Annotated in this window: 60 protein-coding genes, 2 pseudogenes and 2 other annotated features; of the genes and pseudogenes, 9 read left to right on the forward strand and 53 right to left on the reverse strand. The window is 30.1% G+C overall.

Translation table 11 applies throughout. From position 1 onward, the window contains the following. Positions 1-3 precede the first annotated feature (3 nt). From CLOBL_RS05970 to CLOBL_RS05990, 5 genes are all read right to left on the reverse strand, one after another. Positions 4-771 carry a class I SAM-dependent methyltransferase gene (locus CLOBL_RS05970; RefSeq protein ID WP_242953788.1) on the reverse strand — a complete coding sequence of 256 codons (768 nt, stop codon included), beginning with the start codon at positions 769-771 and terminating at the stop codon, positions 4-6. A 609-nt stretch (positions 772-1,380) separates the two neighbouring features. Next, positions 1,381-2,226, reverse strand: a complete 846-nt coding sequence (locus CLOBL_RS05975; protein WP_077858179.1) for a MurR/RpiR family transcriptional regulator — start codon at positions 2,224-2,226, stop codon at positions 1,381-1,383. Between the two features lie 314 nt (positions 2,227-2,540). After that, positions 2,541-3,701 carry a class I SAM-dependent RNA methyltransferase gene (locus CLOBL_RS05980; RefSeq protein WP_077858180.1) on the reverse strand — a complete coding sequence of 387 codons (1,161 nt, stop codon included), beginning with the start codon at positions 3,699-3,701 and terminating at the stop codon, positions 2,541-2,543. A gap of 16 nt (positions 3,702-3,717) precedes the next feature. Further along, positions 3,718-4,266, reverse strand: coding sequence for a bifunctional pyr operon transcriptional regulator/uracil phosphoribosyltransferase PyrR (gene pyrR / locus CLOBL_RS05985; RefSeq protein WP_077858181.1), 549 nt, complete (start codon positions 4,264-4,266; stop codon positions 3,718-3,720). Positions 4,267-4,313: 47 nt separating this feature from the next. Then, on the reverse strand, positions 4,314-5,231 hold the full coding sequence (locus CLOBL_RS05990; RefSeq protein WP_077858236.1) for an RluA family pseudouridine synthase: 918 nt from the start codon (positions 5,229-5,231) through the stop codon (positions 4,314-4,316). Between the two features lie 286 nt (positions 5,232-5,517). Here CLOBL_RS05990 and CLOBL_RS05995 point away from each other — a divergent pair, with 286 nt between their 5' ends. Then, on the forward strand, positions 5,518-6,291 hold the full coding sequence (locus CLOBL_RS05995; protein ID WP_077858182.1) for a motility protein A: 774 nt from the start codon (positions 5,518-5,520) through the stop codon (positions 6,289-6,291). Positions 6,292-6,305: 14 nt separating this feature from the next. Beyond that, positions 6,306-7,055: an OmpA family protein gene (locus CLOBL_RS06000; RefSeq protein ID WP_077858183.1), complete on the forward strand. Its 750-nt coding sequence runs from the start codon at positions 6,306-6,308 to the stop codon at positions 7,053-7,055. A gap of 140 nt (positions 7,056-7,195) precedes the next feature. Here CLOBL_RS06000 and CLOBL_RS06005 read toward each other — a convergent pair whose 3' ends face one another. From CLOBL_RS06005 to ytxC, 28 genes are all read right to left on the reverse strand, one after another. Next, positions 7,196-7,834 (reverse strand): DivIVA domain-containing protein, encoded by a 639-nt coding sequence (locus CLOBL_RS06005; protein ID WP_077858184.1) that lies wholly within the window; start codon positions 7,832-7,834, stop codon positions 7,196-7,198. A 13-nt stretch (positions 7,835-7,847) separates the two neighbouring features. Further along, positions 7,848-8,612 (reverse strand): YlmH/Sll1252 family protein, encoded by a 765-nt coding sequence (locus CLOBL_RS06010; RefSeq protein ID WP_077858185.1) that lies wholly within the window; start codon positions 8,610-8,612, stop codon positions 7,848-7,850. Positions 8,613-8,614: 2 nt separating this feature from the next. Then, positions 8,615-8,869 (reverse strand): YggT family protein, encoded by a 255-nt coding sequence (locus CLOBL_RS06015; RefSeq protein WP_077858186.1) that lies wholly within the window; start codon positions 8,867-8,869, stop codon positions 8,615-8,617. A 12-nt stretch (positions 8,870-8,881) separates the two neighbouring features. Next, a complete protein-coding gene (sepF, locus tag CLOBL_RS06020) occupies positions 8,882-9,334 on the reverse strand; it encodes a cell division protein SepF (protein WP_009170257.1) in 453 nt (150 codons plus the stop codon). Continuing rightward, positions 9,327-10,013: a YggS family pyridoxal phosphate-dependent enzyme gene (locus CLOBL_RS06025; protein ID WP_077858187.1), complete on the reverse strand. Its 687-nt coding sequence runs from the start codon at positions 10,011-10,013 to the stop codon at positions 9,327-9,329. The genes sepF and CLOBL_RS06025 overlap by 8 nt, the downstream gene beginning before the upstream one ends. Positions 10,014-10,097: 84 nt before the next feature. Next, the gene (locus CLOBL_RS06030; protein WP_077858188.1) at positions 10,098-10,832 is read right to left on the reverse strand and encodes a DUF881 domain-containing protein; all 735 of its coding nucleotides are present in this window, start codon (positions 10,830-10,832) and stop codon (positions 10,098-10,100) included. A 12-nt stretch (positions 10,833-10,844) separates the two neighbouring features. Next, positions 10,845-11,237, reverse strand: a complete 393-nt coding sequence (locus CLOBL_RS06035; RefSeq protein ID WP_009170254.1) for a small basic family protein — start codon at positions 11,235-11,237, stop codon at positions 10,845-10,847. A gap of 12 nt (positions 11,238-11,249) precedes the next feature. After that, positions 11,250-11,978, reverse strand: a complete 729-nt coding sequence (locus CLOBL_RS06040) for a DUF881 domain-containing protein (protein WP_077858189.1) — start codon at positions 11,976-11,978, stop codon at positions 11,250-11,252. A gap of 7 nt (positions 11,979-11,985) precedes the next feature. Further along, entirely contained in the window at positions 11,986-12,783 is a 798-nt protein-coding gene (locus CLOBL_RS06045; protein WP_077858190.1) for an FtsQ-type POTRA domain-containing protein, read from the reverse strand. A gap of 242 nt (positions 12,784-13,025) precedes the next feature. Further along, positions 13,026-14,150, reverse strand: coding sequence for a stage V sporulation protein E (spoVE, locus tag CLOBL_RS06050; RefSeq protein WP_077858191.1), 1,125 nt, complete (start codon positions 14,148-14,150; stop codon positions 13,026-13,028). 25 nt (positions 14,151-14,175) lie between these two features. Further along, positions 14,176-15,159 (reverse strand): phospho-N-acetylmuramoyl-pentapeptide-transferase, encoded by a 984-nt coding sequence (mraY, locus tag CLOBL_RS06055; RefSeq protein WP_077858192.1) that lies wholly within the window; start codon positions 15,157-15,159, stop codon positions 14,176-14,178. A 200-nt stretch (positions 15,160-15,359) separates the two neighbouring features. Further along, positions 15,360-16,724 carry a UDP-N-acetylmuramoyl-tripeptide--D-alanyl-D-alanine ligase gene (gene murF, locus CLOBL_RS06060; RefSeq protein ID WP_077858193.1) on the reverse strand — a complete coding sequence of 455 codons (1,365 nt, stop codon included), beginning with the start codon at positions 16,722-16,724 and terminating at the stop codon, positions 15,360-15,362. 56 nt (positions 16,725-16,780) lie between these two features. Then, positions 16,781-18,241 (reverse strand): UDP-N-acetylmuramoyl-L-alanyl-D-glutamate--2,6-diaminopimelate ligase, encoded by a 1,461-nt coding sequence (locus CLOBL_RS06065; RefSeq protein WP_077858194.1) that lies wholly within the window; start codon positions 18,239-18,241, stop codon positions 16,781-16,783. A gap of 203 nt (positions 18,242-18,444) precedes the next feature. Continuing rightward, complete coding sequence (locus CLOBL_RS06070) at positions 18,445-20,700, reverse strand: stage V sporulation protein D (protein ID WP_077858195.1); 2,256 nt, start codon at positions 20,698-20,700, stop codon at positions 18,445-18,447. 369 nt (positions 20,701-21,069) lie between these two features. Further along, positions 21,070-23,328: a stage V sporulation protein D gene (locus CLOBL_RS06075; RefSeq protein ID WP_077858196.1), complete on the reverse strand. Its 2,259-nt coding sequence runs from the start codon at positions 23,326-23,328 to the stop codon at positions 21,070-21,072. A gap of 136 nt (positions 23,329-23,464) precedes the next feature. Next, a complete protein-coding gene (locus CLOBL_RS06080; protein ID WP_242953789.1) occupies positions 23,465-23,986 on the reverse strand; it encodes a cell division protein FtsL in 522 nt (173 codons plus the stop codon). 29 nt (positions 23,987-24,015) lie between these two features. Next, the gene (gene rsmH / locus CLOBL_RS06085) at positions 24,016-24,948 is read right to left on the reverse strand and encodes a 16S rRNA (cytosine(1402)-N(4))-methyltransferase RsmH (RefSeq protein ID WP_077858198.1); all 933 of its coding nucleotides are present in this window, start codon (positions 24,946-24,948) and stop codon (positions 24,016-24,018) included. A gap of 12 nt (positions 24,949-24,960) precedes the next feature. Beyond that, the gene (gene mraZ, locus CLOBL_RS06090; RefSeq protein WP_035301804.1) at positions 24,961-25,389 is read right to left on the reverse strand and encodes a division/cell wall cluster transcriptional repressor MraZ; all 429 of its coding nucleotides are present in this window, start codon (positions 25,387-25,389) and stop codon (positions 24,961-24,963) included. 1,062 nt (positions 25,390-26,451) lie between these two features. Continuing rightward, positions 26,452-28,830, reverse strand: a complete 2,379-nt coding sequence (gene pheT, locus CLOBL_RS06095; RefSeq protein ID WP_077858199.1) for a phenylalanine--tRNA ligase subunit beta — start codon at positions 28,828-28,830, stop codon at positions 26,452-26,454. Positions 28,831-29,052: 222 nt separating this feature from the next. After that, positions 29,053-30,072 carry a phenylalanine--tRNA ligase subunit alpha gene (pheS, locus tag CLOBL_RS06100; protein WP_077858200.1) on the reverse strand — a complete coding sequence of 340 codons (1,020 nt, stop codon included), beginning with the start codon at positions 30,070-30,072 and terminating at the stop codon, positions 29,053-29,055. Between the two features lie 169 nt (positions 30,073-30,241). Then, positions 30,242-30,466, reverse strand: a binding site (T-box leader). Between the two features lie 201 nt (positions 30,467-30,667). After that, positions 30,668-31,180, reverse strand: coding sequence for a class I SAM-dependent methyltransferase (locus tag CLOBL_RS06105; protein ID WP_242953790.1), 513 nt, complete (start codon positions 31,178-31,180; stop codon positions 30,668-30,670). Continuing rightward, on the reverse strand, positions 31,155-31,331 hold the full coding sequence (locus tag CLOBL_RS28475; RefSeq protein ID WP_242953791.1) for a hypothetical protein: 177 nt from the start codon (positions 31,329-31,331) through the stop codon (positions 31,155-31,157). The genes CLOBL_RS06105 and CLOBL_RS28475 overlap by 26 nt, the downstream gene beginning before the upstream one ends. A gap of 48 nt (positions 31,332-31,379) precedes the next feature. After that, positions 31,380-31,901, reverse strand: coding sequence for a GNAT family N-acetyltransferase (locus CLOBL_RS06110; protein WP_242953792.1), 522 nt, complete (start codon positions 31,899-31,901; stop codon positions 31,380-31,382). A gap of 420 nt (positions 31,902-32,321) precedes the next feature. Further along, complete coding sequence (locus CLOBL_RS06115; RefSeq protein WP_077858201.1) at positions 32,322-33,104, reverse strand: RNA methyltransferase; 783 nt, start codon at positions 33,102-33,104, stop codon at positions 32,322-32,324. Between the two features lie 129 nt (positions 33,105-33,233). Next, entirely contained in the window at positions 33,234-33,593 is a 360-nt protein-coding gene (gene rplT, locus CLOBL_RS06120) for a 50S ribosomal protein L20 (protein WP_009170234.1), read from the reverse strand. A 28-nt stretch (positions 33,594-33,621) separates the two neighbouring features. Continuing rightward, positions 33,622-33,819, reverse strand: a complete 198-nt coding sequence (rpmI, locus tag CLOBL_RS06125) for a 50S ribosomal protein L35 (RefSeq protein ID WP_009170233.1) — start codon at positions 33,817-33,819, stop codon at positions 33,622-33,624. Between the two features lie 21 nt (positions 33,820-33,840). After that, entirely contained in the window at positions 33,841-34,362 is a 522-nt protein-coding gene (infC, locus tag CLOBL_RS06130; protein WP_077858202.1) for a translation initiation factor IF-3, read from the reverse strand. 16 nt (positions 34,363-34,378) lie between these two features. Next, positions 34,379-34,504, reverse strand: a sequence feature (ribosomal protein L20 leader region). Positions 34,505-34,533: 29 nt separating this feature from the next. Next, a complete protein-coding gene (gene ytxC, locus CLOBL_RS06135) occupies positions 34,534-35,433 on the reverse strand; it encodes a putative sporulation protein YtxC (protein WP_077858203.1) in 900 nt (299 codons plus the stop codon). Positions 35,434-35,657: 224 nt separating this feature from the next. Here ytxC and CLOBL_RS06140 point away from each other — a divergent pair, with 224 nt between their 5' ends. After that, positions 35,658-36,362: a DUF6873 family GME fold protein gene (locus tag CLOBL_RS06140; protein WP_077858204.1), complete on the forward strand. Its 705-nt coding sequence runs from the start codon at positions 35,658-35,660 to the stop codon at positions 36,360-36,362. A gap of 298 nt (positions 36,363-36,660) precedes the next feature. Here CLOBL_RS06140 and CLOBL_RS27910 read toward each other — a convergent pair whose 3' ends face one another. Continuing rightward, positions 36,661-36,825, reverse strand: coding sequence for a hypothetical protein (locus tag CLOBL_RS27910; RefSeq protein ID WP_179117690.1), 165 nt, complete (start codon positions 36,823-36,825; stop codon positions 36,661-36,663). A gap of 346 nt (positions 36,826-37,171) precedes the next feature. Between CLOBL_RS27910 and CLOBL_RS06145 the strand changes: the two genes are divergently transcribed. Next, positions 37,172-38,728 (forward strand): ABC-F family ATP-binding cassette domain-containing protein, encoded by a 1,557-nt coding sequence (locus CLOBL_RS06145; protein ID WP_077858205.1) that lies wholly within the window; start codon positions 37,172-37,174, stop codon positions 38,726-38,728. Positions 38,729-38,930: 202 nt separating this feature from the next. Here CLOBL_RS06145 and CLOBL_RS06155 read toward each other — a convergent pair whose 3' ends face one another. The 3 genes from CLOBL_RS06155 to CLOBL_RS06165 all read right to left on the reverse strand — a co-directional run bounded on the left by CLOBL_RS06155 (position 38,931) and on the right by CLOBL_RS06165 (position 40,834). Beyond that, positions 38,931-39,476, reverse strand: coding sequence for a hypothetical protein (locus CLOBL_RS06155; protein ID WP_077858206.1), 546 nt, complete (start codon positions 39,474-39,476; stop codon positions 38,931-38,933). A gap of 11 nt (positions 39,477-39,487) precedes the next feature. Next, positions 39,488-39,934: a DUF2975 domain-containing protein gene (locus tag CLOBL_RS06160; protein ID WP_077858207.1), complete on the reverse strand. Its 447-nt coding sequence runs from the start codon at positions 39,932-39,934 to the stop codon at positions 39,488-39,490. A 360-nt stretch (positions 39,935-40,294) separates the two neighbouring features. Further along, a complete protein-coding gene (locus tag CLOBL_RS06165) occupies positions 40,295-40,834 on the reverse strand; it encodes a DUF4865 family protein (RefSeq protein WP_077858208.1) in 540 nt (179 codons plus the stop codon). Between the two features lie 186 nt (positions 40,835-41,020). Here CLOBL_RS06165 and CLOBL_RS06170 point away from each other — a divergent pair, with 186 nt between their 5' ends. Further along, the gene (locus CLOBL_RS06170) at positions 41,021-41,878 is read left to right on the forward strand and encodes a LysR family transcriptional regulator (protein WP_077858209.1); all 858 of its coding nucleotides are present in this window, start codon (positions 41,021-41,023) and stop codon (positions 41,876-41,878) included. Positions 41,879-42,026: 148 nt separating this feature from the next. On the opposite strand, the gene CLOBL_RS06175 is transcribed toward CLOBL_RS06170, so the two are convergent. Further along, on the reverse strand, positions 42,027-42,311 hold the full coding sequence (locus CLOBL_RS06175; protein WP_077858210.1) for a YciI family protein: 285 nt from the start codon (positions 42,309-42,311) through the stop codon (positions 42,027-42,029). Between the two features lie 43 nt (positions 42,312-42,354). After that, positions 42,355-43,515, reverse strand: a complete 1,161-nt coding sequence (locus CLOBL_RS06180) for a MerR family transcriptional regulator (protein WP_077858211.1) — start codon at positions 43,513-43,515, stop codon at positions 42,355-42,357. 340 nt (positions 43,516-43,855) lie between these two features. Between CLOBL_RS06180 and CLOBL_RS06185 the strand changes: the two genes are divergently transcribed. Continuing rightward, complete coding sequence (locus CLOBL_RS06185; protein WP_077858212.1) at positions 43,856-44,185, forward strand: hypothetical protein; 330 nt, start codon at positions 43,856-43,858, stop codon at positions 44,183-44,185. A gap of 223 nt (positions 44,186-44,408) precedes the next feature. Here the strand turns inward: CLOBL_RS06185 and CLOBL_RS06190 are convergent, their stop codons facing one another. From CLOBL_RS06190 to CLOBL_RS06200, 3 genes are all read right to left on the reverse strand, one after another. Next, positions 44,409-45,056, reverse strand: a complete 648-nt coding sequence (locus tag CLOBL_RS06190) for a type II CAAX endopeptidase family protein (protein ID WP_077858213.1) — start codon at positions 45,054-45,056, stop codon at positions 44,409-44,411. Between the two features lie 147 nt (positions 45,057-45,203). Then, complete coding sequence (locus CLOBL_RS06195; protein ID WP_077858214.1) at positions 45,204-45,830, reverse strand: CatB-related O-acetyltransferase; 627 nt, start codon at positions 45,828-45,830, stop codon at positions 45,204-45,206. Between the two features lie 15 nt (positions 45,831-45,845). Beyond that, a complete protein-coding gene (locus CLOBL_RS06200) occupies positions 45,846-46,148 on the reverse strand; it encodes a hypothetical protein (protein WP_077858238.1) in 303 nt (100 codons plus the stop codon). Between the two features lie 230 nt (positions 46,149-46,378). Between CLOBL_RS06200 and CLOBL_RS06205 the strand changes: the two genes are divergently transcribed. Next, positions 46,379-46,939, forward strand: a complete 561-nt coding sequence (locus CLOBL_RS06205) for a nitroreductase (protein ID WP_077858215.1) — start codon at positions 46,379-46,381, stop codon at positions 46,937-46,939. Between the two features lie 193 nt (positions 46,940-47,132). Here CLOBL_RS06205 and CLOBL_RS06210 read toward each other — a convergent pair whose 3' ends face one another. The 9 genes and pseudogenes from CLOBL_RS06210 to CLOBL_RS27455 form a co-directional block, all read right to left on the reverse strand. Further along, the gene (locus tag CLOBL_RS06210) at positions 47,133-47,939 is read right to left on the reverse strand and encodes a nitroreductase family protein (protein WP_077858216.1); all 807 of its coding nucleotides are present in this window, start codon (positions 47,937-47,939) and stop codon (positions 47,133-47,135) included. Positions 47,940-48,307: 368 nt separating this feature from the next. Continuing rightward, on the reverse strand, positions 48,308-48,886 hold the full coding sequence (locus CLOBL_RS06215) for a TetR/AcrR family transcriptional regulator (protein ID WP_077858217.1): 579 nt from the start codon (positions 48,884-48,886) through the stop codon (positions 48,308-48,310). A gap of 956 nt (positions 48,887-49,842) precedes the next feature. Beyond that, positions 49,843-50,736 (reverse strand): AraC family transcriptional regulator, encoded by an 894-nt coding sequence (locus CLOBL_RS06220; RefSeq protein ID WP_077858218.1) that lies wholly within the window; start codon positions 50,734-50,736, stop codon positions 49,843-49,845. Between the two features lie 124 nt (positions 50,737-50,860). Beyond that, positions 50,861-51,361, reverse strand: a complete 501-nt coding sequence (locus CLOBL_RS06225) for a hypothetical protein (RefSeq protein ID WP_077858219.1) — start codon at positions 51,359-51,361, stop codon at positions 50,861-50,863. 76 nt (positions 51,362-51,437) lie between these two features. Then, the gene (locus tag CLOBL_RS06230) at positions 51,438-52,022 is read right to left on the reverse strand and encodes a sugar O-acetyltransferase (RefSeq protein WP_077858220.1); all 585 of its coding nucleotides are present in this window, start codon (positions 52,020-52,022) and stop codon (positions 51,438-51,440) included. 362 nt (positions 52,023-52,384) lie between these two features. Beyond that, positions 52,385-52,636 carry a hypothetical protein gene (locus CLOBL_RS06235; protein ID WP_009170210.1) on the reverse strand — a complete coding sequence of 84 codons (252 nt, stop codon included), beginning with the start codon at positions 52,634-52,636 and terminating at the stop codon, positions 52,385-52,387. Between the two features lie 309 nt (positions 52,637-52,945). Beyond that, the gene (locus CLOBL_RS06240) at positions 52,946-53,206 is read right to left on the reverse strand and encodes a hypothetical protein (RefSeq protein WP_077858221.1); all 261 of its coding nucleotides are present in this window, start codon (positions 53,204-53,206) and stop codon (positions 52,946-52,948) included. A gap of 267 nt (positions 53,207-53,473) precedes the next feature. Then, the gene (locus CLOBL_RS06245) at positions 53,474-54,385 is read right to left on the reverse strand and encodes a nitroreductase family protein (RefSeq protein WP_077858222.1); all 912 of its coding nucleotides are present in this window, start codon (positions 54,383-54,385) and stop codon (positions 53,474-53,476) included. A 109-nt stretch (positions 54,386-54,494) separates the two neighbouring features. Continuing rightward, positions 54,495-54,647, reverse strand: a pseudogene (locus CLOBL_RS27455) (IS1595 family transposase); the annotation flags it as partial. Between CLOBL_RS27455 and CLOBL_RS06250 the strand changes: the two are divergent. After that, positions 54,643-54,972: pseudogene (locus tag CLOBL_RS06250) on the forward strand (AraC family transcriptional regulator); the annotation flags it as partial. The pseudogenes CLOBL_RS27455 and CLOBL_RS06250 overlap by 5 nt on opposite strands. 40 nt (positions 54,973-55,012) lie before the next feature. Here the strand turns inward: CLOBL_RS06250 and CLOBL_RS06255 are convergent. Further along, positions 55,013-56,005 carry a hypothetical protein gene (locus CLOBL_RS06255; RefSeq protein WP_077858223.1) on the reverse strand — a complete coding sequence of 331 codons (993 nt, stop codon included), beginning with the start codon at positions 56,003-56,005 and terminating at the stop codon, positions 55,013-55,015. 226 nt (positions 56,006-56,231) lie between these two features. Between CLOBL_RS06255 and CLOBL_RS06260 the strand changes: the two genes are divergently transcribed. Then, the gene (locus CLOBL_RS06260) at positions 56,232-57,029 is read left to right on the forward strand and encodes an epoxyqueuosine reductase (RefSeq protein ID WP_077858224.1); all 798 of its coding nucleotides are present in this window, start codon (positions 56,232-56,234) and stop codon (positions 57,027-57,029) included. 58 nt (positions 57,030-57,087) lie between these two features. Here the strand turns inward: CLOBL_RS06260 and CLOBL_RS06265 are convergent, their stop codons facing one another. Next, entirely contained in the window at positions 57,088-57,624 is a 537-nt protein-coding gene (locus CLOBL_RS06265) for a GNAT family N-acetyltransferase (RefSeq protein WP_077858225.1), read from the reverse strand. Positions 57,625-57,671 lie beyond the last annotated feature (47 nt).

A 57,671-nucleotide genomic window follows, 5' to 3' on the forward strand; every position in this document is an offset into this window, starting at 1 on the left:
ATACTATAATTTAATTGCTTTAATAATAAACGAAGTATTAATTAATTTAGCTTTGTGCTTTGAATAGTATTTTAGTGTAAACTCATGTTCCTGAGTAAGAATATCCTCATCAGTTTCTTCAATTAACTTATCAATTTTAAATCCTGCAGATGCCAGTTCGTTAATATATGACGATAATTTCCAGTTCTTTAGTTTCATTGCTTGATTGCCCTTTGTTAAATCAATAGTCGCTTCATCCAAATACGACCTGTAAAGCGTATATTTATTGCCTTCTGCTTGCATACACTGCATCAATGGGTTGTCCCAAGAAAATATAAAGACGCCAGATTTCTTTAAGTATTTATAAACTAAATCTATGGATTGTTTTAGATCGGTAGTCCATCCAAATGCATATATGGAGTAAACAAAATCAAAGTAATTTTCTGGTATGCCTGAATTATTTTCCATAGGTGACACAAATAAATTCGCATTTATGTTATTTTTAGATAAAAGTTTTTTTGCATTCTCTATCTGTTTTGAAGATAAATCCACCCCCCATAGCTCTTTAGCACCACGTTTAGCTGTATATAGCAGAGAATGTCCACTACCGCAACCAATATCTAAAACTTTTTTATTATCTAATAAATTAAACAAATTCAAATTATCTTCTTTAGGCAAAGTCGGACCATATGTAGGTAGTGAAGTTGCCCCAAACCATTCATCGGCAATAGAATCCCACCCAATCTTATTTTGAACTAATATTTCATTTTCTTTCAAAATACCATCTCCCATTCATTATATAAATAATCTTTGGTTCACAATAATCTACTAATACGCGTTATACAATATACACATTATACCATAATTGTATTTATGACCAAATCAAATTACACAATTTCTATTATTCTCACTTTATAATTTTAAATCTTTGTAGCTATAAAAGTATTTGCCTAATCCCCTTTCAGTCATTAAATAAAAATAAAGGCACCAACTTAATTCTTAACTTTAAGTCGATACCTTCATTAATATAGAGAGAAAAACTTTATAAATTTGACTTGTATAGTTTATTTATCTAATAAGTTGAATATAGATATTGCAATTTCTATATTCAACTTATTAGATAAATATATTTACATCTTTGCTAAATTTAAAGTGGATAGCTTCACTAGAAATCATAAATATTGTTGTGCAGTCAGCCTTTGAAAATAAGCTGTTGAAGCTACTTAATGGAAGGTTGTTGCATTTACTGCTTGTCACAATGTATATTGGGAACATGCAGAAATGTGTGCAAACTTCCATTTAGTAGCTTCCAGCAAAATCTTCATAGTCTGACGAAACAACAATATTTATGATTTCGGTAATCTGCCACATAACTCAAGTTTTAAAGTTACACCTCTATGCCTAAATGAATAAGTCAAATTTTCTCCACGCTTCGTCTAATAATTCTACATTGCTATTAAAAAAGTCTTTCTTTTCTTTTTCAACACAAGCAATTAAAGCATTAATCAAACTTAGTGGTGCTGAAAAGGATTCAATAAGTGTTGAACCTTTACTTATAGCTGTTAATGTAACATCTGAGTATGGTACGAGCGGAGATAACATATTATCTGTAATTGCTATAGTAGTAGCTCCTTTTTTCTTCAAATGAGTATAGATTTCTACAGTGCTCCTAGCATACTTTTCAAAGCTAATTCCAATAACTACATCCTCATCACACGCCTCACTGATCTGCTTTGGAATTTGCTCTATGTTTTCAATTAAATAAACATTACTAAACATTAAATCAAGATAATATTTTAAAAACGTTCCGAGTACTGTGGAACTTCTTCTTGAAACTATATATATTCTCTTAGCACCTAATAATAAATCAACTGCTTTTTTTAATTCATATAAGTTAAGTTCCTCCATGGTCAATTTAATATTATTTAAATCTTCTTCAAAAATATTATAAATTTCTTTTTCTTCATCACTGTTTTTTTCAAAATCAACTTTTATACGTTCAGTCTTAGACACCTGCTCCTGCATAGATTCCTGTGTATCTTTTAGAAACTCTGGATACCCTCTGTATCCCAAAAAGATTACGAATCTAGTGACAGTCGCAATACTGACTCCAGATAATTTAGCCAATTTTTCAACAGTTAAAAAAGGCGTACTGTTTGGATGTGATAATATATACTTTGCTATCTTTTCTTGCGATTTACTCATATTGGGTATCTTTTCTGCCATTTTTTGGTACACTTCTCCCATCATATGAACCCCTTTCTTCTAAATTATTTTTAATAAATACTATTTTACTTTTTAATCATTAATTTATGAAATTCAATATTAAATCAGATTTATATTCAAATTTAAATTCAAATAATATTTTTTAATAAAACAAAAAAAAGCACTAACAATATTATTTAATTGTTAGCGCCTTTGCTACCATATTTAGCTTTATCTCATTTTATCATGAGCAAAATATTTTGTAAATATATTTACAGGCTATATTTGTTAATCTTTCATTTATTAACTATATAATTAATTTTGCTTAACTTTATTAACTTTTACTACCGTTATTTTTAATATATTAACTGATTGATTAAAATATCTCCATGGTTTTTAATCTTTTCATTGTCAAAATATTGATAATAATAACATTTAATCTTACCATTATATAACTTTCTATTTTTAGTAGATTTTACTCCAAATACCTTTTCAAAAGGTTCGAAGGAAGTTAATATATTAAAATCCCAGCTTTCTAATTTTTTCTTTGTGTTACCCATATGTTTATAAAGGGTATTTAGTATTTCTTTCTCTCCTATTCTTTCTCCATATGGTGGATTAGATATAACGAATCCATATTTTCTAGAAGTAGAAAACTCCATAAAATCTCTCTTTTGAAATTCTATATATTTGTCCACTCCAGCTTTTTTAGCATTTTCCATTGCAACTTTAAGCACTCTGTAATCTATATCATATCCTATTAATTTAATATCCTTATTTTTTTCAGACTTTTTAGCACCCTCTCTTACTGTATTAAAAGTGTTCCCACTCATTAATGGCCATGTTTCGCATACAAAACTTCGATTCACTCCAGGTGCTATGTTCTGAGCTATCATAGCTGCTTCAATTAATACAGTTCCAGAACCGCAAAAAGGATCTATAAGCTCAAAATTATCATTCCATCTAGATGTTAAAATCAATGTGGCAGCTAGTGTTTCCTTTAAAGGAGCAATACCTGCAAGCTCTCTATAACCCCTTTTATGTAATCCTGGACCTGTTGTATCTATTGTAAGTGTAACTATATCTTTTAATATTGACACTTCTATTTTATATACAGGACCACTTTCACTAAAGGTTTCTATTCCATAACTTTCACTCATGCTCTTAACAATAGCCTTTTTAACTATTGACTGACAGTCTGGAACACTATGAAGAGTTGATTTAATACTTTTTCCAACAACATGCATTACTCCATCTATTGGAATAATACTGCTCCAATCGACCTTTTTCGTTCCTTGAAATAACTCTTCAAAAGATTTTGCTTCAAATTCAGCCATTTTTATTAAAACTCTATCTGCAGTTCTTAAATGAATGTTGCAAATTGCTATATCCATTTCATCGCCTTCAAAAGTCACTTTCCCATTTTCTATCTTTAAATCCTCATATCCAAGTCCCTTTAACTCTTTTGCTGTTATACTTTCTATCCCAAAAGTACTTGTTGCAATTAGATTATACATATTTTAGTCTCCTTATTTATTCATTTGAATTTGAATCGTATATTTTAACTGAATCTTCTTCATCAATTTCTTTTAATGACACTGAAATAATTTCATCCTTTGAAGTTGGAATATTTTTTCCTACATAATCCGCCCTTATTGGTAATTCTTTATGTCCCCTGTCAATGAGAACAGCCAGTTGAATACCTGTAGGTCTATTTACATCTATAATAGCATCAATTGCTGCTCTGGCAGTTCTACATGTATATAAAACATCATCAACTATTACTATCTTCTTATCCTTTATTTCAGGCCCTAAATGCAGGTTTTTTGCCTCAGCATCCTCATGTAGTACTGTCAAATCATCTCTATATAATGTTATATCTACAGAGCCAACTGGAACGTCTTTGCCTTCAATACTTTTAATATAGTTTGCAATTCTCTTTGCAAGTGGATAACCTCGAGTTTTAATTCCAAGTAAAACTAAGTCTTCAACTCCCTTATTTCTTTCAATTATTTCATGAGAAATTCTAATTAATGTTCTATTTATAGCTTTTTCATCTAATAGGATTGCTTTTAATTTCATGATACCCCTCCACTATTATTTTAAATAATTTATTAAGTTATCTAATATTACTTTAATTCATTTCTTAATTTATCTAATATTATTTGAAAGTATTCTGGAAGTTCTGTAGTAAATTCTGTATATTCATTTTTACTCGGATGTATAAAACCTAAGGTTTTAGCATGAAGCATTTGACCTTTTAATTTAAATTTCTGTTTCTTAAAACCATATAAAGGATCTCCAACTAGAGGAAACCCAATTGATGCCATATGTACTCTTATTTGATGAGTCCTTCCAGTCTCGAGCACACACTTTATTAAGGTATAACCATTATACCTTTCAATAACCTCGTAATGAGTTACTGCCCTTTTCCCACCTTCAACTATTCCTATCTTTAACCTATCCTTTTTACTTCTAGCTAAAGGCTTATCAATAGTCCCTTTATCATTTTTTATTCTGCCTTCAACTAACGCATAATATTCCCTTTTCATAGAATGATCCTTCAATTGCTCTGAAAGCTTATTATGAGATTCATCATTTTTAGCAACTACCAAAACGCCTGAAGTGTCTTTATCTATTCTATGAACTATTCCTGGTCTTACTACTCCATTAATACTTGATAAATCCGTACAATGAAATAGTAAAGCGTTTACTAATGTTCCATTATAATTACCTGGTGCAGGATGAACTACCATTCCTTGTTCTTTATTTACAACTATAATGTCTTTATCTTCATATAATATCTCTATTGGTATATCCTCTGGATCTACATTTAATATCTCTGGTTCATCAATTATTACCTCAATTTCATCAGAAGATTTTACCTTATAATTGCTCTTAGGAATTTTATTATTAACCTTAATATTTTCTTTTTCTATAAGCCCTTGAATAAAAGATCTTGATTTATCATAAAAAACTTCCGATAAATACTTATCAATTCTTATTCCTTGATCTTTTTCATCAACAACAAATATATTTTTTTCCATATAATAATACCTTTCTATCATGCAGATTCTTTCAACATTATAATATATTAAATAATACTTTACAAATAATATTATAGGAAATAATTTGTAAAATTTCACATTATATTAGTCTAATTTTGATAATTTTAAGAGTTTTACATTTATTTTATAATATGTTATCATTATTTAGTATTAGTATATACTTATGCATTGTGTATTAATATTCTTATTGTTCCTATTTTAGGTCATAATATGAATAATTAATCATAAAATTCAAATTTCACGTATAAATAAGGGGGAAAAATTTATGGACATTATGACAATTCTGGGTGTGATATTTGCGTTTGGCTGTATAATATTAGGGTATGTATTATCACACGGGTCAATACTCGCACTGCTTAGGGGAGCTTCTGCATTAATTGTAATAGGGGGTACATTAGGAGCTACTACTGTTTCTTTTCCAGCAAAAACCGTAAAAAAACTGCCTAAAGTGATAGCTTTAGCTTTTAAGCAGAGAAATATTGACTTACAGCAACACATAGCATATTTCAAGGAAGTTTCAATTAAGACAAGAAAAGACGGTCTTTTAAGTTTGGAATCTGAATTGACAAGTGATTTGGATCCATTTATTAAAAAAGGTCTTCAAATGGTAGTAGATGGTATTGATCCAGCTTCTGTTAAAAGCATTTTAAATACCAAGCTAGAAAACCTTTCCTCAAGACACGAAGATTGCATTGAGATGTTAACTGCAGCTGGTGGATATGCTCCTACTATGGGTATCGTAGGAACAGTAACAAGTTTGGTTATAGTACTTGCTAATCTTAGTGATGCTGCTAAAATGGGTGGAGAAATTGCTTCAGCATTCGTTGCAACATTATATGGTCTTGGTACTGCTAATTTATTTTGGCTGCCTCTTGCTAGTAAGCTAAGAGAAATGAATAAAGAAGAAATCATAGAAAAAGAAATGATTATCGAGGCGGTTCTTCTTGTACAAGAAGGTGTTAACCCTAATACTTTAGTAAGTAAACTTTGTAGTTATTTAACTGAAGAACAAGCTAAGTCATTTGATAATCAAATATAGAAGGGGTATTAGCTATGAGGAAAAGTTCAAAAAAAGAAAAAGATGATACTGAGAGATGGATGCTTTCTTATTTAGACTTTATAACCTTACTCATGATTTTCTTTTTAATGATGTATGCTATTTCTAATGTTGATAGCAAAAAATCTCAGGAACTTGCAAGATCGCTAAAGATTGCTTTTAATCAAGGCAGCGGGCAAAATGTCATTGCTATATCTGATAGTACTAATTCACCTCCTGATGTAGTCGATGATACAGATAATCCTGATGATTCATCTGCTGAAACAGAAAAACTTTCTGATATAAAAGCAAAAGTTGATGCGCTTGTTAATAACTCCGAATTAAAAGGAAGTGTCTCTACTTCAATTCAAGAAAGAGGTCTGATAATAAGTTTTAACGATAATGTATTTTTTAATAGTGGTGAAGCAGAAATAAAGCCAGATTGGCAAAGTAAGTTAATATCTATATCAAAAGTGTTAAACGGAATTGATAATTACATACATGTTGAGGGGCATACTGATAATGTAGCCATCAACACAAACTACTTTCATTCAAACTGGCAGCTTTCAGCCGTCAGAGCAGCAAACGTGGTTGAATTTCTAATTACAAAAGGAAATGTTAAACCTGAGAGATTATCTTCTTTAGGATATGGTGAATACAGACCTGTTCAAAGCAACGATACCGAAGAAGGAAGAGCTGCCAATAGAAGAGTTGATATAGTAATTTTAAATAGTAAATTTAATGATTCAGAGACTAAAGAAAATTAATATCTATACTAATTAGAAATTTTAATTAAGAATTATATACATAAAAAAATCACATTTCATATGTGATTTTTTTATTATCAAAATACAAAATCAACATAAAATATTCTTATGCTGATTTTAATTTCCTATATCTATTGCTCTTATTCACTTTGAACAAAAAAACTCTTTATTTCATTTAATTCATCATTTAATGAAGTATTTTTTTGGTTCGAAATAGCCTTTTCTTCAGGTTTACTTAATTCCTCATCAAAAATTATTTCTTTTTCTTTTAATTCTTCATGTACTACTTCATTATCATCCACCGGATCAGATATATTATAATTTTTAACAAATTCTTTTTCTAAATCATCAAATGTTTCCAGCTGTGTATTCATGAAGTTCCTATATTTTGCTCTAAATTTAATAAATTCCTGCTTAACTTTTTCGTATTCATCATTGATTTGTATAACATCATTATGGGCTTTATCCATAATTTTTTGTGCTGCTTCATTTGCATTTTTAAGTAGTAGCTCAGCCTCTTTTTGTGCAGAATTTTTAGCTTGCTCTGCTGCATTTTGGGCTAATAGCAATGTATTTTGAATAGTAGTTTCAATCTTAGAATAATGTTCTAACTTTTCATTTTGATTTGTGAGTTTTTCTTTTAATGTAGCATTTTCTTTATAAAGTTCTTCATAATTTTCAACTACTTCATCTAAAAACTCATCAACTTCATCAGGATTGTATCCTCTTAACCCCTTTTTAAATTCTTTATTGTTTATATCCATTGGTGTTAACTTCATACTTTCACCTCAATTATGTATATTTTTTTATAATAATCTTAATTCTTCCACTCTTACTGTTTCCAATAGAATTACCTAATATAAATTTACCAAAACCTCTAATTGTAATTCTTTCTTCACCTTTTAGTTCATAACTTTTATCTTTTATCTTAATGTAATCTATAAGCACCTGACCTTGTTCAATCATTGCTTGCGCTTTAGCTCTGGATAACCTTGTAATTTTAGAAACCACACCATCAATTCTCAAAGAAGAAACCAAAATGATCTCTTCTTCAAATGAATGCTTTGGAATTGGTCCTAAACTATCAATTACTTCTGCTTTACAAACGACTTTAGAAATTCTATTTATATTATATAAAACGAACTCTTCTATATCCTCATGCATTGGAATATAACAAGCATCTTTATCTACCAATAAATCGCCGATCTTGCTTCTTTCTATCCCAAGAGATAAAATTCCACCCAAAAAATCCCTATGGGTAAGATTTGTAAACTTTGATGTATTCTGAATTTTAATCAGTTTCATAGGGAAAGGACTTTCGTAAGTATTGTTAAATGAAACCATTCTTCTTTCAGCATCTTCAAAAAGTCCATTACTTTCAACTTTAAAATCTCTGGTACTCAAATTGTTTTCAAACCATTTCCATACATTTGGGGTATAAAAGCTTCTTCCAAATACAGTAATATTCTTATTTTGGGATAATAGATATCTTTCATATAAATTTAATGCTTCATCTCTTTCATCATCTGTAAAATATTTAATTATTCTTTCCTTCATAGCTAACGTATAAGACCTCTAAGTAAATTCAAAACTAAAAATGCAAATATAGGTGAAAAATCAACCGGAAGTCCTGGAATAAATCTATCTTGTAGTCTTCTAAAAGGATCCAAAATAGGATATATAAAATTATGTATTAAATTTACAAACCTATTTCCTTGAATTTGCGGAATCCATGAAGCTATACATTCTATGAATATAGCAAGTTCCAATAAGTTAAATAACAAATTAAGAACCATATAAACACTATATATCATATTTTATTCCTCCTACTTAGACCAATTAAATATTGCTTTTGAACTAAGTTCATTCTTTAATTCGTTTGTCACCTCAACGTTTGAAGGTGAAAGAATATATACACCCTTTTCAATCTGTTGCAGTTCTCCTCCTAAAGCATAGCAAGAGCCACTAATAAAGTCTAATAATCTTTGTGCTATTTTTAATTCTAACATTGTTGTGTTTACTAAAACTATTCTTCTGTTTTTAAGTGCTTCGCAAATCTCTGTTGCTTCTTCATAATCAACTGGTTTAGTTATTGTTACCTTTGTAGTTGAAGATGTATGAATATTTACAACCTTGCTATTTTTCTTATTTGTAATAACAGGCTCCATTTCTTCTTCATCTTTCATCTCATTTTCATATTCTTCATCTTCGTAATCATCATAATCCTCATAATCCTCAAATCCTAATAAAGATTTAACCTTTGACAAAACGTTACTCATTTTTTCCGCCTCCTAAATTATAATTTCTTTCTCCAAATATTCCTGTTCCTATTCTAACTAGATTAGAACCTTCTTCTATAGCTGTCATAAAATCATGAGTCATTCCCATGGATAATATGCTCATCCTGATATTTTTATATTCTCCTTCTTTTTCCTTAAGCTCATCAAATATTTTTTTTGTTCTCTTAAAATATTTTCTGTTGCTTTCCTCATCTCCTACTGGAATAATGACCATTAAACCTTTTACAGATACATATTTGCACTGTTCAATTGCTCTTATAAATTCATATAAGTCCTCTTCTAATATTCCGCTTTTACTATCTTCCCTTCCAATGTTAATCTGAATGAGAGTATTTACAGATTTATTTGCTTTTCCAAAAACTTTTTCTATTTCGTTAAGCAGAGCAATGCTATCTAAAGAATGTATTAAATAAACCTTATCTACTAAATACTTAACCTTATTACTTTGAAGATGACCTATCATATGCCATCTCACATCCTCATGAAAGCTTTCTGCTTTTTTTATAATTTCTTGGACCTTATTTTCTCCAAAATCCCTCATTCCAGCCATATATGCTTCTTCTAAATCTTCTAACGGCTTTGTTTTAGAAACAGCTAAAAGCTTCACCTCTCTTGGAATCCTAGATTGTAATTCTTCTATATTTTGTTTAATTCCCATAATCAACACCTAAAAAACTATTCCTTTCCTCATAAGTTATATTCTATACAAAATTAAAATTTCCTTCAAAAATATTAATTTATTTTATTTCTTTTCATCATCTCTAGCCATATACTTAACATTTGAATTTGCTGTTGTTGGCGGCATTATTATTTTATCAGATTCCTCAATATTAACATAAAGCTTTCTAAATATAAGCTGCTTTACATGACTTCCATCTTCTAAAAGTGCTGCCTTTAGCTTTTCCGGATCTCCTATGGCATAAATATTAAATGGAGCATATTCCATACTTCCATCCTCGAAGCCTATGAAGGCCCAATTACATATTACTCCAGACCACGGCACAATTCTATGATTATTAACGCTAATAGCCTCTGCCCCGGCAGCGCGTAATTCATTTAAAACCAATGCCATATCATAATCATGGAGGAGTTTGTCATGAATTTCATCTGAATTATCTTCAAGTACATTTGTAGTTCCATCATTTATAGTTAATATAATTCCAGAACCTTCTGCTTTAGTTAATCCAATAAGTGTTTCATAATCACTTATCTGAGCCTTCATGTCTTCTAAAATTTTATCATTTTTAGTATCATTTTCTTCATAATTCCTTATTTTATTCATCTTTTCACTATTATCTTCTCTAAGGTCTCCTACCTCTCTATATAAAGCAGCTCTTTCCTCTACAGCATTTAGATATTCTGTTGAATTTAACTGATTATATGTTTGGCCCCTTTGAAAATTAAAGTTCATCGATATTAATGCCCCTAATATTATGGTTGCAATGAAAACAAAGAAAAACCCCTTATTATTTTTCATCACATCACCTCTTTATTTAATATCATTTTCTTCTTTATTATCAGTAACACTTTTAGTCCTATTCTTTCTTCTATTCTTAAATTCTTCTAATAATAATCTTCTTATAATTGCGAAATTATCAAATATTCTTCCTCCAAACACAATTACTGCTGCCATATATATTGGTATTCCTAGCTTGTCGCCTAAATAAGCAAGAGCTGCTGCAAGAAGTGCATTACCAAAAAACCCCGATATAAAAATATCTGGTTGAAAATTCTTAGAAAGATTCCCCCTAATTGCTCCAAATACTGAATCCAAGCATGCAAGTATAGCTACAGACATATATGGTGATAATTTATCTGATATATTAACATCTAATACAAATCCTAATATTATTCCAATTAATAGTCCTATTACTGCAATCAAATTAATTCTCCCCTATTCTTTAACTGACTTCATAAAGTCATTTTTCAATGATTGTGTTGTCTTTCCTATAAATATGTCATCTTCTGATTTTACATCATTATTGTAATTAAGAAGAGCTAGATAATCTAAAGAACCTGGAAAAGATATTCCCACATTAAGTCTTCCTTTATCTCCAATTGCTTTGATTACAATCTTATCTCTTGGATACACTCTTCCTGTCGAACCTATTGCAATACTATTTCCTGCTGTTTTAATCCCTGTCTGAGGAGTTATCCTAATATCATTTATAGATATTGCCTCTGCACCAGAATACCAAAGTAAATTCACTATATGAACAAGTTCATCTTCACCCAAATCTCGGTTTCCATCACTAGAAGTGCCTCCAAACATTGACGTTTTAGGCGTTATGGTAAGTACTACACCTGGCCCTTTTACATCAACAACCCCTAAGTGCATTCTAGCATTATCTAGCTGGTTTTTTATATCCGAACCAACATTACCGTCTTTAGCCGCTGTTTCTTCCATATCCTTAAGTTGTTCAGATAATTTAGAATTTGTAGTCTGTAATTCTTCTTTCTCTTTCTTTAATGCTTCAATTTCTGAAATTATATCATTTTTATCATAATTATTAATATTAGATTCAATATTCTTGTTAGATAAGACTTTAAATTGATATGCTAATAAAAAACCTAAAAGTGCACAAACAATTGCTACAAATAATTGAGATCTAGATATCTTCATCCCTAACCTACCTTTCTTCCTTATAATATACAGGTGCTCCATTAAAGCCTACATCTACATATCCTTTTACAATTCCAATATTAGGATTTTCTATTATATGTAATAGCTTATTCATTTTATCAGGTATGTTTTCATCATCGCCTAGTCTACCTTCAACTTTTCCTATATATACTTTTATATTCATAAAATCACTTACATCAATGGAATCTATATTGAAATTAGTAGGATTGCTTTTTATTATTTGATAAAAAATATTCAAAAGCTGCAATGTTCGATCATCATCTGAAACTTTACTTCCTAAATCAACATTTTTTAACTCAATTCCTTTTAAATTTACTAAACTCCTATTTTCAACATTATCTGTTTTTTCTAGCAATCTCGCATCACTATCTAGTACATAATTTTGTCCATCTTGTTCAATATAAAAAGCTCCTTGTTTTTCTGTCACCTTAATATTAACTTGTTTAGGATATGCCTTACTTATTTCAACACTTTCAACATATGGATTTTTCTCTGCCTGCTCTATAATACTTTTATTGCTTATAAACAGAATATTTTGGCCTATCAAATTCTCTGTATTTTTTTTAACGTCTTCTCCACTCATTACTGGATTTCCTAAAATAGCTACTTTTTTAATTATAAAAAAATTCGATTTAACTGAAAAAATTGTTATCCCGACAGCAAAAATTATACTAATTAATATAATTTTTCTAATTAATCTTCTCTTTTTTAATTTTAAGATTAATTTATTATTATTCGTTATTCGTTTAGTATTTTTTAACTTATTATGATTTAATTTTGCCATATACATCCCTATTCTTAACATATTACATATACTGTAATATGCTTTACTATAATAATATTTTATATAAATTTCATATATAATAATAACACTTTAACAAAATATTTTCATCAAATTTTCTAATAGATTTCTATATTTTCTAAAAAAATACAAGACAAAGAATTATTTCTTAGTTCTTTGCCCTGTATAATGAATAAATATTCAATATATAAATTAAATCTATAACTTAATACTAGTATTTTTTATTATTCTCTACCTTCACGCTGCCTTGATATATTTAGAAGCACACCTATTGCCGTCATATTTATTACTAAGGATGATCCACCATAACTAATAAATGGTAGCGGAACTCCTGTAACTGGCATCGAACCTGTTACAACTGCTATGTTTATAAGCGACTGAACAGCTATAACAGATGTTATTCCTATTGCAAGAAGTGTACCATAAGTATCTTTCGCCTTCATTGCTACACTAATCCCTCTCCAAATTAATATTATAAAGAGAGCTATTATGCACAAACACCCTATAAGACCTAATTCTTCACCTATTATTGAGAATATGAAATCATTATGTGGCTCTGGCATATATAAGGTTTTTTGCCTTGATTGACCAAGACCAAGTCCCGTAATCCCTCCTGCACCTAACGCATAAAAAGATTGTATTAATTGATAACCATCTCCTGTTGGATCCTGCCAGGGATTTATGAAATTTAACATTCTTGCTCTTCTGTAATCTGATGAAAAAGTAAAGAAGAGTGCAGCAGCCACTAAGACTGGAGCCACAATTCCAAACAAATGCTTAAGCTTTCCTCCTGCCGCGAAAAGAACAATAAAAGTAACTATCATTATAACCGATGCAATACTTAAGTTTTTTTCTGCAAGTACAATTGCTGCATAAAAACCTGCAACGGCTAAGTAAGGAACTATTCCTGTCGATAAGTTTTTAACTCCTTCTCCTTTTAGCTCTAAACTCATGGCTAAAAATAATACTACAACATATTTTGCAACTTCAGATGGCTGTAAGCTTCCAAACGGTCCAAGTGGAATCCATCTTTGAGCTCCATTAACACCAGTAAAGAGAAACACAGCTAGTAGCAGAGGTATAGTCAATACCATTGCAGGTATTGTAAATCTCTTTATCTTATGATAATCAAAGCTCATTGTAAATAACATAGCGATAACACCAATTATTGCTGATATCAATTGTTTTTTCAGAAAATACATACTGTCATGAACTACAAACATCGCATAATACGAGCTCGCAGAATAAACCATAATTACCCCGATAGAAAGCAGTAAAAGGACAGAGTAAAATACCCCATAATCTATTTCACCCATTTTATTTTTTCTTTTGGACCTAATAACTTTCATACATAAATCCTCCAAATCTAATTAACTAAAGTGCCATAAAACCTATCACACATAAAATCGCTGTAATAATAGAGAATACTGTGACTATCTTTATCTCGCTCCATCCAAGCTGTTCAAAGTGATGGTGTATAGGAGACATCTTAAACACTCTTTTGCCAGTTAACTTAAATGAAGTAACTTGGATTATAACAGATAAAGTTTCAATAACATATATTCCACCTACTATAACTACAAATATCTCCATTTTTAACATTAAAGCTATTGTGCCTATAACTCCACCAAGAGCTAAAGAACCAGTATCTCCCATGAATATTTTCGCTGGGAAAGCGTTGAACCTTAAAAATCCGAGTAAAGCACCAATTAATGCTAACGAAAAAATTGCGATTTCAGTATTTTTTGTTCTAAAACCTACTATTGCAAAAAAAGTTAATACTATTATAGTAACAGAAGTTGCAAGACCATCTATTCCATCTGTTAAATTTACTGCATTTGTTACAGCTGCATAATAAAATACTATAAACGGTATATATAAAATGCCTAAATTTAAAATTCTTGCTTCTCCATTTACAAATGGTATTAAAATATCACTTCCTATTGTTATATATCCATACCATGCTAATGCTAATGAAAATACAACTAATAATATCATCTTTTGTGCTGCTCTTAATCCCAAATTATCTTTATGGATTATCTTTAATATATCATCTAAGAATCCTATAAAGCCAAATGCAAGAAATGAATATAGCATAATCATTTCCTTATTCATAAGCTTTTGTCCCAAAATTAATATTGCAGCAGCTGTTGCAATAAAGAATATAAGTCCTCCCATAGTAGGTGTTCCTGATTTCTTCTGATGGCTTTTAGGTCCTTCTTTTCTAATATTCTGCCCAAATTTTAGTTTATGCAATATCGGTATGAATATTGGCCCAAGTACTATTGCAAATAAAAATCCTATTATTAACGGTGCTAAAATTTTATAATTATTTAATATGTTTACTACTTCCCCCATCTAGTGTTGCCTAAGACATCTAAGTTAAAGTAATCGCAATAACTTTGCAATTATTCTAGTTATATTATCTGAGATATAAACTATACTCCTTATGAAGTATTCTTAACACTGCTTACTCTCCCCCATATACTTATAAATAAACAACAAACAACAATTATTTCTTTAAGATGTCAAACTTAAGGCAAGTCACCTCCTTCGTTTTATTTTACTTCTTCTATATACTTAATTATTTCTTCAAATTTCTCACTTCTAGAAGCCTTTACTAAAATAGTGCTGTCTGCTTCAATTAAATCAACTAATTTTTCCATTAGCTCTTTTTTAGTTTCAAATATCATCGTTCCTTCTTCAAAGCCCTTTTTAAAACACTCTTTAAATTTTCCTGTAGTCAATAAAATGTCTGCTTTTCCTCTTGCAAATTCTCCAACCTTTATATGTGCTTCCGTAGCATAATCTCCAAGCTCACCCATTGTTCCAAGAACCGCAATTTTTTTATTTCCTGAATAATTCTTAAGAACTTCAAGTGCTGCTTTCATAGAGTCAGGATTTGCATTATATGAATCATTTATTATTGTAAAACTATTCTTTTTTATAAATTCAAGCCTCATGGAAGTTGCATTAAAATTCTTTAGACCTTTTTCCATCTCTTCAAAGGTAAGTCCAAAATCTCTGGCTATTTGAATACCTATAAGAGCATTAAGAACATTATGCTCTCCAATCATATTTAAGGCAAATCTATGACTTTCATTATCTTTTGTTATTACATCAAAAGAAGTATCTTCTGATGTTAACTTGATGTTCTTAGCATAGACATCATAACTTTCATCATAACCTATTCTTTGGAGCTTAAACTTATCTGATTCTTTTACCGTCTTAAGCATATCATTTTCACAATTTAATATTAGAGAATTTTTACTTTCAAAAAAATCACTTATACACATCTTCTCTTTAAGTATATTTTCCCTTGTCTTCAAATATTCTATATGTGCAACTCCAATATTAGTTATTGCAGCAACATCTGGAAGTGCGACACTTGCAAGTCTGTTTATTTCACCAAAATTACTCGTCCCCATTTCAAGCACAGCAATATCTATCTCTTTTGATAATTCAAATATCATAAGAGGTAATCCTATTTCATTATTAAAATTTCCTTGAGTCTTAAATACTTTATATTTCCCGCTTAAAAATGCAGCAATCAAATCTTTTGTTGATGTCTTTCCTGTGGATCCAGTTATTCCAACAACTTTAACTCCAAGTTTTTTTCTATAAAACCTTGCTAAATCACTTAACGCTGCTTTAGTATCTTTAACTTTAATAACAGTTCCTATATTATCGCATTCTTTAAAATCAAATTTCACTTCATCGATTACTACTATTGCTGCACCTTTTTCAAACGCATGTATAGCATAATCATTTCCATTAAAATTTCCACCTTTTAATGCAACAAATAAATTATCTTTTTCTATTTTCCTTGTATCTGTAGAGATCCTGTTAAACAAACCTTCATTATTTTTAATTATAATCTCACCATCTACTGCTTTTATTATCTCTTCCAAATTTAAATCCAAGTTTAACACCCCTTATGCTCAGTTTACAGTTTACAATTTACAGTCAGCAGTTTATTTTACCTATTAACTTCATCAAGTATTTCTTTAACAACTTCTCTTTCATCAAAATGTATAGTTTCATTTTTTAAAATTTGATAAGTCTCATGACCTTTTCCTGCAATAACTATTACATCACCTGCTTCTGCAATACTTATAGCTTTTTTTATTGCTTCTTTTCTATTTTCAATTACTATATAACTATCTTTATCAAGGCCAGCTTCAATATCTTTTATAATACCCATAGGCTCTTCACTTCTAGGGTTATCTGAGGTTACTATTGAAATATCTGCAATATCAATTGATATTTTGCCCATTTGCGGCCTTTTCACCGTATCTCTGTCTCCACCACATCCAAATACAGAAATTAACTTTCCTTTAGTAAATCCTTTTGCAGTTTTTAATATGTTTTCAAGCCCATCTGGTGTATGAGCGTAATCTATAATAATTTCATAAGGTAAATTGTATTCTTTAGCTACTCTTTCACATCTGCCTAAGACAACAACATTTTCTATCCCTTTTTTTATTGCTTCTTCATTTATACCTAATTTATAACATGCTGCTATTGATCCTAATGCATTATATATGTTATATTCGCCAGGTATATTTAAGGTAAACTGTTCCTCTTTTTCGAGTTTAAGCTTAAACATAATTTCTCTGCTTCCCATAACTTCATCAAATGCTTTAAAGTCCGAATTATCTTTTACCGAGAATGAATAAATCTTATCAGCATTTAGTTTATTCAAATCTTCAATTACTCTTCCTCCGTAATTATCGTCAACATTAACAATTTTTATTCTAGCTCGTTTGAAAAGTTTAAATTTTGCATTATAATAATTTTCAAAGGTCTTATGAAAATCCAAATGATCTCTTGTTAAATTCGTAAAGATTCCTATTTCAAATTTTACTCCATAAACTCTATCTAACTCTAAAGAATGCGAAGACACCTCCATAACACAATACTCTACACCTTTATTTACCATATCAGAAAATAATTCTTGTAATTCTAAAGATTCTGGAGTTGTTCGTTCAGTATGAATCTTTTCTTTACCTATAAAATTAGCAATAGTTCCAATTAGTCCAACCTTTTTATTGGCTGCTTCTAGAATTTCTTTTATCATAAAGGCTGTAGTAGTTTTTCCATTAGTACCTGTAATACCAATTATCTTCATTTTATCACTAGGATTATCATAATAGTTTGCACCCATAAGCGCCAAAGCTTTTCTAGTGTCAGTGCATTTAATAATAATAATATCCTTATCCTTTATTTCTATACTATCTTGTATTACTACTACCTTTGCTCCATTTTCAATTGCTTTATCAATATATTTATGTCCATCTGTTGCATACCCTTTTATGCACACAAAAACATCCAGGCTCTTAACTTTTCTACTATCATAATTAATTTTATTGATTTCTACATCAATGTTCCCCTGGACTACTTCATAGTCTATTTCCTTTAAAACATTTTTCAAATTCATATTGAATCTCTCCTAACTAATTTGCCTTATGTCTACACTGAAATTTATATTTTATAACAATGCAGAATTTTCCTAAGAAACTAATATGCTAAAAAAATATAGCATGCGAGCATTCCCACATGCTAGTATTTTATCATTTGTCTAATCAACTTTAAATTCTCTCTATATAAAGCTGTTGTAGTTTAAAATTCATAACCACTTTTTTAATCCTTATAATCTGAGCTTAAGGTTAATTTAACAGTTGTTCCTTTAGTAATAACTTCGCCTACTGAAATATCTTGTGATGAAACAGCCCCACTTCCTTTAAAAGAAGCTGTTATTCCAAGATTTTTCAATAAAGTTGTAGCATCGTCTTTTGTATATCCCCTAACATCTGGCATCGCAACATTATTATTATATGTCGCATCACCACTTGTGTAAAGAGTTATTTTTGAGCCTTCCTTAACTGAAGATCCAGGATATGGAGTCATATTTACTACGGTTTCTCCAGCACCATCAATATCGCAATCTAGGCCTACATTTTCCAATGCTTTCTTTGCATCTTGAATTTTCATATTCCTAACTTCTGGAATAATAACATCTTTACTAATTTTCTCCTCATCAGTAGAAGCTTTACTGTTTAGATAGTTAAAAATATCTGTGAATAATGGTTTTGCATATGGTACAGCTACCTGCGCAGCATAATATTTATCGCTGCTAGGTTCATCAACTGTTATCATAATAGTAACCTTAGGATCGCTAGCTGGAGCCATTCCAACAAACGAAGATATATATTTACCTTCCCCATACTTACCATTGACAACTTTTTGAGCAGTACCAGTTTTACCGCCAATATGATATCCATCAATAAACGTCCCTGCTGCTGATCCTCCTGTTACAACTCCTTCAAGATAAGTTCTTAGTTCTGCTGTCTTTTCTTTACTTGCAACTGTAGAAGTTTTAGGCTTAAAAGTTTCATCTATAATATTAACATTATTATCATCGTTATGAGTTACTTCTTTCATTACATGTGGCTGAATAAGTGTTCCTCCATTTGCTATAGCATTGAATGCGGCCATATATTGAACCGAGTTTATGGTGTTAGTTTGTCCAAATGATATCGTTGCAAGGTCTGCTTCTGAAACCTTATCGATTGGCTTAACAATACCAGGTGCCTCACCCGGCAGATCAATTCCACTTTGCTTTCCAAATCCAAATTTATTAATTGTATCATATAACTTTTCTTTACCCAGCATTTGTCCTAATTTTACATATCCAACATTTGATGAATTTTGAAATATTTGAAGCAAATTCTGAGTTCCAAGTCCTTCTTCTGCATCCTTTACAGTAATACCTCCAACTGATATCGAACCATTATCTGTAAATTGTGTATCTCTGTTAACCACATTATTTTCCAGACCAGATATAGTAGTGAATACTTTAAATATAGATCCTGGTTCAAAGGTATCACTCACCAGCCTGTTCCTCCACATCTGCTGCACCTTATCGCTAGTATTTGAGCCCTCAAATTTGTCTGAACCACTATATGGATTATTGGGATCAAAATCTGGCTTATTAACCATAGCTAGAACTTCCCCACTTTTAGGGTCCATAACCAATATTGAAACTGCTTTAGCTTTATTCTCTTCATACGCCTGCTGCGCTATCTTTTCAGCAAAACTTTGAATAGTTTCATCAATAGTTAAGGTCACATCTTTACCATTTATAGGAGCTGTATACTCGGGAGTTGTATAAGGTAAATCTCCATTATTTTTATCAAATTCTGCTATCTTCATTCCAGGAATTCCTGTTAAATAAGAGTTATATTGAAGCTCTACTCCATTTAACCCTTTTCCATCAGGATCAGTAGTTCCTAAAACATGTGATAAAAAGTTATTATTAGGGTAATATCTCTCCGCATCCGCTGAAACTACAATCCCATTTATATTAAGTTCTTTAACTTTGTCTGCCATATCTTTTTCTATTTTACGCACTACTGTAACGGAACTTGCATTAGCACCACTTGGGAGTTTCTTTTCTAAATCAGCTTTTATTTCAGATGCATCCATATTCAAGGTCTTTGCTATTACTGGCGCTATATCATCAGTAGTTAATCCATTACTGCCTGAAGGAATTGGTATCCCTACACTTTTCATATGATCAAGTTCTTTACTCGGAATAGATTTCAATGGCCTTTCTAAATATGCCCGCAAGGAATTTAAGTCAAAATCTACTCTATAAACATTAGCAGATACAGCAAGTTCATTTCCATTTCTATCTAATATCCTTCCTCTTGGAGCAGCTATCTTTACTTCACTCGTCCATTGTTCTTCTGCCATCTTAGAGTAATCCGCACCTTTAACTCCCATAATATACGAAAGTCTAATTATTAATATTGCAAAAACTATTGTTAGTACAAAAGCAATACTCCTCGTTCTCTGACATGTTTTTACTTTATTACCGTACTTTTTCTTCTTCAATTCCGTTCCTCCATTTATCTTCTTTAGAATTAAAATCAATTAAACCTATAAAAATCATTCTCACTTTTAAAATTATTGAAAGTTTTATAGAAACATTTAAACCTGCAAAGAAATTACTGCTAAAAAATATTAGTATGCAAGCATTCTCACATACTATAGATATTAATTTTATAAACTAAATTTATGGCTTGCAGCCTATGTTTTTTGATAAATTAAAGCGATAACAAAATATAGTTACAAGTGACAAATGGCAAGTAATAAGTTTTGGAGATTCATCCTTAGCTTGTCACTTATCTTTTGTCACTTATAACCTTTATAGCATAAGCTAAAAATTACAAGTAATAAATCAAGTTTTTGATTAGATATTTATTAATCTTTATAGTCTGAACTCAAGGTCAATTTAACAGTTGTTCCTTTAGTTATTACTTCTCCCGATGAAATATCTTGAGCTGAAACAGCTCCATTTCCTTCAAAAGTAGCTGTTATTCCAAGATTATTTAGCAAGGACGTAGCATCTTCTTTTGAATATCCTCTAACATCCGGCATTACAACATTATTATCTGCACCGTCACTGTTTGTATGGAGATTTACTTTCGAGCCTTCTTTTACTGAATAACCCGGATATGGAGTAATGCTCATTACTGATTCCCCATCACCATCAATATTAAAATCTAATTTTGCATCTTTTAATACTTTTTCAGCATCTGCTTTCTTCATATTTCTAACTTCTGGAATAACCACATCTCTAGTAATTTGTCCTTCATTTTCATCTGCAAATTTACTATTTAAGTAGCTAAAAATATCTGTAAATAATGGCTTAGCACATGGAACTGCTACTTGAGCTGCATAATATTGTCCATTACTAGGTTCATCAATAGTTATCATAACAGTAACCTTAGGATCATTATAGGGCGCCATTCCAACAAAAGAAGAAATATACTTGCCTTCCTGATATCTTCCATTAATAACCTTTTGGGCAGTACCTGTCTTACCTGCAATATGATAACCCTCAATAAAAGTGCCAGCGCCTGATCCACCCGTAACAACTCCTTCAAGATAAGACCTAAGCTCTGCTGTCTTTTCAGGGCTTGCAACTGTAGTAGTTTTAGGTTTAAAAGTTTCATCTACAATATTTACATTATTTTCATCATTGTGGCTTACCTCTTTCATTACATGTGGTTGAATTAAGGTTCCGCCATTTGCAATGGCATTAAATCCAGCCATATATTGAACTGAATTAACAGTGTTAGTTTGTCCAAATGCAATTGTTGCAAGGTCAGCATCTGAAATCTTATTAAGTGGCTTAACTATACCTTGTGCTTCACCTGGCAAATCAACTCCGCTTACTTTTCCAAAACCAAATTTACTTATAGATGCACTGAGTTTTTCTTTCCCAATCATCTGTCCTAATTCTACAAATCCTACATTACATGAGTTTTTTATAATCTCCGGAAAATTTTGAACTCCATGTCCTCCTGCCTTCCAGCATTTAGGATTAATTCCTCCAACAGATATTGAGCCATTATCTACAAATTGTGTATCTTTATTAACAACATTTTCTTCCAATCCAGTTATTGCTGTAAACACCTTGAATATTGATCCAGGTTCAAAGGTGTCATTTACCAGCCTATTTCTCCACATTTTTTGTAATTTATCACTATCATTGGCTCCTTCAAATTTATCCGCGCCTTCATATGGATTATTCGGATTGAAATCAGGTTTATTAACCATAGCTAATATTTCTCCTGTCTTAGGATCCATAACCAATATTGAAACCGCCTTAGCCTTATTATCTTCATACGCCTGCTCGGCAATTTTCTCAGCAAAGCTTTGAATATTTTCATCTATTGTAAGCTCAACATCTTTACCATTTATAGGTGATGTAAACTGGGATATGGTGTAAGGTAAATCTCTGTTATTTTTATCAAGCTCGGCAATTTTCATTCCGGGAATTCCTGATAAATATGAGTCATATTCAAGTTCAACTCCTGTTAAGCCCTTACCATCAGAATTTGTACTTCCAAGTACATGCGATAAGAAATTATTATTAGGATAATATCTTTTTGTATCCGGAGACACTAACACTCCATTTATATTGAGTGCTTTAACTTTATCAGCTAGATCTTTTTCTATTCTTCTTACAACCTTAGCAGATCCCGCTGCTGCTCCACTTGGAAGTCTTGTTTCTAGATCCTTTTTTATTTCTGTTACATCCATATTTAATGCATTTGCAATTACAGGTGCAATATCATCGGTTGTTAATCCATCATCACCTGATGGGGTTGGGATTCCCACACTTTTCATATGTTCTAGTTCTGTACTCGGAATAGATTTTAATGGCCTCTTTAAATAAGCTCTTATAGAGTTTAAGTCAAAATCTACTCTATAAACATTAGCAGATACAGCAAGTTCTTTTCCATTTCTGTCTAAAATTCTTCCTCTTATAGCATCTATTTTTACTTCACTTGTCCATTGTTCTTCAGCTCTTGCAGAATAATCCGCCCTCTTAACAATCATTATGTAAGAAAGCCTAATAATTAATATTGTAAAAACCAAGGTTAATGTAAAAGCTGTAATACTCATCCTCTGACGCATTTTTGCTCTATCTTTATAATTTTTCTTTTTCAATACCTGTTTCCTCCATGTACTTTCTTTTAGTTAAAAGCTTTCAAAGTTCTTATGACCTTTTCACCTTTGTTCTTTTCTAGTACATAGAATACTATTTCTATCTTATGTTTCAGTTTTTTAGAGAAAATTAATTGAATTATTTAATAAAACTAATTATTTTAGAAAATAAGCCTTCCCCTTTTGTATTGCTTTCAGAACTTTTAGTTTTTATATCCTTAAAATAATCTTGTGAAAAGTCAATTTTCACTGTGTCATTTTTACTTGGAACAAACATAGACAGCTTGCTTTCTGCATTTGTCTCCACATTATTTAAGGAAGAATACTTTAGTATTTTTACTTTTAGTGCTTCATTTTCCTCTTCAGTTTGACTGATTTGAGAATTTACAGTATTCAAACTTTTTTCAATATCATAAACTTTGTTATCTCCAGAAATAGTTATAAAGCCTAATGTAACAATTATTCCTGCTATAGTAAGTAAATACTTTCTATCATTTGCTCTCTGCTTTTTTTCTAATAGAAGTTTACTATCAATTTTTCTCTTTCTTTGTATCTGCTTATATTTCTTATCTGGTTTACTTACAACTTTACGTTTTCTTTCTGGGGCTAATACCGTATTTCCTCTTATATAATCATATTCTCTTCTCGCCAATTTATTCACATCCCAACTCATTTATAACATAATAATAATTATACCTTCTCAATTACCCTAAGCTTAGCGCTCCTACTCCTTGGATTTTCTTCAATCTCTTTATCAGTTGGAGCTATTCCTTTTTTTGATATACTCTTAACTAATGGTTTTTTCCCACAAATACAAATCGGAAATTCTTTAGGACATGTACATGGATTTTCCAATTCTCTAAATTTAAGTTTGACTATTCTATCTTCTAATGAATGGAAGGTTATAATTGCCATTCTTCCACCCTTGCTTAACCTGTTCACACCATCTTCTATTGTTTTATTTAATATCTTTAGTTCTGAATTTACTTCTATTCTTATAGCCTGGAAAGTCCTCTTAGCCGGATGAGGTCCTTCTCTTCTCATTTTAGCTGGAATTGCTGCTTTAATGAGATCCACTAATTCAAAAGTTGTCTCTATAGGCTTTTCCGTTCTTCTAGTAACTATAAAATTTGCAATTCTTTTAGCAAACCTTTCTTCACCATAGTTTTTTATTATTTTATATAAATCCTCTTCGCTATAATCATTTACAATGTCATAAGCTGAGAAATCATTATCTCTGTTCATTCTCATATCTAATGGTGCATCCTGCATGTAACTAAAGCCTCTTGATGCTTCATCAAGCTGATACGATGAAACTCCAAGATCCATTAAAATTCCATCTACCTTGTCAATATCTAGTTCATTTAAAACACTATCTATATTGTAAAAATTGCTATGAACATATCTTACGTTTCCAAATTCTTTGAGTTTTTCTTTAGCTGCAGCAAGCGCATCTTTGTCTTGGTCTATACCAATCAGCATTCCATCCTGCGATATATGTTTTAATATATGCGATGAATGCCCTGCACCTCCTAATGTACAATCAACATAAATACCATTTTCCTTTATGTCTAAAGCTTCTATACATTCATTTAATAATACTGAAACATGTTTAAATTCCATTTTTTAATCTCCTTATATTCCTAAATCATTCATTTTTTCTGCTATTGAATCAAAATCTATACTTGATTCATTGTATTCATTCCACTTTTCTCTGCTCCATATTTCTACTCTAGATAATACTCCAATACTTACTATGTCCTTTTCTATACCTGCATATTCCTTTAAATTTTGTGGAATTAATCCTCTTCCTTGTTTGTCTAATTCAATTTCACAAGCTCCAGAAAAAAAGAACCGTACAAAAGCTCTCGCATCTTTGTTAGTTAAAGGCAAAGTTTTTAATTTATTCTCCAATATTTCCCATTCTTCAAGTGGGTATGCATAGAGGCACCCATCAAGACCCTTGGTAATAACAAACTTATTACCTAGTCCATCTCTAAGTTTAGCCGGAACAATTATTCTATTTTTAGGATCTAGGGCATGTTGATATTCCCCTATAAACATCATTCTCAGCTCCTACTTTAAAAATTGCATCTTCACTCCACTTTTAAGCCACTTCACTCCACTTTTAACCACTTTCTTAATATTATTCTATATAAACGCGTTATTTCCTTCTAAAAAATAAAATTTTTTTTAATGCATATACGCAAAATAATTAAAAACTTTCATATTAAGGTTAAATTTCATCGTTTTCCAACATAGCTCCAAGTATATAATTATGTTATAAAAAGCAAAAAATGCTTCAAAAACATACTTTTTATGTTTTTGAAGCAACCTTTTCATATAAATTGTTCTATTATTAAGCTAATATAATTTATCTCCTAATTCCTGCTGAGTCATGCCTTTTTCTTTTCTAAGATCACAAACAAAATCACCGAATTTCTCTTTATCCATACAACGTTCCTCCATATTCAGCATACTTTAAATATATTGCATATCATATGTAAAAGCAATCTACTAATAGTAGATACTGATAACATTTTAGTTTTTACAATAGAAGACGAGCCTAAAATTAGAATGCTCGAGTATTATGGTAAAACAATTAATGCTGCCAAAACACATACTGGCGCAATAAGATATTCTATTTAAAATAATTTAGTAAAACAAGAGAAAGGATCACAAATTTATTATTACCTTCATCAAGATAATCAGTTTATTACAACGTTGCTTTCTTATCGAAATTAAATAATTAATTTTTTGAAAGATACGATTCTACATCTTAGTTAAATCTATAAATTATTTCTCTACAGATAAGCAAATTCTTCACTTAATTTATAATATAGATGTGTCTATTATGTATTTGCTTAATTTTATGTGTATGCCTTAACCAGAAATAACATACATTTTTTATGGAACAGGCATTTGAAATTGAGCTGTTCTAAGTTTCTTAATGGGAGCTTGTTCCATTTATTGCTTGTCCTAAAAATGTTTTAGGAGCATGCAGAAATGGATGCATGCTCCCATTTAGAAACTTACAGCGAAAATTTCATAAGTCCTGTGGAATAAAAATGTATGTTATTTCGGTAAGTTATCACATAATTCTAAATCCAAAGCTGGATATCTATATTAGTCTCTTAATGTAGCTCCAAGCTTATATTCTAGAGATTTTAAGATCTTCTCATGAACTTTATTAACGTCTTTATCTGTTAATGTTTTATTTTCATCCCTATACCAGATTGCATAAGCAATACTCTTTTTGCCTTCTGGAATTTGTTTTCCTTTATATATATCAAATAATTCTACTTTTTCAACCAGGTTTCCACCAGCTCTTTTAATTGTTTCATCAATTTCTTGAACCAATAAATTATCATCAACAAGAAGTGCAATATCTCTTGTTACTGCTGGGAATTTAGGTAATGCTTTATATTTCTTATCCATATCTGAACTTTCATATAAAACATCTAAATCTAATTCAGCTGCAAAGCATGGTACTTCAATGCCATAGTTTTCTGAAACATCTAAATGAACTTCTCCAAGTGTTCCAGCATTATTTCTACCTATTATAAGCTTAGCTGTTTTTCCTGGATGGTAGCTTACATTTTCGCTTTCTCTTTCAAATTTAGGATTTTTTATTCCAAGACCTTCTATTATATTTTCAACCACGCCTTTAAGGTCTAAATAATCACAATCTCCATACATACCTATAGTTAAAACATTCTTTTCTGTTGGAAGCGTTGTATCATCTTCATTTGGAATATAAACTTTACCCATTTCAAACAATCTAACATATGAATTATTTCTAGAGTAATTTCTTCCAAGAGACTCCATTATTGAAGGAAGAGTTGATGTTCTCATTACGCTGTAATCTTCACCTAATGGGTTCTTTATCTTAACTACTTTTCTAAGTTCACTGTCTTCTGGTAAATTAATTTTATCAAATACCTTTGGTGATACGAAAGAGTAACTTATAGATTGATTTAATCCACTTCCTGTAGCAAGTAATACCACTCTGTTGTCTAATAAACCTTTTCTATATCTAGGTTCTCTTTCTGTAGAAACCTTAAAGATTGTTGTAGGGATCTTTTCATAGCCGTAAATTCTTGCAACTTCTTCAGCTATATCTTCTCTAATTGCGATATCAACTCTGAAAGTTGAAGCCGTTACAGCTAGCATATCTCCATTTATTTCTGTAAACAAATCAACACTATCTAAACATCTCTTCATTTCTTCTTTTGAAAGATCTGTTCCAAGGAATTTGTTAATCCAGTTTGAATCTACAATTACAGTTGATACTTCTTTTTTGTTGTTATAAACATCTATAGTACCTTCCATAACTTCTCCTGCATTTAATTCACATACAAGGCTACATGCTCTGTTTAATGCAAGTTCTGCTAAATTAGGATCTATATCTTTTTCAAATCTTCCAGAAGCTTCTGTTCTTAAATTTAATTTCTTTGAGTTTACTCTTATATTAGTACCATCAAAGTTTGCACATTCAAAAATAACTTCTGTAGTATCTTCTTTTATTTCTGAATTTAATCCACCCATTATTCCTGCAAGACCAATTGTCTTATTTCCGTCTTTAATACAAAGAGTTGAATTATCTAATTCTCTTTCCACTTCATCCAATGTAGTGAACTTTTCTTTATCCTCTGCTCTTTCAACCACTATTTTATTAGTAGTAATTTCTCTCTTATCAAAAGCATGCATTGGTTCACCAATTTCAAGCATAACAAAGTTTGTTATATCAACTATATTGTTAATAGGTCTAACGCCTGCTTCAAGAAGTCTTTCCTGCATCCAGCCTGGCGATGGCTGAACTTTAACATTTTTAATTCCTCTAGCCATGTATCTATTGCAAAGATCATCTTTTACTTCAACAGTTAATTCTTCATTTATATTCTTATTAGCTTTTGCTTCATATTTGAAACTTGGCATCTTATAAGTTGTTCTAAGAGCTGCTGCTGTTTCTCTAGCCATACCGACCATACTTAAGCAGTCTGGTCTGTTTGAAGTTATTTCAAAATCTAAAATAGCTTTATTTAAGCCTAAGATTTCTTTAATATCAGCTCCAAGTTTAGTATCACCAGGTAAAATCATTAATCCATGAACTGGCTCATCTCCAGCTGTACCTAATTCTTCTTCTGAACAGAACATACCATTAGATACTACCCCTCTAAGCTTACCTTTTTTAATTTTTGTTCCATCAGCCAAAGTAGAACCATGAAGTGCAACTGGTACAACATCTTGTTCCTTCATATTAGTTGCTGCTGTAACTATTTGTATTTCTTCACTTCCTATATTAACTTGACATATGCTTAATTTATCTGCATCAGGATGCTTTTCAATCTTTGTAATTTTTCCTGTAACTACATTTTCAATTACATCCCCTTGAATAATAAGTTCCTCTAATTGTGAACCTGTCAAAGTTAACTTATCTCCTAATTCTTTAGGGCTTACATTTATATCAACATAATCTTTAAGCCAATTATATGGTACTTTCATTTTGTTTCCTCCTTTTGATCATAAGGCATTTTTTTACCTTCCAGTGTCACACATTAATGTGTTTGAAGAGCTTCATTTTATGCTCCTTTTAAGATTTTCATTCTAAAAATATACCTTTTTATATTCTTAAGAATGCTTATGGTTATATTCGTAAATTGTTCTATTTTAAACTATTTAAATTGTTGTCTTTTTATATTCTTAAATTTATAAATTCTTAAGTTTCTAGAATTGATTTAAGAATCTCATATCACTTTCATATAGTAATCTTATATCGTCTATACCGTACTTTAACATTACCATTCTATCAACACCAAAACCAAAAGCAAATCCGCTATAGACTTCTGGATCAAGACCACAATTTCTAAGAACATTTGGATGAACCATTCCACATCCTAAAAGTTCTATCCAGCCGCTGCCCTTACATACTCTGCAGCCTTTACCACCACATACAAAGCAAGTTGCATCCATTTCTGCTGATGGTTCTGTAAATGGGAAATGATGTGGTCTGAACTTAGTTTGGACTTTATCGCCAAACATCTTCTTAGCAAACAATTCTAAAGTACCTTTTAAATCAGCAAAAGTAACTCCTTTATCAATAACTAAACCTTCCATTTGATAAAATATAGGTGAATGAGTAGCATCCACTGAATCTGATCTATATACCTTACCAGGTGATATCATTTTTATTGGTGGCTTTTGATTCTCCATAGTTCTAACTTGAACTGGTGATGTTTGAGTTCTAAGAACTATATTATCATTAATATATAAAGTATCCTGTTCACTTCTTGCAGGATGGTTTTTAGGAATGTTTAAAGCTTCAAAATTATAATGATCTAATTCAACTTCTGGTCCTTCTTCAATTGTGAAGCCCATTGAAATAAATATTTCTTCCATACTTTGAAGAGTTAGATCTAAAGGATGTCTCTTTCCTATAACTTTCTTTCTTCCTGGAAGTGATATATCTATAGTTTCACCAGCAAGCTTTTCTGCCTTTTCTTTTCCTTTAATAGCTTTTAAAGCTCCTTCTAATTTTTCTTCAACAACGGCTTTGGCTTCATTAACAAGCTTTCCTACTATTGGTCTTTCCTCTGGAGATAACCCTCCCATACCTCTTAATATTGTAGTAAGTTCTCCTTTTTTACCTAAGAACTTTACTCTTATTTCTTCTAATTCGCTGCTAGTTTTAACAGCTTCAATTTTGTTTAATGCAAGTTCTTGTAATTCTTTAAGTTTTTCTTTCATGTTCTTTCTCCTTCCAAAAATTCAATTTCTAATTTGCAATTTGCTGCGGGTAATTTTAAAAGACTCTCAGGATTTTATGCATATAATATTTTTCAGCTTTTAATTTACTGCCACCTGCCAATTAAGCAATTGAATAGATTTTTTTGCATAAAAAAACGCCCCCCTCATAAAAAGGGACGAAATATCCGCGTTACCACCCTAATTGGAATCTTAAATAAAGATACCCAACTTAATTTAATTAACGACTTTCTTTGCCGCTAGCTACTACTATTAATTTCACAGCTAGAACTCCTGAGCGAACTTCGATATTATACTATTTAAGAAGGCTTGCAGTCTATGACCTTCTCTCCCTTAAAACTTTTCTAATATCTACTTTCTCATTCACAGTTTTTATATATATGGTTAATACAACTTATTATACAAATAAATTCTAAAAATATCAATACCTTTTCTAAGTTTATGCGCAACTTACCGAAATAAGTAATATGTTGTGTTTCGGTTTCTATTTGTTTCATCAATTTTTTCCTTCCTAAAACAATCTATTTATAAAAGTAGATACTTATTTACTTGTATCATGATTCAGTTATTTATAACACTATTTCTTTCTTAGGAATAAATTAAAATGTTTAGAATAGTAATCTGAATTTTCCACATTATATTCTGTCTGTTCTAAGGTCGGAATAACAAACTCAAATTCTGAAAAATATGTTTTTATATCTTCTATATCAACATAAAAATGCGGTACATTTTTTTCTGGTTCATCCTCATCTCTCAAAATAGTATTACTATCAATACGCTTGTACTGTTCAGCTCTTTGATATGAATATGTGTTTTTTGAAATCAAAGTAATAAATACTTCTCCATTTCTTTTTAGTACCCGCCTAATTTCTTCAAGAGATTTAATAAATCCTTGAATATCAGTGTGATAAATGACATTGTAAGCTATCAAACAATCAAAGGTTTCATCTTCAAATGGTCGATTAAGCATATCACATACTTCTGTTTTTATAGATAGCTGTTCTCTTTCCGCCCAATTATTTAAGTTATTTACAGCATATTCAGATAAATCTACAGCTTTCACTTCATATCCATTTTGTGCAAATAACACCGAACGTCTTCCTATATCCACACCCTAAATCAAGTAACTTTTTAAATCCTTTTGCTTTCCACATTTCAACTAAATAAAAAGACTCTATGCAAGGTTTTAACCAGTAGTCGCTTTCATTTTCACTCCAATCCCAAACTTTCGATTTAATCATAAATTCTCTCCAAAAACTTTTTTTAGATTTAATTGAAACAACTTATATTTACAAAACTTTCATCATTAAATAATCCGAACTATAAGATCCATCTTTAAATTTGAAAGCATTCTCCCTCGTTCCATAGGTTTTAAATCCAAATTTTTCATAAAGTTTTATGGCCTTCTGATTCCGAGTTACCACTTCTAACTCAATCTGTTCATAACCAGCTCTATTGGCACAATCTAAAATTTCTCTTATCAAAGCATTTCCTATCCCAAGATTCCACGCATCTTGTATAATTGCTATTCCAAAAGTTGCTCTATGTAATACTCTAATCTTATCTCCAATGGGACTTATACTTGCACTCCCAACAAGTCTATCATCAATAAAAGCTGAAATCATAACATTATTATTACTCTTATTAAGTTCTTTAATAAATTGTTCTTCCTCATCCAAAGTTATAGATACTTCTTCTGGATATCTTGTCAAAAAGTCTGTTTCTGATGCTATTTGTTTTAAATACTCAATCAATTTTTCAGCATCCTCCATGACAGGACTCCTTAAAACACATTCCTTTCCATCATTCAACTTTATCCTCTTACTTTCAAAAATCACATATAACACACCCATTCATTTCAACTTCATTTTAAAAATAGTTATTAAATCTTCATTTACTTTTGCAGAATAATTATACCATATTTTTCAAACTTTTACTACAGTTTGGATACTCACAGAATCAGTTAATACATTTACAAAACACTGCACCAATATCTACGCCAGAAATCAAATACATTTGTGTGTAGCAGGCATTTGAAAATTTCGATAATAAAAGCACTTAATAGGAACTTGTTCAACTTTTGCTTGTCCAGCCGAATGACTGGAGCAGGCTAAAGTTGATGCAAGCTCCCATTTAGTGCTTTCAGCGAAATTTTCATAGTCCTGCGTAACACAAATGTATTTGATTTCGGTTGATTGTGGTTAAGTCCGGTTTGCGCGTTGTAACAATTATTACAACTCATTTTGTCTCACTTTTTCATACATAATAACAGATGCAGCTATTGCTACATTTAAGGATTCAGCTTGACCTGGCATAGGTATCTTTACTTTTGTGTCTGCCATGCTTAATACTTCCTCACTTACTCCATTACCTTCGTTTCCAACAGTTAAAAGCACTTTGCCTTTTAAATCTACATCAAAAAAGTTTTTATCTGCATCTAAAGAAGTAGCAACTAAATTAAAGCCTTTACTTTTTAGTTCTTTTACTAACGAAAAATCCTCATCATCATATTGAATAGGAATATAAAATATAGAACCCATTGTAGATCTTATGGTCTTTTCATTATATATGTCTACAGTGCCTTTAGTTAATACGATTCCACTCACCCCTGCTGCATGAGCTGTCCTTATTATAGTCCCTAGATTACCTGGATCTTGAAGTTTATCACAAAGCAGATAGAAATCCCCTTCTGATCTAAGCTCCATTGTATTCATATTTATGACTGCCAGTATTCCTTGAGGGTTTTCTGTAGAAATAAGTTCTTTAAATAAATTATTACTTATTTTAAAAATTTTCATTTCATCATTTATATATTCGCCTAAAAATTCACCAACCTTATCCTCTGCATCTTCAGCTACAATTAAATAATCTATATCAACTTTTGCTTTGAATGCTTCTTGAACCAGTCTAAATCCTTCAATTATATACTTATTAGTTTTAACTCTGTTCTTTCTCTCTTTAAGTTTTTTTGTATTCTTAAATAGATTGTTTTCTTTACTCTCAATAAATATCAAAGCTCTACACCTCAAAATCACATACATAGTCTAGTAAACAAGCCATAGATATTATACTCCATCATTTTCTAGAGTATGTAATATATTTGTATATAAAAATAAAATGCGACTTAAGCCGCATTTTATGTATTAAGCATTTAATTGTTTTTTAGCTACTTCTACTAATTCAGCAAATGCTTTAGGATCGTTGATAGCTATTTCAGATAACATTTTTCTGTTTATGTCTATTCCAGCTAACTTGATTCCATTCATGAATTTAGAATATGATAAATCATTCATTCTTGTAGCAGCGTTGATTCTTGCGATCCATACGCTTCTATAATCTCTCTTTTTATTCTTTCTTCCAACATAAGCATTTCTTAATGCTCTTATAACTGATTCATTAGCAGTTTTAAATAACTTGCTTTTTCCGCCATAATATCCTTTTGCAAGTTTTAAAACTTTTTTATGATTTTTACGAGAATTCTTCGCTCTCTTTACTCTTGCCATTACTTAAACCTCCTGCACTACCTCTATATTATAGGTATGGTAATAATTTCTTCATTACTTTTACTTGTGTTTCTGAAACATATCCAGCTTTTCTAAGATTTCTCTTAGTTTTTGAACTCTTCTTTGTTAAGATATGGCTCTTAAAAGCTTTAGCTCTCTTAAGTTTACCTGTACCTGTCTTTTTAAATCTTTTTGCTGCTCCTCTATGAGTCTTCATTTTTGGCATGATTAAAATCCTCCTCTCAAGTTATGCCTTTTTAGGCCCTAAAACCATTGTCATGCTTCTGCCTTCCCTTTTAGGTCTTTTTTCTATTAGGCAGACATCTTCTAATTTAGCTGCAAAGTTATCAAGAATCTTTTGTCCTATATGGCCAAGTTCCATTTCTCTACCTCTAAATCTAACAGTGATTTTAACTTTATCTCCATCTAATAGGAACTTTCTAGCATTTTTTGCTTTTATGTCAATATCATGTTCCTCAATCGTTAGACTTACTCTTATTTCTTTAATACTTATAACTTTTTGTTTTTTCTTAGCATCTTTTTCTTTTTTTGATTGCTCATATATAAACTTACCAAAGTCCATAATCTTGCAAACCGGTGGTTTTGCACTAGGAGAAATCATAACTAAGTCAAGTTCTTTTTCTTCAGCAAGTCTCTTTGCTTCAATTGATGAGATAACACCTAGCTGTTCCCCATCACTTCCAATTACTCTAAGTTCTTTTTCTCTAATTTGTTCATTTATAGGAAAATCTTTATTAATATTTTTCACCTCCGAAAAATTACATGCATAATAAAAAAGACGGCCTTAAGCCGTCTCACATTATCAATACTCATTGCATAGATATCCATGTAAACCCGCACTAGTAGACTTAACACTGTAGGGTGAGAAACGGCTGTTTCTTCTTAACGAATATGAGTATAACATCATTACTAATACATGTCAATATTTTTTTGCTATTATTTTTTCAACTTTATATTCATCATTTATGTCACAGAAAGTAACTCTATTTTCAAATACATTTTCTATTGTATCTAAAAACTCTTTATTGGTACAGTTCTCTTTTCCATAAATTTTTATATTCTTAGGCGCATTAGTTATAAGACCACTTATTAAAACATCCTCTATATTAAGATCTAATTTACCTTGCTCCGTTGCAATTTCATTAAAAAAATCATAATATAAATCCTTACCAGCTTTATCTTTTACCTGATAATTATTGTTATTCTCTATTATTATATTTATTTCTTCTATTTTACATTCTTGTAATTCCACAAAATACTTTAAGAGCTTGATAAATTCTTTATACTCCTTTTCTACCATATACCTTTCTACTACCTTATCTATGACCTTTTCTATATCGTTTCTAAGCTTTCTCATCCTAAAGGTTATAAAACCATCTATATTTATCTCTTGCTTTTCACATATACACTCTCTAATTTTTTCTATCATGGAGTTTATTTTATTTAAACAATATATCGACTCCTCATTTTCTCCTATGTCTTCACATTTTAATACCTTTAATATTTCATCTTCAACTTCTAATATTTCACTTTGCTTCAAGAAAAAATAGTTGTCTGTCAGAAATTCAAGCATTTCCTTCTTTCTATAATTTTCAATAACTATTCTATATAAAATATTACTAACATATAAATTAGTAATTTCTTCTATTTTTTCATTGTAAGAATTTTCTTCGCAAATTATTTTAATTATGTGAGTTTTTCCTTCTATACTTTCAACAAATCCAATAACGATATCTTTCTTCTTCAGTAACTCTCTTAGCTCTTGTAGATCGCGGGAAATGGTTATGTCTTCGCTATAAGCTAATTTTAGAATAAGCATGGATTTCACTCCCTTCTTAATATTAGTATGTATTAAAAATTTAAGGATATGCAGAATTTAAATTTTAATTTTAATGCAACTGTGTCCAATTTTTTATATTGAAATAATTAAATTGACAGTTTTCATTTTGAAGTCCACAATATAATTTAAATTCAACATGATGCTTAAATATTAATTTTTTTAATTAATGAAATATCAATTACATATATAATAAGGAGCGCTATATGCATTGTTTTATTGATTACAGAGTTACTAAAGAAGAACTATTAAACCTTTCAAAATTAAATCTAAATCCAATATTGATTCCAAAATGTACTGATGTATATGAGGCTATAAACGGTCATCCTGATATTCAATTAAATGTCCTTAATAACAACTCAGCTAATGCTATTATTATTCAGAAAAATATTTCTGAAAATTTTAAGGAATTATTAAAATCAAATAATATAAACTACATTATTTCAAAAGAATCATTGGCCAGCAAATATCCCAGTGATATTATTTTAAATTCTTTAATCTTAGAAAACTATTTTATTCATAATTTAAAGTATAGTGATGAAAATCTTTTAAATTCGCAAGCCTCAAAGATACATATACACGTATCACAGGGATATACCAAATGTTCTATCCTTCCAGTGAGAGAAAATGCATTAATAACAAATGATAACGGACTTTATAAATCTTTAAAAAATTATGGTTTTGATATTCTTCTGCTTCCTTTTGGAGATATATTACTACCCTCATTAAACTACGGTTTTATAGGCGGGGTTGGCGGCATGATATCTGACAATCAAATGGCTTTCTTTGGTGATTTGGATAGTTACAAATGGGGAGATTCTATAAAGAGATTTCTTTCTAAATATGATGTCTCACCTATTGCACTAAGAAAAGGAAAATTAATAGATAGAGGTAGTTTATTAACCTTATAATCATGTCCACTATATAATATGATTTCTATTTTTTTATGTTACTTTTTGCAAATATAAATAATTCAGCTTTGAAACTAGGTTTATGTGGTAGCTTACCAAAATAACACACATTTTTATTTCTGGTGAGAGTATCACATAAACTCTAGCAAATATATAACTATATTTATATAGTTAGTTAAATGTGAAATTTGGGTATCCTATAGCTAAAGACAAATAATTTATAGAGAAATATTTCATACTAAAAAGATAGTAAAAATGGGAACCTCCAAATTTACTATCTTTTTTATTTCTTCATTAATTATCTCAATATTTTGTTTCTTATTTCATCGCCTAATTTTTCAGCCTTTTGCTTCACTAACTCTCCCATGCTGCGCATTTCACTTCCCATATCTTGTGCTATTTCTTTCATTTCATAGCCCATCTTCTCTGCTCTTTCTTTTATTTCTTTAGTAAAATCAACCATGTATAATTCCTCCCTTTTATAAAATGATTTTATTTATGCTATAAGTTTGCCCCAAAATAGGAATATTATTAATAAAAGTTTGATTTCTTTTAATAAATTCAAGTAATTCATTTTATCTCCATTATGTGGTCACCAACCGAAATCACATAAGAATTTAATAAAAATATATAATTATCCTAGTATGCAATTAATTTTAAAGATAATTTTTTAAAATTACTTTGACATATTATATTTATATCATTTAAACTATTATGGATATTGATAATTTATCAATGACCATTATAAATAAAGTTAGGTTAATATTTTTTATCGAATTTATATAATTATTGTAATTTAGGAGGTAACAATGAGCATACTTACAGTTAAAAATATGAATCACGGTTTTGGGGATAGAGCTATCTTTGAAGATGTTTCATTTAGATTATTAAAGGGAGAACATGTTGGTCTTATTGGTGCTAATGGTGAAGGTAAATCAACATTTATGAATATAGTAACTGGAAAGCTTATGCCTGATGAGGGTAATGTAATCTGGTCAAATAATGTAAGAGTTGGTTATATGGATCAGCACGCCGCACTAACTAAAGGACAAAGTATTAGAGATGCTTTAAGAGATGCATTTAAATATCTTTTTGACTTAGAAGCAGAAATGAATTCCTTATACGAAAAAATGGGTGACTGTACTGAAGATGAATTAAATAAAATGCTTGAAAGAACAGCTACAATTCAAGATATGCTTGATCACAATGGTTTTTATGTAATTGATCCAAAGGTTGAAGAAGTTGCAAAAGGTCTTGGACTTTTAGATTTAGGCTTAGATAGAGATGTCGATGACTTGTCAGGTGGACAAAGAACTAAAATTCTTTTAGGAAAGCTGCTGCTTCAATCCCCTGATATTCTACTTTTAGATGAGCCTACTAACTATTTAGATGAAGAGCATGTAGAATGGCTTAAGAGATATCTTCAAGCTTATGAAAATGCATTTATATTAATTTCGCATGATATTCCATTTTTAAATTCAGTAGTTAATTTAATATATCATGTAGATGAAAGAAAGCTTACACGATATGTTGGAGATTATGATGAATTCCAAAGGATATATGCAATAAATAAAGAAAAATTAGAAGCTGCTTATGAAAAGCAACAAAAAGAAATTGCAAGACTTGAAGATTTCGTTGCTAGAAATAAGGCTAACGTTGCTACTGCTAACATGGCTAAATCAAGACAAAAGAAATTAGATAAAATGGACGTAATTGAACTTTCAAAGGAAAAACCAAAGCCAGAATTTGATTTCAAAACAGCTAGAGCTTCAGGCAAAGTAATCTTTGAAACTAAAGATCTAGTTATAGGCTATGACTCACCTCTTACCAAGCCACTTAACTTATATATGGAGAGAGGACAAAAAATAGCTTTAGTTGGAGCTAACGGTCTTGGTAAATCAACATTACTTAAGAGCTTACTTGGAAAAATTAAACCTTTAAGCGGAGAAGTTCATCTTGGAGATTATCAGCACATAGGTTATTTTGAACAGGAAGATAGGGGTGATAACCGCAATACCTGCATAGAAGAAGTATGGCAGGAATTCCCTGGTTACACTCAATATCAAATAAGAGCTGCTTTAGCTAAATGCGGACTTACAACAAAACAGCTTGAATCTCAAATAAGAGTTTTATCAGGAGGAGAAGCTGCAAAGGTTAGACTTTGTAAGATTTTAAACAACGAAACAAACATCTTAATCTTAGACGAACCTACTAATCACTTAGATGTTGATGCAAAGGATGAACTTAAGAGAGCTTTAAAAGAATATAAAGGAACAATTCTTTTAGTTTCTCATGAACCTGAATTTTATAGAGATATAATTACAGAAACTTGGAACTGCGAAGATTGGACAACTAAAATAATATAAAGATTATAAAAAAGAACTGCTTAGAATTCTAGCAGTTCTTTTTACAATTAAATAATCCAACAATAAAAAAAGTTGCACATACATTAATTACTGAAAAAACTATTAGTATAATATTTCGTCTTAAGTCCTTTACTGCATCTAAAAAGAAATATTTAAATTTATCAATGTTTATAGACTTGTCCCTTTTTTATACGGATGTATTTTAAAGTATAATCTTAAATATCTTCCCTTTTCGCTCCAATAACTTATTATCACTAAAAGTTGAATATTCCCCTATTTCTATTCCCAAGCGATTATACATAGAAAATACCTTTGGATGTGTTGATTTTAAATAAATTGCTTTATAATTTTTATATTTATAATATTGTATTATTTTCTTCAACCACAGTTCTCCATTTCCTCTGCCTTCTTTAGATATATGAAAATAGTTGAATATCAAAATCTCTTTATTATCTTCATCTATGTATATAGGTTCTTTAAAAAACATCTTATAATCAATTATCCCACTGCTAACAAGAGCAATGCCTAAACATTTTTCATCTTTCCTCATAATATGAAAGTCCATATTCATATTTTTATTGTTTTTAACATCTTCAATTAATTTACAACAATGATAAACTTCATTGTAATCATCCCATTCATTTTCTGCTTTGAACTGTAGATTTTGTATTATTGGACTAAGATATTCACTTTTAAATTCTTTTGAAATTCCAAAATTAATACCATTAATTTCACTAATAATCTCCATTCTCTGCACCTTTAACCCGTAATATCTTTTTCTCTTTTTAACTCAACCGCCTGCTTAAATATTTCTCCTAAAACTAAAGCTATACAGGCTATTATAATATACATAATAAAGCTTCCTTTAAGAGATCCAGATTGTGTACCAATAAACTCAAAATTGCTTTCCTTTTTCCAATTTATAACTCCATCGATTACTGCCATTAAAATCATAGAATATCCGATTCTTTTAAATCTCTTAACATTATCTAGGGAAAATGGTGTTGAATTAGTACTATATACAATCTTACGCAAATCGTAAACTATTAAGAAATATATTAAAACCAACATAAAACCAATACAAGTATTAACATTAAATCTAAAAGGTAATCCTGTTGTTATAAATCCTAATATTAATAATCCTAACATAATTGATATAATGTTTAATAACACTTTACTAAAACTAACTACTAAATGTTTTTTCATGCAAAAATCTCCTTATTAAATACAATATTACCAATATATCACTTTTATTGGAGATATTCAACATACATTTATTAGTTTTGAATACCAAAAGACCATCCAATTAGGTACACTAATATACGTTAAAACATCTATCATAAATAAAAAAAGAATGATCTACTAGGGTGTTATAGACCATTCTGAATACTGATTAATATTTATTAATATTTATTTAATTATTGGGTAAATAATATTTTAACTACTTTATATTTGTCTAGTACAAGAGATTTGTGACAATAATATGACATTTCACGTTCTCTACATACATTTATAAAATTATTCTATAAAGAATTCTTCAAGTTTATCCTTACTTCATACATAATTTTATATTGATATATGAAGTATATCATAAATTATTCCCTCTTCTGATTTTACCTTGCTTAAATCATCTATAAAGTAAAATACATTATATTTCCACTTGTCTGGATTATAAATAACCATATATTCTGTTTCTTTAATTTTAGGGATCTCTTCTTCTATTTTATCTTTTAAATTATTAAGGCTTTCTTGTGGCTGTATTTCTCTTGATATTTCAAATAAATACTTACTATCTTTAAATCTTTCTGTTGTTGTATCAATTAACGGTATTCCTACATTTACATTCTGCCATCCAAAAGAAGTTATTATGTTATCATAAAAGCCATTAAATAAGAACTTATTTAATCCATTACTATCCTTCCAAATATATAAAGGACAATAACTATTTTGTAAGCTTTTATTCTTTCCTTTTTCTGTTATTAGATATAATTTAAACTTCAAATCCTCAAATCCATCTGTTTTATATCCGTTATTTTTCACTCTATCCTTTATTATTTTCATATCATAATCCCTTGGTAGTATAATCTTATATTGCATTGCTATCATTTCCTTTAACCTCCTTTTCGCTTCTATTTTATAAGTAAAATTATTACTCAATTCATCTATTAGTTTTTACACTTACAGTTTAACTCCTCATATAAAAATTGTATAATACTTATAAATAATCTTTAATATCACTAATAGTGATAGCAAAGATAAATTAATTTTAATGAAATGAAAGGTTCCTACGCTATGGAAATTAACGATTTAAGAATATTTCAAACAGTTGCTTATGAAAAGTCTATATCAAAAGCCGCTTTAAAACTTGGTTATGCACAATCAAATATAACTATGCGGATTAAATTGCTTGAAAATAAATTGAACACTACTTTATTCGTTAGAAACAATAAGGGTACTATAATTACAGCTAACGGAGAAAAATTACTTAAATATACAGATAAAATTCTTAAATTAATCGATGAAGTTAATGATGAGTTTCTTCCTGCTAAAGTTACTTCTGCCATTAAAATAGGTGCTACTCAAACTATTTCCGCCTCAATTTTGCCAAAATTATTTTCTTTATTTTATGAGAAAAATCAAGACGTATCTTTAATACTAAAAACAGAAAAACAAAAAAACCTTCTAGATATGATTATAAAAGGTGAATTAGATGGTGCTTTTATATCTTGCGACATTGCATCTTCACAGATAAAAAAAGTTATTACTTTTAAGGAAGAACTTGCACTAGTGTCTTCCTTAAACATTGCTGATATTAATAACTTAACTACTCCAATAATAGTGGCCTCAGATGCTAATTGTCCTTATCGTAAACTGTTACAAAAATGGTTAATTTATAATAATTCTAAGCCTGCTGCTATTATTGAATTTGATTCATTAGAATCTATTATTAAAGGTATCTCTGAAGGTCTAGGAATATCACTTTTACCAAGGAGTATTTTACCTAAAAATAATAATTTTTTTGTTTATGATTTAAAAGGTGACTTTAGCGAATTAGAAGTTAAGTTTATAGTTAATAAAAATTTAAAAATAAACACTTTGCTTAAAAGCTTTATTAATATAGCCAATAACTATGTCTCCAATTTTCACTGATTAACTTTTTACTATTATTCATCCATGTCTTATCCATAATAATTTAATTCTTGTATATACATTTTATATTTATAGGATTTATTAATAGACTTCTTCTAAAAAAGAAGGAGGGCCTCCTCCTTCAATATTAATAATAGCTATTATTAAGCTAATTATCCGATAATATAAGCAAATCCCATTCATAAACCTTAACTCTAAATAGCCCTCTTTCAATTATAGGGTCTTTTTTAGCAATGTTTTTTGCCTCTTCTAAATCTTTAGCTTCAAATATAATCATGCCACCTCTAGCATTAGAAAACCCGCCTCCAACAAAATATCTTTCAGCAGCAACACCCTTTAGATACTCTACATGGTCTTGAAAATCTTTTTCTGTAGTTTCTAACTCTTCATTTTTATAATCAATTCTTACAAATAACTTATCCCCTTTTTTCATTTTCTTCTTCCTCCATTCTTTAATCTAACTATGTGTCTCATTTCTAATTATTTTCAGAATAAAATTTTAAAGCTTCTCCAATAAATTTAGCTGCACCACTTCCATACTTTTTATCAGTTACTTTTATATAAGTAGCATCTGACAAATATAGCTCTGCTGTATACCCTAAATTATTTTCTCCCGCATCCACTTTTAACGCTTCAGTATTTTTTTTAGTCTCATTTGCTATTTCATGAGCAATCTCTTGAATCTCTTTTGAATATGGATCTTTACTTAAATCAGATGTAAGATTTTCATATAATTCTTCTATTTTAGGCAGCTTAGTACCAGGACATTTTTTTAGAGCTTCTCCAATAAATTTAGATGCACCATTTCCATGTTTCTTATCAACTGCTTCCATCCATTCAGGATATACTGAATAAAGATTTGTCATATAATACCAACATGCATCTCCCATATCAGTTTTAAACGCTTCATAATCTTTTTTAACTATATTTACTATTTCCTCAGCAATTTCTTGAATCTCCTTTGAAGAAGGATCTTTACTTAAGTCGGCGGTGAGATTTTTAAATAATTCTTTTAATTTAGGATGCTTATCTTCTAAACAATCCTTTTTAAACTTATCATATTGCTGTGCTAAATTATGAGTAGAGCTATTATTAAAATTATGCTTTACAGCTTTAGCAAATCTTTCAATACTCCCATATTTCTTTATAGCCATTTTAGCAATTTCATCTTTTTTAGACTTACATTTTTCAATAAGTTCATTATATTTATCTATGCTGCCATACATTTCAATTACCTTATCTTCATGTTCCTCTTTAAATTCTTCCAATACATTATAATATTCACTCATATCAAATTCTTTAAAATTCATAGTGCCTTCTCCTTTTAAGGTTTTATTTATAAGCTCAATTAAACCATCTAACCTTTTCCTTTTTAGAACAAGTAGTTTTTTCTGATGTTTTAATGCTTCCATCTTATCAAAATATGGACTAAGCATTATCTCTTTAACGTCTTTTAAAGGCATATCAAGCTCTTTAAAAAATAGAATCTGCTGCAGAGTTTTAAGAGCCTCCTCATCATAGAGCCTGTACCCTGCTTCAGTAATTTCACTTGGTTTTAATAAGCCTATTTCATCATAATAATGCAATGCGCGCACACTTATTCCTGTTAAATCCGCAACTTGTTTTATTGTTCTCATTGCTACACCTCAAAATTAGATTTTAGAGCTATGGATTCTATATATAACTCTGCCGGCTATGAGTTTTAGCTAATATATCCAAGCTCTATTTTTATATTACACTATAACGTAATGTCAGGGTCAACACTTTCCAAAATAATTGTAACAAAGCTTAACAAAAATCACTTTGCATAATATTGAGTATTTGCATCAGACGGGCCTGCTTCTCTATAATTCTTCACAAGAAGTCTTATCTCCATATTATAATATTTTTTATAAAATTGCCCTCTACTTCTTAATATCGTGTTATAATTTATAAATATTATTATAATATTTCAATTTGTATTGGAGAGATTATTTTATGTTTATAACAATTCTTATAATACTTATAGCATGTATTGCTGTCGGATTATTTCAAATATTATTTAATGAACTTGAGACAAAACCATATAAAAGAAGATATTATGAGCTACTCTTTAAATTAAACGAAAATCCCAATGACATAGAGTTAAAGCATAAGGCATTAGAGGCAGGAAGCGAATATTACAGAAGATTTAGATCCTATAAAATCAACACGTTTAAAGGTGCTCCAGCTTCTGTAAACCCAATGAATCCATTTGTAACTATGGATGAGAAAATTCTATTGGAAGATATGACTAGATTAACTAAGACTAACAACACTATTAATTAAAAATTTGTGACTATTAGGCTTTGCTTTAGTTAAATTATTAATATGTATAATCAAAAATAGTTGGTCCAATTTCAACTTAATTTTAAGCTGCCTGCTAATGCATAATACCTTACTTAGTATGATGCACTAAAAAAATCGTAAATTCATTCTATTGAATAATACGATTTTACAATTTGTTATTTAATTTTATGATTTATAATATAAGAAAAACGTTCATTAAATATTATATAAGAAATAATAAACATACTATACCAATAAGGTCACTTAAATAATGTCCAAACCATGAAGCAAATATGTTTTTAGTTCTTGAAAAGATAATTCCCAATATTATGCCATCTATAAATATTCCAGATATATCGAATGCTGTAATACTAATACTTCCATGCGAATAGTGCATAAATGAAAAAAGAATGGCTGAAATAATTATAGCTTTAAATGGAGTTATAAACCACTCTAATCTTCCTTGAACAAATCCTCTAAAAATAACTTCCTCTAAAAACGTACCAATTGTAACAGTTATTATTGCAGGTATTATTACCTCAACATCCATTGGTAATCGTGATTTTACGTAGTCAATATACCCCGGTATACAATGCTTTCCTATATAAAATGTTAGAAGCGGTGAAATAACCCCAACTAATAAAATCCAATGCCAATTACTTCTTGTATCTGATAAAATAGTTTTTATATTGAACCCTATGTCTGCCCATGAACGATGTCTTTTTCTTTTCTCAGCCAAAAGATATATTACAGAAATTAAAGGAATAATTGATGTAAGACTATTAAATATCAAAGACAATGAAACAGTAGTTATTATAACCGCCAGTGTTTCAGTTAATAACAGTTTATCTACTTGTTGTTCTTTTTTCATTGCGTAGCCTCCAAATTTTTTAATTAACTTTAGTAATTATCGTCTTACATTTCTTTACTATTCCTAATGGATTATATCATAAATTGTAAATATCCAATTATTTAGTTTCTAAAGAATATACTTCCTATTTGTTACGTCAAACACATCTTATGAAGTAATTAAATTAATATTTCCCTTCATAATGCTCGGCAGATTCTTTTGAACTTTTTCATCGTTCCAATTCCACCACTGCATTTCTATTAATTTTTCTATTACATCTTCTGAAAAGCGCTTTTTAATTTCTTTTGCAGGTATTCCTCCTACAATTGTATAGCTTGGGACATCTTTTGTTACAACGGCTCTTGTCCATATTATTGCACCATCTCCTATATGGATCCCTTGCATGATTACTGCTTCATAACCAATCCAAACATCATTTCCTATTACTATATCACCTTTATTATCCCAGGCATCTGTTATATCATTACTATTTAATCCCCATTCCTCATAAAATATTGGAAATGGATAAGTTGAAAGTGATGATATCTTATGATTCCCAGATGTAAACATAAATTTTGCTTTGCAAGCAATAGAACAGTACTTACCAATGATTAATTTTTCGTCATTTACAGGATAATGATACAATACATTATTATTTTGAAACTTTCTTGAATCGTTTACAAAGTCATTATACACGGTATAATCTCCAACTATAATATTAGGATCTGTAATAACTGATTTCAAATATATTGTCTGTTTATCCCCTGTTCTTGGATAAATTATTTTACTATTCATAATCTCCTCCTGTGACTAAATTATGCAATAATGCCCTTCAACTCTCTTATAAGGTATTAATATATCCTCAGTCTGAACCCTATTTAAAAAGTCTTTTAAGTCTTCTTGATTATCGTCAGGAGCAAAATACTTTTTTCCCATCCATTGTATTATCCAACCAGTAATCCCGCTTGGTATAATATTGTTAAACTTTCTATAGCCTATTCCTGAATCATTAGGGGTATAATTAAAATTCAATGTCTTTTGAAATATACCTTTGTTGTCGCAGGGTTCAGTGATTTTTACTCTATAAAGTTTTACTTGTTTAAAAAATATCATATATGTTTTATACCTACCTCTAATTCTTAATATTTCACTGCTTTGCATACATATTATACCATAATTGTATTCGTTAACAAATCATAGTCATATTATTAATTGTTTCTGCTTTTTAGTTCAATTCAAGTTTCTTAACAATTTAAATTAAAATTTGATAATTGTTAAGTACTTAGTAAATAATAAATCATAAAGAAAAATTAAAATGTTTCTTTAATGAAAGGAGAAAAATTATGAATGAAGTAATACAAAATATTTTAACAAGAAGAAGTATAAGAGCCTATACAGAAGATCAGATTTCTAATGATGATTTAAATACACTCTTAGAAGCTGCAAAATTTGCTCCAAGTGGCATGGGCACTCAAGCTTGGCATTTCACAGCAGTGCAAAATATAGATAAAATTAATAAGCTGATTTCTGCGATAAAAGAAGCCTTGCAAAAGTCTCCTGTGGAGCAATTACAAAAGATAGGTAGTAATCCAAACTTCAATCCTTTTTATAATGCTCCTACTATAATTATCACAGCCTATGATAAAAACTCACCAACAAAAGAATCCGATTCTGCTGTAGCACTTGAAAATATAATGCTGGCTGCTCATTCACTTAATATTGGTTCCTGTTGGATACATGCTTTAGGTATAGTTGGAGATGATCCTAGTGTTAGAAGTATACTTACAGAGCTTGGTATTCCAGAAAATTATGCTATATTCGGTACTGCTGCTTTAGGTTTTAGCAGTAAAGGAGAACCAAAGGCTTCACCTAGAAAAGAAGGAACTGTTAATATAGTAAAATAAAATTATAATACCAGCAAAAAATTATAATCACTTACAAATGGATAAAAGCATATGGCAAACCATATGCTTTTATCCAATTTTAGTTTAGCGTTTATTTATGTATACGCCTCACCGTGCCATAAGTAAGTGATAACACTTTTTTAAGTGTAATAATATTAATTATAACCTACTCTACAAATCAGAATTCAATCATTTAATTTTCATAAAAGGAAGCCGATAATGGTTGTCTTTCTGTAAATCTTTTAAAACTATGCTTAGGATATCCTACCATTACAACTCCTGTTATTTTCTTTTTTTCTGGAATATTAAAAATCTTGTACATTGGCGAATTTTCACTGCGAGCACAAATTTCAAATATTCCTGCCCAGCATGATCCAAGCCCAAGAGATGGAGCATATAACTCTAGATACGACAATGAGAGAATTGAATTTTCTCTACCATTACGAAAATCTTCATCCGCCAAAGTTAAAATTATACTAGGTGCATCCCTTAAGATAGTGTCAACTTTAGTATTCCTATAGCCACTAATCATTCCTGCCAATGCCTTACTCAAAGTTTCATTATTCTCAAACCAATTAATGCATTCTTCAACTGCTAATTCAATTGTTTTTTTATCATCTACTATTAGGTACGATATACCTTGTGAATTACTTGCAGTTGGGGCTAAGTGAGCAACATCAACGAGCTGCAATAATTTTTCCCTTTCAACTGGTGTATTCTTATATGAACGGATAGATCGTCGTGATCGAATGAAATTCTTTGCTTCTTCTGGATTTAATTTTTTGATTTCGCCTATTTCACTTTGCATAGATAATGGCGATTTCTTATTGTCTATAGCTTCTTTAGGACATACAGCTACACAATGCCCACATTCTAAGCAGGCATTAGGCTTGACTTCTTTTGGACCAGTAGTTTCCAGTTTTAGTACTCCTGTTGGACATTCCACCACACACATTCCACATTTTATACATTTTTCTTCATTTACAGTTATTAAACTCATTTTTATTCACTCCTTATTAATTTTGCACTCGTATCTGATACGAATACACTCAATTTTTATTTGATCTATAATACAAGTTAAAACTATCGTTATAACTTTTCATATGCTATTACTTATTTGGCATCTCATCATTGGTTTCATTCCTTTTAATTGGGATTAGTTAGTAACGGAATTTAAAATAAAACATTAATAATATTTTGAGAACAATCATTCTAATTAGTGTAAAAATATTTATTCAATAAGCAAAAAAACTATATCATGCTCTTTTCTTTGCTCTATGAATTTTTTTGTCATTGATTTAAATGATAAGATTCAGAAGAACATAAGTATTTTTTGAGAACGCTCATTCTAATTAGTGTAAAAAAGAATTATTTATTTAATAAATTCATAAAAAAATCTGCTATACCATGTAATTTTTCTTTGCTCGCTGAGATTCTTAACTGTACACGAATTCCAAGCAATGCATTTTGAAATATTTCGGATAAAACTTCAGGATCATAATCACTGGAAAATTCACCTGTTTGTATGCCTTTTTGAACAAGATCAGCAATGAGTTGTTCTGTTTGCATAAATGTCTTTTCTATTTTTTCTTCTATCTCTTTATCTCTAAGAGCCATCTCTGTTGCTGAATTTACAATTAAGCAACCCCATTGTTTATCTTCATATCCTTCAATCGTAAAATCAAAGATAAATTGTATAGCTTGTTTTGCTGTTTCTGCATGTAATACCCCAGCCTGTATTTTGTTTTTTATTAATTCTTCATAAAAATCCATTGTTTTTAAAAATAATGTATGCTTATCACCGAAGGTATCATATAAACTTCTACGATGAATTCCCATATGCTCTACTAAATCGCTTAACGATGTCTTTTCGTAGCCTTGTTCCCAAAATAATTCCATCGCTTTCTTAAGAACTACATTTTCATCAAATTCCTTACTTCGTCCCATTAAGTTCCCTCCTTTATAAAATCAATAATAGCATTTTGAGAACGATCGGTCAAGAATTATTTATATACTTATCATGCGTATTTTTTCGCATTATATCTCTAATGACTGTGATTTTGATACAATTTAGCGAGTTGATGAATATATTTATTAATTCTATCATAACCACATTTGGTACAAAATGTAGTTCTTATACTTGAAAATGCATACACTCCCACAAATACCCTTTCTGTTCCGCAGATACTATTTGCAGGTAGTCTTCAAACACCTCATCTGAAGTCTTATAAAGTTGTCTGTATTTAATTTCTTTATTGGTAACATTCATTTACTATCATCTTCTAAAGTTCAGTCCTTCCTAAATGTCGTCGACTACATTCAGTACTATGACCTCGGCTGACTTCTCATGATAAATCTTATTTCAACCATATTTCATACTCTATGTTTCCACATGTCCATGAGATCTCCCAGGTAAGAACGCAATCTTTCCTTCTATATATCTGCTACATTTACACCATATGCTCCCGGATAGTTTAGGGCTTTAGTTTTTGTTGCAACTTTACCCAACATATATATGCCTGATGTAGTTTCTGTTCGTCAGACCAGAAGTTTGCCTTCAGATTCCTCGTCGCCGAGGACACCCTTGCTCTTGGCTATGTGCTTGCTTGGCACTATCAACCCACACTCGGGACTTTCACCCGTTAGATTGCGCCCAGGCTTGGCACACAACACTAAAAGCCACTGAAATCAGTAGCTTTGCATTGTATTAAAATTCTAGCTCCTATTTGATAGAGACAAAATAGACCTGCCCCCAAAAAAATCATCACCTTCTTCTTGAAACAAAATAAGGCCGTAGAACCTCCTCTATTTGGACTTGGTTCTCCGACCTTATTAAGGTGCATTATTAAGTTATCATTTCATACATTCAGGTAGCATAATTTCAATATACTTAATCTAAATAATTATGATACTCTCTTTATAGGAATCCATAATTCACAAAATAAACCTGGCTCCCCTTCATCAGGATAAAGCTCATAGTCAGTATCTTCTGTTTTTTCATATTCAGACTGTGGCAAAAATTCTTTAAAAAATCTACTCCACATTTCGCTAATACAATCACCATTATTACCGTAACATTTAAAAACTACATATGTCCCCGATTCAATTTCCCATGTATGGTAACCTTTTTGTAACATCACTTCTACATTATCGATATCAGTATCTTCATCAACAATTACTCCAATTCCATAATCAAAAGTTGTCTCGTTTTCTTTAGTAGGGCTGCATAAACCATATAAATCTTTTTTACCAGCCTTTCTCATATTCTTGATTTCATTTATCAAATCTTTTTTATGACATTCCCCCCAGAAATCAGGAATATCATGGTTGCCAGCGTCATTGATGATTTCATTATTAAACGCGCGTACCTTGGTAATAAATCTCTGTTTGCCAATTTCTTCAATTCTATAATTCATAGTGCTTCCACCCTCCAATATAATTTTAATTACTAAAGGGTTAAAGAGACATAGTTGAGTTCCTTTTTTTCTAGCCAGCTTTGGTGATACACCGTGAAATCGCGAAAAAGCCTTTGCAAAACTTTCAGGAGTTTCATAACCGTACTTAAATGCAATATCTATTATTTTACTTTCACTCAGCTGTAACTCCTGTCCCGCTAGTGACAACCTTCTGTTACGTATATATTCATTAGCTGTCATTCCAGCCATTAAGCTAAATACTCTATGAAAGTTATAACACGACATGTGCACCTCTTTTGCTACATTTTCGTAATTTATTTCTTCAAGAAGATTGCTCTCCATGTAATCAATTGCCTTTTGTAAAAATTTTGCTAAGCTCATCTATTCTCTCCCCTTTCACTATGTATTATAAAGTCTCCTTAAAATATCTTCTGGTCCTAGTTTGCCAAATTCTGTCCTGTATGCTTTTTAGCTTATTTAATTAAAAATCCACTATTATAATAGGTCATTCAAACTTAATGCTATCTCCCAAATTAATTATTCTTTCTTTATCTTTACCGTCCATTGTTGTCCAAGAAATTTTCACTTCTGATGTATTAAAGATATTCTTAATATCTTGATCCGTTAGTCCATTAGAATAAAATACAGATTTAGAATCATATTTAGCATATTTATGCACCGGGCTATCATCAGTACCATTATTACCAAACCAATATCGATTTTTATCATATGAACTGATAACTGCTTTTAAATCAGGTACTGTAATCTTTCTATTTGATATTGCATCTGAGTTCTTTACATCTAAAGTAAATTCAATATTTTTGAAGTCATTTTTAGTTGGATTATTCAATCCTTTAGTTCCTACGTACATAAATTCTTCATCAGTTAAACTGGAAACATTAAATTTTACACTAATTTGAGGATTATTTTTATATTGGCCTACGCTATAAATACCTATACCTAATACAATACTTATAAAAACAATAACAACAATTATTCTTTTCATTAACTTTCATCCTATCCAAATTAAAATTTATTACTTCAATATTATTATTTATAACTCAATCCTAATTTAAATTTATTTATACATTCTTTCTTATAACTCTGCATGGATTTCCGTAAGCAATTGTATCTGCTTGAATATCCTTTGTCACAACACTTCCTGCTCCAATTACAACATTATCTCCAATTGTAACACCAGGTAGAATAATAACCCCTCCTCCAATCCAGACATTATTTCCTACTTTCACTGGCGCAGTTTGTGTTTTACAAAATTCAAAGGAGCCATCATCTTTACTCTCTCCAAAACGTTCTTTTGCATTTGTTGGATGAAAAGCTGTATATATCTCCACATTAGGCGCAATAAGAGCATTATTACCTATTTCAATTCTGTTGTCATCTAAAAATGTGCAATTCATGTTTACTTCACAATTGTTTCCAAAATAAATATTATTACCGTAATCAACATAAAACGGCGCAGTAATCCATAAATTATCTCCATATCCTCCAAGAAGTTGTTCTAATATGTTATGCTTCTTTTGCCTATCTTCTGAATTAACTAGATTGTAATCACGTATCAAATTTTTCGCCTTATGCCACTGTTCTAATAATTCTTTATCGCCACAATCATAAAGCAGACCTGCTAACATTTTTTCTCTTTCTGTCATCTAGACCACCTCAACAAATTATAAGTTATCTTTCAGTTAATTATAACATGTTTTGGAAATAACATACTTCTCAATTATTATATTTATTACTATAATGATGATAATTTTGTTATACTTCAATTTATTAAATTACTACCACATAGCATAAAATATATTTTAGTTCCTTTAAAACCATATTATAAAGTTGTAATAATTAGTGATGTATACATTTCATAAATAAAATTAAAGAGTAGCAAACAAGATCTCTCCTATTTACTACTCTTTAAAAATCATTATTCAATTTGCAAAAATTTTTCATAGGTTCCTTTTCATCCTCTCCCCTGGATATTCCTAGGTAACTTTTGTATTTAAAAATAATTAATCTATGAAATGCTTTCAATTGCCAGTAACCTCGGATTATTTCCTTCTTGAATTTTAATGCACACTTTTGCTAATTTCATTTCTAAATTTTTTATTACTGTTTTTACTTTACATATAAAATAATAATCTTCCATATTATTAGTAACTACTGCTATAGGATTAAAGTTCCATCCATTGATTCCATCCACTGCTTCCCATAGCATTTGCTTTTCTTCTATTGTAATAATATTTCTAATTTCTAATTCTTTAACCATAATATCTCCTCCCTTTTCTTATAATCAATATTATCATTACTTCTTTACAGTTATTTTACAAACATCATAACTTTTTGTTAAAATATTATTACAAAAAAATAAAGACACAATAAATATTTCTACAAACTCTACCTTTATGTGTTGTTTTCCAATTTTATGTTTAAGTATTTAACATAAATGAACAAATGGCTTAATAATATTGAATAAAAATAATAAAAACATGCTCTTATCATTTACACTTAAGTGAAAATACTAAGGCATGTTTTTTCTCCAATCAGGATGGCAATAAAATATATAAATTTTACAAATTTATAATTTCAATAATTCATATAAAGATAAAACAAAGTAAAATCCACCAAGTATTAATCCAATACAAGCGTAACTTTGAATTTTAATATTATTTTTCTTATATTTCATCAATGGTATTAAACTAACTAATATTGCAGCAGTTGGAATAATTATTATATAAGAACCTAGAATAGTATGTAACAAACCACCTACAATCAATAATGTTACCCCTAGTAATGCTCCAACTAAAGAAAGTCTATTGTTTATCTTATTCAATTCCATTCAAACACCTCCTATTACAATTATACCCATTAGAGCCAGATATTCAACATGAATTGCTACCACATATAATAAAGTATATTTTAGTTCCTCTAAAACCATATTATAAAGTCGTAATGATTTGCGATGGTGATTTGAACTAAAACATTATAGGTAGAATTGTACACCTATAATGTTTAATATATGAATTATGTGTATTAGATTGCTTATTTAGGTTATTAAAGTTCCTTGTAAAGTTAGAAGTCTGATACCTAAGATTATATAGGGGTACTAATAAAATTTTACATTTGAAAATCTTCTTTTTAATGCAAAATTATACTTAATATCAGGATAACCAAAGATGACCATTATACCATTTTTATTTTTCAGTGGTATTCCATACTTTTCTTTAATTTTCTTTCCGAAAAAGTTTAATAATAGATTTGGTATACCAAGCATACAGCTTCCTAAGCCTAATGATTGTGCTGTCAACATTGCATATGTTGCAGGAATATATGGGTCGGCAGGGTCAGCGTATGGAGACGCATGAAATAACATTGCTAATGGTGCAGAATATGTTAACCAGTTCTTTCCTTCATCATAATTTCTTACAAATATCTCTATAGCAGTTGAGGCAAAAGTTTTTAAAGAATCATATGTCTCCTTTCTAATGAATGGTCTATATATTTTAAGCATTATAGGCGAAAATAACCACATACTTTTTTTCAAAACCTTGATTAAGCCTAATGTAAATTCATCGACCTTTTCGTTTCCATCTAATACCAGAACTTCAACATCAGAACTTCCAAGACCATTAGGAGCTGTTGCCGATGTTTCTAGTATTTTTTCTATTATTTCACGTTCTACTCTTTGCTTTTTATAGTTTCTCACACTTCTACGAGACATCATTAGCGATCTTAAACTTTCATAATTGGCTCTGTCTTCAAATTTAGGTAATTCAGTGACATCATCTGTGGTCATGCCTCTACCGTTAACTTTTATTGCTTTGTTTGGACAAACTGCCATACATTGTCCACAAGCAATACACCCAAATACTCGATTATTGTCTACCTTAATGCTTTTATCTTCTATAAATAATGGTGCTCCCTTACATACTTGTACACAAAGTCCACAGATGGTACATTTGTCTTTATCTATTTCAACTTCTGCACATTCATAAAATCGTCCGGTTTTTAATGGCATAAATATTCAACTCCTTTAGCCTTTATTTCATAATGACTTATCATTGTTTTATTTCATTATAGTTTTACATTGAACTTATTATAACATCTATTATAAAATATACCATGCATTATACATATAGTAGTACTCTATTTTTTAAATCTTTTACTTTGACATATGAATGTGTTACATTACTTTGAATCATAAAGTTCTTAACCGTTATTATCTCTTTATCGTTATCAAATATTTGAAGCCATTTGAACCATTTGATATAGTTTTTTATTACTAAGGAAAACCTGCCTAATTCTATTAGATATATAAACGAACATTTTACAGAAGAATTCGATTTAAAGAAATTGGCAGATATAGAACATTATAATGCCAGTTATTATAGTGAGTGGTTTAAAAATAATATGAACATATCGCCTACTGAGTATATACAAAATTTAAGGATAAAGAGAGCTAAAGAGCTCCTTTTAAATACAAACTTAACAATTTTACAAATTTCTCAAATGGTAGGTTATGAACATAATTCATCCTTTACTAAAGTGTTTAGACACTTTGAAAGAATATCACCTGCAGAGTTTAGAAAAACAATCAAAAAATAGACTAAACAGCTAACTATATTTCATCAAAAATTAGATTTACTCAGATTCCCATTTCTTGTATTAATTTTTTTAATGTATCATAAGCTTGTTTTGGTGAATAATCATCACGCATAATTCCATATTGATGAAAAAGATCCTCCTTAGAACTGTCCGCATCCCTAAGTCCAAAAAGTTCATAATGTGAGATATTAAGTTCCTTTCTCAAATTATATATTGTACGAATAACCATTTCAAGAACCTCCCCTTGACGCTTATAGGTTCTTTCTATATTAGCAATAGGATTCTTTCCCGTAGGCCATCCGTTTTCTGTAACTCGTATAGGGACTGAAGCAGGTATCCCTGCTGTGATAAGACTTTTTTCTCTTAAATTACGAAGTATACGTTCTACATATATAGGTATTTCTTTTAAAGCCAATGGCTGATCCTCAAATACATCTACATAAAAATTATGTCCTACAAAATCAACTGAATCAATAAATCTTTTGCTCCCAGCCTTTTTTAGATTTTCCCAAAAGTGTGGAACTGCTGCAGGACTTTCAGGTACAGAGCCAAATCCAATTTTTATTGGCAGCTTCCTCTCCTGTACTTCTTTTTTTGCTGTAATTACACCTTCTATAAGTGCCTGTATTATATAAGGCTTTGAGCCTTCCATAAAAGACAAATTAGGTTCGTTTGTAATTTGAAGAGAACTTAAATGAGAACCGTAACGGTCAATAACCTTTTTAATAAATTCAAGCCAATTGCCAAGTTCTATTTCCCGTTCCTTTTGCTTAGTCCAATCCCCGCAACCTATAGTCAAATCACCTAATAAACCAGCGTCACGATAGCTGTCAGCATTTGATAACATTTTTTCTTCCCATTCTTTTGTATAAATGAGATAATTTCTTGGAAATAACTTTTTCGACTTGCCTTGAAGATCTCTAAGCGCAAACCCAATTTTTTCGTAATTATCTTCTGGCCCAACAGCCAAACCAAAAGGCGTACCTGCTGCACTTAATGGATAGATCCCAAATATTAATCCTGATGAACTCATATAAGTCACCTCTATTTCATATTCTTAATAATTTTGAAGTAATTATTTAATTACAAGTATATACTCGCCATTATAGTTTTGTCATTAGCTAAAGTCTTTAAACACTTTAAAAAAATATCACCTATAAAGTTTAAAAATCAAAATATAGACTAAAAACTTACTATATTTCAGCAAAGACTTACTTTGTCAAAATGATATAATATACAGAGAAAGGATGTGCTTTAGCATGAAAGAGAAAATCACTAAAATGATACAAAACTTTGTTAAGGAATACGAGCAGAAAGATGATATTTCAACCAAATGGGGTGAGCCTTTAGTAGGCTTTGCTGATGCTAATCATCCTTACATCTTAAATTTGAAAGAACTTATTACCCCTACTCATGGATTACCCACTGATGTACTTTTAGATGCATCAATTGTAATAGCATATTTTGTTCCATTCACTAAAGAATTGGCTCATACTAATAAAGCTCCTGGAGATATTTCTTCTCCTGAGTGGGCACTAGCTTATGAAGAAACCAATGCAATGTTTATTAAGCTAAATGAATATATTATTTCAGAACTAATAAAACTTGGGTATCATGCAGATATTTCAGCAGAATCCTCTACTTTCGATCAAAAGATACTAAAAAGCAATTGGTCTCATAGACATTTTGCTAAAGCTGCTGGTCTTGGAACCTTTGGCATAAATAATATGCTTATAACTAAGGTTGGATGCTGCGGAAGATATGGCACCATTGTAACTAATCTAGATGTTAATCCAGATTCTCCTTTGGAAGATGAACTTTGTCTTTATAAAAAGAATGGAAACTGTGGTGTATGTGTAAAACATTGCCCATCAGGTGCACTAACTTTAGATGGATATGACAGGCATAAATGCTATGTAGTCCTAAGAAAAAATGCAGAATTATATACAGAATTCGGAAGCTCTTACACTACTGAATCTGGTGATTGTCCAAACAGTGTTGGCAGTGAAGTATGCGGAAAGTGCGTAGTAAATACGCCATGTACCTTTCTTTCTTAAAGTTCTATTTCAATGAAATTTTACTTTTAAAGGTTCTAAAACATATGAGTGTTATGTCTTAGTTATCACCCATGTAGTTTTCTTTCTTCATCAAGTATGAAGGATGATATAGTTTTGTTGGTGGATAGTATTCATCGTGAGTATAAGTAAATCCGAGTTTTTTTAACAGCTTAGCAGATGCTACATTTTTAGGATTGTGTCCAGCAAAAAGTCCATTAGCACTAAGATTATTAAAGGCATATTCTATAACAGCAGCGCATGCTTCCTTAGCAATTCCCTTTCCCCAGTACTTCTCTTTTAAATGAATACCAATTTCAAATACATTGTTTTCAGAATCATATGGCCTTAAACCACAGCACCCTAAATTTTCATTAGTTTCTATTAAATATATTGGCCAATATTGAAGACTGTACTTATTATAAGTTTCTATTTCCTTTTTTAGCCTTTGTTGCACTTGTTCTTCTGACATCTTTCCTTCTGCTATAATAAATTTTGTTACTTCTGGATTGCCCCATAATTCTAAAGCGTCAGGCATATCATTTTCACTCCATATTGAAAATCCAATTCTTACTGATTTCAAAAAGAATTCTTTCATAGTTATCACTCCTATAAATTATCTTGATGCACAAATCTCTATTTTTT

Source organism: Clostridium sp. BL-8 (genome assembly GCF_002006495.1).
Lineage (GTDB): Bacteria > Bacillota > Clostridia > Clostridiales > Clostridiaceae > Clostridium.

Bases quoted from the DNA above. Each gene is read 5' to 3' on its own strand.
- CLOBL_RS05970 (WP_242953788.1), bottom strand. From the start codon at position 771: ATGGGAGATGGTATTTTGAAAGAAAATGAAATATTAGTTCAAAATAAG.
- CLOBL_RS05975 (WP_077858179.1), bottom strand. From the start codon at position 2,226: ATGGGAGAAGTGTACCAAAAAATGGCAGAAAAGATACCCAATATGAGT.
- CLOBL_RS05980 (WP_077858180.1), bottom strand. From the start codon at position 3,701: ATGTATAATCTAATTGCAACAAGTACTTTTGGGATAGAAAGTATAACA.
- pyrR (WP_077858181.1), bottom strand. From the start codon at position 4,266: ATGAAATTAAAAGCAATCCTATTAGATGAAAAAGCTATAAATAGAACA.
- CLOBL_RS05990 (WP_077858236.1), bottom strand. From the start codon at position 5,231: ATGGAAAAAAATATATTTGTTGTTGATGAAAAAGATCAAGGAATAAGA.
- CLOBL_RS05995 (WP_077858182.1), top strand. From the start codon at position 5,518: ATGGACATTATGACAATTCTGGGTGTGATATTTGCGTTTGGCTGTATA.
- CLOBL_RS06000 (WP_077858183.1), top strand. From the start codon at position 6,306: ATGAGGAAAAGTTCAAAAAAAGAAAAAGATGATACTGAGAGATGGATG.
- CLOBL_RS06005 (WP_077858184.1), bottom strand. From the start codon at position 7,834: ATGAAGTTAACACCAATGGATATAAACAATAAAGAATTTAAAAAGGGG.
- CLOBL_RS06010 (WP_077858185.1), bottom strand. From the start codon at position 8,612: ATGAAGGAAAGAATAATTAAATATTTTACAGATGATGAAAGAGATGAA.
- CLOBL_RS06015 (WP_077858186.1), bottom strand. From the start codon at position 8,869: ATGATATATAGTGTTTATATGGTTCTTAATTTGTTATTTAACTTATTG.
- sepF (WP_009170257.1), bottom strand. From the start codon at position 9,334: ATGAGTAACGTTTTGTCAAAGGTTAAATCTTTATTAGGATTTGAGGAT.
- CLOBL_RS06025 (WP_077858187.1), bottom strand. From the start codon at position 10,013: ATGGGAATTAAACAAAATATAGAAGAATTACAATCTAGGATTCCAAGA.
- CLOBL_RS06030 (WP_077858188.1), bottom strand. From the start codon at position 10,832: ATGAAAAATAATAAGGGGTTTTTCTTTGTTTTCATTGCAACCATAATA.
- CLOBL_RS06040 (WP_077858189.1), bottom strand. From the start codon at position 11,978: ATGAAGATATCTAGATCTCAATTATTTGTAGCAATTGTTTGTGCACTT.
- CLOBL_RS06045 (WP_077858190.1), bottom strand. From the start codon at position 12,783: ATGGCAAAATTAAATCATAATAAGTTAAAAAATACTAAACGAATAACG.
- spoVE (WP_077858191.1), bottom strand. From the start codon at position 14,150: ATGAAAGTTATTAGGTCCAAAAGAAAAAATAAAATGGGTGAAATAGAT.
- mraY (WP_077858192.1), bottom strand. From the start codon at position 15,159: ATGGGGGAAGTAGTAAACATATTAAATAATTATAAAATTTTAGCACCG.
- CLOBL_RS06065 (WP_077858194.1), bottom strand. From the start codon at position 18,241: ATGAATTTGAAAAATGTTTTAAAGGAAATAGACTATGAAGTAGTCCAG.
- rsmH (WP_077858198.1), bottom strand. From the start codon at position 24,948: ATGGAATTTAAACATGTTTCAGTATTATTAAATGAATGTATAGAAGCT.
- mraZ (WP_035301804.1), bottom strand. From the start codon at position 25,389: ATGTTTATAGGGGAATATCAACATGCCCTAGATCCTAAAAATAGAATA.
- pheT (WP_077858199.1), bottom strand. From the start codon at position 28,830: ATGAAAGTACCATATAATTGGCTTAAAGATTATGTTGATATAAATGTA.
- pheS (WP_077858200.1), bottom strand. From the start codon at position 30,072: ATGAAAGAAAAACTTAAAGAATTACAAGAACTTGCATTAAACAAAATT.
- CLOBL_RS28475 (WP_242953791.1), bottom strand. From the start codon at position 31,331: ATGATTAAATCGAAAGTTTGGGATTGGAGTGAAAATGAAAGCGACTAC.
- rplT (WP_009170234.1), bottom strand. From the start codon at position 33,593: ATGGCAAGAGTAAAGAGAGCGAAGAATTCTCGTAAAAATCATAAAAAA.
- rpmI (WP_009170233.1), bottom strand. From the start codon at position 33,819: ATGCCAAAAATGAAGACTCATAGAGGAGCAGCAAAAAGATTTAAAAAG.
- ytxC (WP_077858203.1), bottom strand. From the start codon at position 35,433: ATGCTTATTCTAAAATTAGCTTATAGCGAAGACATAACCATTTCCCGC.
- CLOBL_RS06140 (WP_077858204.1), top strand. From the start codon at position 35,658: ATGCATTGTTTTATTGATTACAGAGTTACTAAAGAAGAACTATTAAAC.
- CLOBL_RS27910 (WP_179117690.1), bottom strand. From the start codon at position 36,825: ATGGTTGATTTTACTAAAGAAATAAAAGAAAGAGCAGAGAAGATGGGC.
- CLOBL_RS06145 (WP_077858205.1), top strand. From the start codon at position 37,172: ATGAGCATACTTACAGTTAAAAATATGAATCACGGTTTTGGGGATAGA.
- CLOBL_RS06155 (WP_077858206.1), bottom strand. From the start codon at position 39,476: ATGGAGATTATTAGTGAAATTAATGGTATTAATTTTGGAATTTCAAAA.
- CLOBL_RS06160 (WP_077858207.1), bottom strand. From the start codon at position 39,934: ATGAAAAAACATTTAGTAGTTAGTTTTAGTAAAGTGTTATTAAACATT.
- CLOBL_RS06165 (WP_077858208.1), bottom strand. From the start codon at position 40,834: ATGATAGCAATGCAATATAAGATTATACTACCAAGGGATTATGATATG.
- CLOBL_RS06170 (WP_077858209.1), top strand. From the start codon at position 41,021: ATGGAAATTAACGATTTAAGAATATTTCAAACAGTTGCTTATGAAAAG.
- CLOBL_RS06175 (WP_077858210.1), bottom strand. From the start codon at position 42,311: ATGAAAAAAGGGGATAAGTTATTTGTAAGAATTGATTATAAAAATGAA.
- CLOBL_RS06180 (WP_077858211.1), bottom strand. From the start codon at position 43,515: ATGAGAACAATAAAACAAGTTGCGGATTTAACAGGAATAAGTGTGCGC.
- CLOBL_RS06185 (WP_077858212.1), top strand. From the start codon at position 43,856: ATGTTTATAACAATTCTTATAATACTTATAGCATGTATTGCTGTCGGA.
- CLOBL_RS06190 (WP_077858213.1), bottom strand. From the start codon at position 45,056: ATGAAAAAAGAACAACAAGTAGATAAACTGTTATTAACTGAAACACTG.
- CLOBL_RS06195 (WP_077858214.1), bottom strand. From the start codon at position 45,830: ATGAATAGTAAAATAATTTATCCAAGAACAGGGGATAAACAGACAATA.
- CLOBL_RS06200 (WP_077858238.1), bottom strand. From the start codon at position 46,148: ATGATATTTTTTAAACAAGTAAAACTTTATAGAGTAAAAATCACTGAA.
- CLOBL_RS06205 (WP_077858215.1), top strand. From the start codon at position 46,379: ATGAATGAAGTAATACAAAATATTTTAACAAGAAGAAGTATAAGAGCC.
- CLOBL_RS06210 (WP_077858216.1), bottom strand. From the start codon at position 47,939: ATGAGTTTAATAACTGTAAATGAAGAAAAATGTATAAAATGTGGAATG.
- CLOBL_RS06215 (WP_077858217.1), bottom strand. From the start codon at position 48,886: ATGGGACGAAGTAAGGAATTTGATGAAAATGTAGTTCTTAAGAAAGCG.
- CLOBL_RS06220 (WP_077858218.1), bottom strand. From the start codon at position 50,736: ATGAGCTTAGCAAAATTTTTACAAAAGGCAATTGATTACATGGAGAGC.
- CLOBL_RS06225 (WP_077858219.1), bottom strand. From the start codon at position 51,361: ATGAAAAGAATAATTGTTGTTATTGTTTTTATAAGTATTGTATTAGGT.
- CLOBL_RS06230 (WP_077858220.1), bottom strand. From the start codon at position 52,022: ATGACAGAAAGAGAAAAAATGTTAGCAGGTCTGCTTTATGATTGTGGC.
- CLOBL_RS06235 (WP_009170210.1), bottom strand. From the start codon at position 52,636: ATGGTTAAAGAATTAGAAATTAGAAATATTATTACAATAGAAGAAAAG.
- CLOBL_RS06240 (WP_077858221.1), bottom strand. From the start codon at position 53,206: ATGGAATTGAATAAGATAAACAATAGACTTTCTTTAGTTGGAGCATTA.
- CLOBL_RS06245 (WP_077858222.1), bottom strand. From the start codon at position 54,385: ATGCCATTAAAAACCGGACGATTTTATGAATGTGCAGAAGTTGAAATA.
- CLOBL_RS06255 (WP_077858223.1), bottom strand. From the start codon at position 56,005: ATGAGTTCATCAGGATTAATATTTGGGATCTATCCATTAAGTGCAGCA.
- CLOBL_RS06260 (WP_077858224.1), top strand. From the start codon at position 56,232: ATGAAAGAGAAAATCACTAAAATGATACAAAACTTTGTTAAGGAATAC.
- CLOBL_RS06265 (WP_077858225.1), bottom strand. From the start codon at position 57,624: ATGAAAGAATTCTTTTTGAAATCAGTAAGAATTGGATTTTCAATATGG.